47 protein-coding genes and 1 pseudogene (1 of these 48 running past the window's edge) are annotated in these 57040 nt (G+C 73.6%); 26 read left to right on the plus strand and 22 right to left on the minus strand.

Annotated elements, in window-relative coordinates; translation table 11 throughout:
- The 6 genes from ACIGFK_RS00295 to ACIGFK_RS00320 all read left to right on the plus strand — a co-directional run.
- A protein-coding gene (locus tag ACIGFK_RS00295; protein ID WP_400050037.1) for a DUF4132 domain-containing protein crosses the window boundary here: on the plus strand, positions 1-1673 show its 3' end. 1924 nt of this gene lie to the left of the window's left edge; the window shows 1673 of its 3597 coding nt (coding positions 1925-3597); its start codon lies off the left edge, out of view; its stop codon occupies positions 1671-1673.
- The gene (locus tag ACIGFK_RS00300; RefSeq protein WP_386466608.1) at positions 1670-2776 is read left to right on the plus strand and encodes an AAA family ATPase; all 1107 of its coding nucleotides are present in this window, start codon (positions 1670-1672) and stop codon (positions 2774-2776) included. Before ACIGFK_RS00295 ends, ACIGFK_RS00300 begins: the two co-directional genes overlap by 4 nt.
- A 7-nt stretch (positions 2777-2783) precedes the next feature.
- Positions 2784-5249 (plus strand): DUF5682 family protein, encoded by a 2466-nt coding sequence (locus ACIGFK_RS00305; protein ID WP_400050038.1) that lies wholly within the window; start codon positions 2784-2786, stop codon positions 5247-5249.
- Positions 5246-6382: a VWA domain-containing protein gene (locus ACIGFK_RS00310; RefSeq protein WP_400050039.1), complete on the plus strand. Its 1137-nt coding sequence runs from the start codon at positions 5246-5248 to the stop codon at positions 6380-6382. Before ACIGFK_RS00305 ends, ACIGFK_RS00310 begins: the two co-directional genes overlap by 4 nt.
- Positions 6379-8535 carry a hypothetical protein gene (locus tag ACIGFK_RS00315; protein ID WP_400050040.1) on the plus strand — a complete coding sequence of 719 codons (2157 nt, stop codon included), beginning with the start codon at positions 6379-6381 and terminating at the stop codon, positions 8533-8535. Before ACIGFK_RS00310 ends, ACIGFK_RS00315 begins: the two co-directional genes overlap by 4 nt.
- Before the next feature lie 91 nt (positions 8536-8626).
- A complete protein-coding gene (locus ACIGFK_RS00320) occupies positions 8627-9379 on the plus strand; it encodes an SDR family NAD(P)-dependent oxidoreductase (RefSeq protein WP_376655136.1) in 753 nt (250 codons plus the stop codon).
- Between the two features lie 22 nt (positions 9380-9401).
- Here ACIGFK_RS00320 and ACIGFK_RS00325 read toward each other — a convergent pair whose 3' ends face one another.
- The 5 genes from ACIGFK_RS00325 to ACIGFK_RS00345 form a co-directional block, all read right to left on the minus strand.
- The gene (locus ACIGFK_RS00325) at positions 9402-10829 is read right to left on the minus strand and encodes a dihydrolipoyl dehydrogenase family protein (RefSeq protein ID WP_386466615.1); all 1428 of its coding nucleotides are present in this window, start codon (positions 10827-10829) and stop codon (positions 9402-9404) included.
- A gap of 41 nt (positions 10830-10870) precedes the next feature.
- Complete coding sequence (locus ACIGFK_RS00330) at positions 10871-11287, minus strand: thioredoxin family protein (protein ID WP_376655134.1); 417 nt, start codon at positions 11285-11287, stop codon at positions 10871-10873.
- A 30-nt stretch (positions 11288-11317) separates the two neighbouring features.
- Complete coding sequence (locus tag ACIGFK_RS00335; RefSeq protein WP_376655133.1) at positions 11318-12757, minus strand: aldehyde dehydrogenase family protein; 1440 nt, start codon at positions 12755-12757, stop codon at positions 11318-11320.
- A gap of 163 nt (positions 12758-12920) precedes the next feature.
- A complete protein-coding gene (locus ACIGFK_RS00340) occupies positions 12921-14120 on the minus strand; it encodes a thiolase family protein (RefSeq protein ID WP_400050041.1) in 1200 nt (399 codons plus the stop codon).
- A gap of 277 nt (positions 14121-14397) precedes the next feature.
- On the minus strand, positions 14398-15447 hold the full coding sequence (locus ACIGFK_RS00345) for a LacI family DNA-binding transcriptional regulator (protein WP_376655131.1): 1050 nt from the start codon (positions 15445-15447) through the stop codon (positions 14398-14400).
- A 271-nt stretch (positions 15448-15718) separates the two neighbouring features.
- Between ACIGFK_RS00345 and ACIGFK_RS00350 the strand changes: the two genes are divergently transcribed.
- The 6 genes from ACIGFK_RS00350 (at position 15719) to ACIGFK_RS00375 (ending at position 20878) form a co-directional block, all read left to right on the plus strand.
- Positions 15719-16990, plus strand: a complete 1272-nt coding sequence (locus ACIGFK_RS00350; RefSeq protein WP_376655130.1) for an MFS transporter — start codon at positions 15719-15721, stop codon at positions 16988-16990.
- Between the two features lie 77 nt (positions 16991-17067).
- Positions 17068-17763 carry an alpha/beta fold hydrolase gene (locus ACIGFK_RS00355; protein WP_400050042.1) on the plus strand — a complete coding sequence of 232 codons (696 nt, stop codon included), beginning with the start codon at positions 17068-17070 and terminating at the stop codon, positions 17761-17763.
- Between the two features lie 100 nt (positions 17764-17863).
- On the plus strand, positions 17864-19087 hold the full coding sequence (locus ACIGFK_RS00360) for a serine hydrolase domain-containing protein (protein WP_376655128.1): 1224 nt from the start codon (positions 17864-17866) through the stop codon (positions 19085-19087).
- A gap of 91 nt (positions 19088-19178) precedes the next feature.
- A complete protein-coding gene (locus ACIGFK_RS00365) occupies positions 19179-19847 on the plus strand; it encodes an O-methyltransferase (protein ID WP_376655127.1) in 669 nt (222 codons plus the stop codon).
- 39 nt (positions 19848-19886) lie between these two features.
- Positions 19887-20285 carry a DUF4440 domain-containing protein gene (locus ACIGFK_RS00370; protein WP_376655126.1) on the plus strand — a complete coding sequence of 133 codons (399 nt, stop codon included), beginning with the start codon at positions 19887-19889 and terminating at the stop codon, positions 20283-20285.
- A gap of 128 nt (positions 20286-20413) precedes the next feature.
- Positions 20414-20878, plus strand: a complete 465-nt coding sequence (locus ACIGFK_RS00375; protein ID WP_376655125.1) for a type II toxin-antitoxin system PemK/MazF family toxin — start codon at positions 20414-20416, stop codon at positions 20876-20878.
- A gap of 56 nt (positions 20879-20934) precedes the next feature.
- Here the strand turns inward: ACIGFK_RS00375 and ACIGFK_RS00380 are convergent, their stop codons facing one another.
- On the minus strand, positions 20935-21825 hold the full coding sequence (locus ACIGFK_RS00380; RefSeq protein ID WP_376655124.1) for a TIGR02452 family protein: 891 nt from the start codon (positions 21823-21825) through the stop codon (positions 20935-20937).
- 122 nt (positions 21826-21947) lie between these two features.
- On the opposite strand from ACIGFK_RS00380, the gene egtA reads away from it, so the two are divergent.
- From egtA to egtD, 4 genes are read left to right on the plus strand one after another with little or no spacing between them, the layout of a single operon-like run.
- A complete protein-coding gene (gene egtA, locus ACIGFK_RS00385; protein ID WP_376655179.1) occupies positions 21948-23240 on the plus strand; it encodes an ergothioneine biosynthesis glutamate--cysteine ligase EgtA in 1293 nt (430 codons plus the stop codon).
- Positions 23237-24589 carry an ergothioneine biosynthesis protein EgtB gene (gene egtB, locus ACIGFK_RS00390; RefSeq protein ID WP_386466625.1) on the plus strand — a complete coding sequence of 451 codons (1353 nt, stop codon included), beginning with the start codon at positions 23237-23239 and terminating at the stop codon, positions 24587-24589. The genes egtA and egtB overlap by 4 nt, the downstream gene beginning before the upstream one ends.
- Positions 24589-25347 carry an ergothioneine biosynthesis protein EgtC gene (egtC, locus tag ACIGFK_RS00395; RefSeq protein ID WP_400050043.1) on the plus strand — a complete coding sequence of 253 codons (759 nt, stop codon included), beginning with the start codon at positions 24589-24591 and terminating at the stop codon, positions 25345-25347. The genes egtB and egtC overlap by 1 nt, the downstream gene beginning before the upstream one ends.
- Entirely contained in the window at positions 25344-26336 is a 993-nt protein-coding gene (gene egtD, locus ACIGFK_RS00400) for an L-histidine N(alpha)-methyltransferase (protein ID WP_376655121.1), read from the plus strand. Before egtC ends, egtD begins: the two co-directional genes overlap by 4 nt.
- A gap of 290 nt (positions 26337-26626) precedes the next feature.
- Here the strand turns inward: egtD and ACIGFK_RS00405 are convergent.
- The 3 genes and pseudogenes from ACIGFK_RS00405 to ACIGFK_RS00415 all read right to left on the minus strand — a co-directional run.
- Positions 26627-27157 (minus strand): annotated as a pseudogene (locus tag ACIGFK_RS00405) (lysophospholipid acyltransferase family protein); the annotation flags it as partial.
- On the minus strand, positions 27154-27957 hold the full coding sequence (locus ACIGFK_RS00410; protein WP_400050044.1) for a GNAT family N-acetyltransferase: 804 nt from the start codon (positions 27955-27957) through the stop codon (positions 27154-27156). The pseudogene ACIGFK_RS00405 and the gene ACIGFK_RS00410, both read right to left, overlap by 4 nt.
- 178 nt (positions 27958-28135) lie before the next feature.
- Positions 28136-29398, minus strand: coding sequence for an extracellular solute-binding protein (locus tag ACIGFK_RS00415; protein WP_400050045.1), 1263 nt, complete (start codon positions 29396-29398; stop codon positions 28136-28138).
- 179 nt (positions 29399-29577) lie between these two features.
- On the opposite strand from ACIGFK_RS00415, the gene ACIGFK_RS00420 reads away from it, so the two are divergent.
- Positions 29578-29793: a dodecin gene (locus tag ACIGFK_RS00420; RefSeq protein WP_365176828.1), complete on the plus strand. Its 216-nt coding sequence runs from the start codon at positions 29578-29580 to the stop codon at positions 29791-29793.
- A 37-nt stretch (positions 29794-29830) separates the two neighbouring features.
- Here the strand turns inward: ACIGFK_RS00420 and ACIGFK_RS00425 are convergent, their stop codons facing one another.
- Positions 29831-30322 (minus strand): hypothetical protein, encoded by a 492-nt coding sequence (locus ACIGFK_RS00425; protein ID WP_376655118.1) that lies wholly within the window; start codon positions 30320-30322, stop codon positions 29831-29833.
- 52 nt (positions 30323-30374) lie between these two features.
- Between ACIGFK_RS00425 and ACIGFK_RS00430 the strand changes: the two genes are divergently transcribed.
- Together ACIGFK_RS00430 and ACIGFK_RS00435 are read left to right on the plus strand one after the other, a co-directional pair.
- Positions 30375-31364, plus strand: a complete 990-nt coding sequence (locus ACIGFK_RS00430) for an MsnO8 family LLM class oxidoreductase (protein ID WP_400050046.1) — start codon at positions 30375-30377, stop codon at positions 31362-31364.
- 32 nt (positions 31365-31396) lie between these two features.
- Positions 31397-33838, plus strand: a complete 2442-nt coding sequence (locus tag ACIGFK_RS00435) for an ABC transporter (RefSeq protein WP_400050047.1) — start codon at positions 31397-31399, stop codon at positions 33836-33838.
- A 117-nt stretch (positions 33839-33955) separates the two neighbouring features.
- Here ACIGFK_RS00435 and ACIGFK_RS00440 read toward each other — a convergent pair whose 3' ends face one another.
- The 4 genes from ACIGFK_RS00440 to ACIGFK_RS00455 form a co-directional block, all read right to left on the minus strand.
- Positions 33956-34621, minus strand: a complete 666-nt coding sequence (locus ACIGFK_RS00440) for a hypothetical protein (RefSeq protein WP_400050048.1) — start codon at positions 34619-34621, stop codon at positions 33956-33958.
- Between the two features lie 142 nt (positions 34622-34763).
- Positions 34764-35504: a succinate dehydrogenase/fumarate reductase iron-sulfur subunit gene (locus ACIGFK_RS00445; protein WP_376655114.1), complete on the minus strand. Its 741-nt coding sequence runs from the start codon at positions 35502-35504 to the stop codon at positions 34764-34766.
- Complete coding sequence (locus tag ACIGFK_RS00450; RefSeq protein WP_400050049.1) at positions 35501-37468, minus strand: fumarate reductase/succinate dehydrogenase flavoprotein subunit; 1968 nt, start codon at positions 37466-37468, stop codon at positions 35501-35503. The genes ACIGFK_RS00445 and ACIGFK_RS00450 overlap by 4 nt, the downstream gene beginning before the upstream one ends.
- A gap of 2 nt (positions 37469-37470) precedes the next feature.
- The gene (locus ACIGFK_RS00455) at positions 37471-38175 is read right to left on the minus strand and encodes a succinate dehydrogenase (protein ID WP_376655112.1); all 705 of its coding nucleotides are present in this window, start codon (positions 38173-38175) and stop codon (positions 37471-37473) included.
- 72 nt (positions 38176-38247) lie between these two features.
- On the opposite strand from ACIGFK_RS00455, the gene ACIGFK_RS00460 reads away from it, so the two are divergent.
- The gene (locus ACIGFK_RS00460; protein ID WP_376655111.1) at positions 38248-39126 is read left to right on the plus strand and encodes a LysR family transcriptional regulator; all 879 of its coding nucleotides are present in this window, start codon (positions 38248-38250) and stop codon (positions 39124-39126) included.
- Between the two features lie 404 nt (positions 39127-39530).
- Here the strand turns inward: ACIGFK_RS00460 and ACIGFK_RS00465 are convergent, their stop codons facing one another.
- Complete coding sequence (locus ACIGFK_RS00465; RefSeq protein ID WP_400050050.1) at positions 39531-41069, minus strand: AMP-binding protein; 1539 nt, start codon at positions 41067-41069, stop codon at positions 39531-39533.
- 50 nt (positions 41070-41119) lie between these two features.
- Complete coding sequence (locus tag ACIGFK_RS00470) at positions 41120-41779, minus strand: TetR/AcrR family transcriptional regulator (protein ID WP_376655109.1); 660 nt, start codon at positions 41777-41779, stop codon at positions 41120-41122.
- Between the two features lie 132 nt (positions 41780-41911).
- Here ACIGFK_RS00470 and ACIGFK_RS00475 point away from each other — a divergent pair, with 132 nt between their 5' ends.
- Positions 41912-42982, plus strand: a complete 1071-nt coding sequence (locus ACIGFK_RS00475; RefSeq protein ID WP_400050051.1) for an FAD-dependent monooxygenase — start codon at positions 41912-41914, stop codon at positions 42980-42982.
- A 15-nt stretch (positions 42983-42997) separates the two neighbouring features.
- Here the strand turns inward: ACIGFK_RS00475 and ACIGFK_RS00480 are convergent, their stop codons facing one another.
- Together ACIGFK_RS00480 and ACIGFK_RS00485 are read right to left on the minus strand one after the other, a co-directional pair.
- Positions 42998-45226: a putative bifunctional diguanylate cyclase/phosphodiesterase gene (locus ACIGFK_RS00480; RefSeq protein WP_376655107.1), complete on the minus strand. Its 2229-nt coding sequence runs from the start codon at positions 45224-45226 to the stop codon at positions 42998-43000.
- Positions 45227-45300: 74 nt separating this feature from the next.
- Complete coding sequence (locus tag ACIGFK_RS00485) at positions 45301-46131, minus strand: SAM-dependent methyltransferase (RefSeq protein ID WP_376655106.1); 831 nt, start codon at positions 46129-46131, stop codon at positions 45301-45303.
- A 315-nt stretch (positions 46132-46446) separates the two neighbouring features.
- Between ACIGFK_RS00485 and ACIGFK_RS00490 the strand changes: the two genes are divergently transcribed.
- From ACIGFK_RS00490 to ACIGFK_RS00500, 3 genes are all read left to right on the plus strand, one after another.
- Positions 46447-47133, plus strand: coding sequence for a hypothetical protein (locus tag ACIGFK_RS00490; protein WP_400050052.1), 687 nt, complete (start codon positions 46447-46449; stop codon positions 47131-47133).
- Positions 47134-47163: 30 nt separating this feature from the next.
- Positions 47164-47934, plus strand: a complete 771-nt coding sequence (locus ACIGFK_RS00495; RefSeq protein WP_376655104.1) for a hypothetical protein — start codon at positions 47164-47166, stop codon at positions 47932-47934.
- 203 nt (positions 47935-48137) lie between these two features.
- A complete protein-coding gene (locus ACIGFK_RS00500; RefSeq protein ID WP_376655103.1) occupies positions 48138-48701 on the plus strand; it encodes a hypothetical protein in 564 nt (187 codons plus the stop codon).
- Positions 48702-48833: 132 nt separating this feature from the next.
- Here the strand turns inward: ACIGFK_RS00500 and ACIGFK_RS00505 are convergent, their stop codons facing one another.
- Positions 48834-49337: a hypothetical protein gene (locus ACIGFK_RS00505; RefSeq protein ID WP_376662035.1), complete on the minus strand. Its 504-nt coding sequence runs from the start codon at positions 49335-49337 to the stop codon at positions 48834-48836.
- Between the two features lie 363 nt (positions 49338-49700).
- Between ACIGFK_RS00505 and ACIGFK_RS00510 the strand changes: the two genes are divergently transcribed.
- On the plus strand, positions 49701-50363 hold the full coding sequence (locus ACIGFK_RS00510) for a class F sortase (protein ID WP_376662036.1): 663 nt from the start codon (positions 49701-49703) through the stop codon (positions 50361-50363).
- 159 nt (positions 50364-50522) lie between these two features.
- Here the strand turns inward: ACIGFK_RS00510 and ACIGFK_RS00515 are convergent, their stop codons facing one another.
- Together ACIGFK_RS00515 and lysX are read right to left on the minus strand one after the other, a co-directional pair.
- Positions 50523-51422 (minus strand): polysaccharide deacetylase family protein, encoded by a 900-nt coding sequence (locus ACIGFK_RS00515; protein ID WP_400050053.1) that lies wholly within the window; start codon positions 51420-51422, stop codon positions 50523-50525.
- Between the two features lie 70 nt (positions 51423-51492).
- The gene (lysX, locus tag ACIGFK_RS00520; protein ID WP_386466651.1) at positions 51493-54798 is read right to left on the minus strand and encodes a bifunctional lysylphosphatidylglycerol synthetase/lysine--tRNA ligase LysX; all 3306 of its coding nucleotides are present in this window, start codon (positions 54796-54798) and stop codon (positions 51493-51495) included.
- A 60-nt stretch (positions 54799-54858) separates the two neighbouring features.
- On the opposite strand from lysX, the gene ACIGFK_RS00525 reads away from it, so the two are divergent.
- Positions 54859-55320, plus strand: coding sequence for a universal stress protein (locus ACIGFK_RS00525; protein ID WP_376662039.1), 462 nt, complete (start codon positions 54859-54861; stop codon positions 55318-55320).
- A 280-nt stretch (positions 55321-55600) separates the two neighbouring features.
- On the opposite strand, the gene ACIGFK_RS00530 is transcribed toward ACIGFK_RS00525, so the two are convergent.
- On the minus strand, positions 55601-56779 hold the full coding sequence (locus ACIGFK_RS00530) for a CapA family protein (RefSeq protein ID WP_400050054.1): 1179 nt from the start codon (positions 56777-56779) through the stop codon (positions 55601-55603).
- Positions 56780-57040: the final 261 nt, after the last annotated feature.

Consider the following 57040-nt stretch of genomic DNA (forward strand, 5'->3'; position numbering starts at 1 on the left):
CGGCGCGTACCTGGTTCCTCCGGCACGGCGGCGACGCGGCCCGGCTGCTCGTCCCCGACGCGCTGGGTGCGCCGGGTGCGGAGCGGACCGCGGCCGAGCGGGCGCTGTTGGTGATCGTGACGGCGCACGGCGCCGATCCCGTGCGGGAGGTGGTGGCGGAGTTCGGCCCCGAGGCCACCGAGGCCCTGGAGCCCCTGCTGGGTTCCGATCCGCTGGCGACTGCGCTGCCCGCCCGGATGCCCAAGCCCGTCGACTGGGCCGATCCGCAGGCCCTGCCGCAGATCCGGCTGAAGTCGGGCGGAGCACTGCCCGCGTCAGCGGCCGGGCACGTCCTGACCATGCTGGCGGTGTCCTCACCGCGTGCGAAGTTCCCCGGGCTGGAGCAAGTACGCGAGCTGTGCACGCCGGAGTCCCTGGCCGCCTTCGTGTGGGCGCTGTTCGGGCAGTGGCGGCTCGCCGGGATGCCGCCCAAGGAAGCGTGGGCTCTGCACGCCCTGGGCTGGTTCGGTGACGACGGGACGGTGCGTGCGCTCACCCCGGTGATCCGGGCATGGCCCGGGGAGGGCGCGCACCACCGGGCCGTCGACGGTCTCGAGGTCCTCGCGTCGATCGGCACCGATGTCGCACTGCTGCACCTGCACGGGATCGGGCAGCGGGTCAAGTTCAAGGCGCTGAAGGTCCGGGCGCAGGAGAAGATCTCCGAGGTGGCGGCCGAGCTGGGGCTGACCGGCGAGCAGCTGTCCGACCGTCTGGTGCCGGACCTCGGTCTCGAGCCGGACGGCAGCACGCGCGTCGACTACGGCACGCGCCGGTTCACGGTCGGTTTCGACGAACAGCTGAAGCCCTACGTGCTGGACGAGGAGGGCCGGCGCCTGAAGGACCTGCCGAGGCCCGGCGCCCGGGACGAGGCGGAGCTCGCCACCGCCGAGCGCAAGCGGTTCATGGCGCTGAAGAAGGACGTGCGGACGATCGCCTCGGACCAGATCCGGCGGCTGGAGGCCGCGATGGTGGACGGGCGTTCGTGGACGGGCGCCGAGTTCCGTCAGCTGTTCGTGGAGCACCCGCTGGTGTGGCACCTGGTGCGGCGGCTGGTCTGGCGGGCCGAGGCGGAGGGCGAGGTGACCGCGTTCCGGGTGGCCGAGGACCGCACGTACGCCGATGTCGAGGACGAGGCGGTGAAGTTCGCGGACGACGCGAGCATCACCCTGGCGCACCCGCTGCACCTGGACGGCGTGCTGGACGAGTGGTCCGAGCTGTTCGCGGACTACGAGATCGTGCAGCCGTTCCCGCAGCTCGGGCGGCCCGTGATGGCCGTGACCGAGGAGGAGGCCGGCGGTGCGCGGCTGACCCGCTTCGAGGGCGTCACCGTGCCGGTCGGCAAGCTGCTCGGGCTGCAGAAGCGCGGCTGGGAGCGCGGCGAGCCGCAGGACGCGGGGGTGGAGCGGTGGTTCTCCCGCCGGCTGGGCCCCGACTGCTACCTGGTGATCGGGCTGGACATGGGCATCGCGGTCGGGATGGTCGACGAGTTCCCGGACCAGAAGCTGGAGACCATCTGGCTGGACCGGCAGCCCGGCGACCACTGGCGGTCGCGTTCGTATCCGCTGAAGTTCGGCGACCTCTCGCCGGTCCTCGTCTCCGAGGTGCTCGCCGACCTGACGGAGCTGACGTCATGACGGCCACGACGACCACGGCTGCCGAGCAGTTGCAGCGGCCGCCCGCCGAGGTGCGCCACGCCGGGGAGCTGGCCGCCCTGCGGGCCTCCGACACCGATCACCGGCCGCCGGGCTGGCAGTTGAGCCTGCGGGCGGCCCGCCGTTTCATCGTCGGGGACGAGGAGGCGGGCATCGGCCGCAAGTTCGTCGGCGACACGGCGCTGGTCGAGCGGGCCCTGGTGGCGCTGGCGACCAACCGCGGCCTGATGCTGGTGGGTGAGCCGGGCACGGCCAAGTCGCTGCTGTCGGAGCTGATCGCGGCGGCCGTCAGCGGCGATTCCACGCTGATCGTGCAGGGAGGCGCGGCGACGACCGAGGACCAGATCAAGTACTCCTGGAACTACGCCCTGCTCGTCTCCGAGGGCCCCTCGCAGCGCTCGCTGGTGCCCGCGCCGATGCTCAGCGGGATGCGGGAGGGCCGGCTCGTGCGGTTCGAGGAGATCACCCGCTGCCCGCTGGAGGTGCAGGACTCGCTGCTCTCGCTCCTGTCGGAACGGGTCGTGGCCATCCCGGAGCTGGAGGGGCCGGACGGGATGGTCTTCGCCCGCCAGGGCTTCAACGTGATCGCGACGGCGAACACCCGGGACCGCGGGGTCAATGAGATGAGTGCCGCGCTCAAGCGGCGGTTCAACTACGAGACGGTGTTCCCCATCGCCGATCCGGACACCGAGATCGCCCTGGTCGAGGCCGAGGCGAAGGCCCTGCTGGCCCGTTCGGGCGTGGCCGTGGCACCGGACCCGGACATCCTGGAGGTGCTCGTCACCACCTTCCGCGAGCTGCGCTCGGGCATCGGCGGCGACGGCGCGGCCGCCGACCGGCTCTCGTCGGTCATGAGCACCGCGGAGGCCGTCTCGGTCGCCCACGCCGTGGGCGTGCGGGGCTGGTTCCTGCGCGGCGAGCCCGGCAACGCGGCGGACCTGGTCACCTGCCTGGCCGGTACGGCCGCGAAGGACAGCCCGGAGGACCTGGCCCGGCTGCGCCGCTACCTCGAACAGCGGGTGGCCCGGCGCGGCGGGGCGCAGTGGAAGGCCCTGCACGCCGCCCGCCACCTGCTGGCGGGCTGACGGTCCGATGAGCATCACCTTCCTCGGCGTGCGCCACCACTCCCCCGCGTGCGCCCGGCTGGTCTCCCGCACGATCGGAGAGCTGCGGCCCGCGCACGTGCTGATCGAGGGGCCGGCCGACCTCAACGGGCGGCTGGACGAACTGCTGTTGGGCCACGAGCTGCCGATCGCGGTGTTCAGCCACTACCGCGACGAGGAGCGCACCGCGACGTCGTGGACGCCGCTGTGCGACTACTCGCCCGAGTGGATCGCGCTCACGGAGGGCCGGGCCGCGGGGGCGGAGGTGCGCTTCATCGACCTGCCCGCCTGGCATCCGGCGTTCGCGGGGCGCACCAACCGGTACGCGGACGCGGAGGCGCGCTACGCCGAGGCGACGGCGCGGCTGTGCCGGCGGTTCCAGGTCGACTCGGTGGACGCCCTGTGGGACCGGATGTTCGAGTTCGAGCCCGACTCGGGCGCCGGTTCGCAGGAGGGCGGGCTCGCGGCCCGCCTGGAGGCGTACTTCGACCTCGTGCGCGGCGACGCGGTCGCGGACGAGGGGGACCGGGCGCGGGAGGAGTACATGGCGGCCTGGGTGCGGGCCGCCGTGGCCGCGAGCGGGGACGGCCCGGTCCTGGTCGTCACGGGCGGCTTCCACCGTCCTGCGCTGATGGCCCTGACGGGGGCGGCGGTGCGGGGCGGGCCGGGCGTAGCAGGGGGCTGTGGGCCCGGGGCCGACGGGCCTGGGGCTGACGGGCCCGGGGCCGACAAGCCCGGTTTCGAAGGGCCCGGTTTTGGTCGGCTCGGTTCTGACCGGCCGGAGGCGGAGAGGCCCGTCGGCGAGCCGTCCGGGGGTGGGTGGCCGGAGGTGCCCGGCCTGCCGGAGGGGGCTCTCGGCGGGAGCTTCCTCGTGCCGTACTCCTTCCGGCAGCTCGACGCCTTCGCCGGGTACCAGTCCGGGATGCCCTCGCCCGGGTACCACCAGCGGCTGTGGGAAGCGGGCCGACAGGCCGCGGGCGAGGACCTGGTGCGGGCCGTCGCCGGGCGGCTGCGCAAGCGCGGCCATCCGGTCTCGACGGCCGGGCTGATCGCCGCGCACGGCACCGCGCTGGGCCTGGCGGCGCTGCGCGGACACCGGGAGCCGACCCGGCTCGACCTCCTGGACGGCCTGGCCGGGGCGCTGATCACCGAGGCGCTCGACGAGCCGCTGCCGTGGACCCGGCGCGGTCCGCTGCGCCCCGGATCGCACCCGGTGGTCGTGGAGATGGTCGCCGCGTGTGCCGGAGACCGCGTCGGGCGGCTGCATCCCGGGACGCCGCTGCCTCCGCTCGTGCACGACGTCACGGCGCGGCTGGCCGCGCTCGGCCTGGCCCCGTGCGAGGGCCGCCCCGTCACCCTGCGCCTCACCGATCCCGCCGAGCTGACGCGCAGCCAGGTGCTGCACCGGCTGCGGGTGCTGGACGTGCCCGGCTTCGCCCGGGTCGCCGGCCCCGCGGACGGCACCGACCCGGTTTTCACCGAGCGCTGGGAGCCCCGTACTACGGCGGGCCGCGACGCCGCGCTGATCGAGGCGGGCGGCTTCGGCGCGACCCTCGAGGAGGCCGCGGCCGTGGCCCTCGAGGACCGGATGCGCGCGGCGGGCCCGGATCCCGCGGCGCTGGCCGGGGTCCTGTTCGACGCCGTGGTCTGCGGCGCAACACGGCTCTCCGCCCGCCTGGTGGCCGAGCTCGGCGCCGGGCTCGGCCGCGCGACGCAGCTCGGCCCCCTGGGCGAGGCGCTGCACACGGCCCTCGGGCTGTGGCGGCACGACCGGGTGTACGGCGTCGCCCGCGACCCGCTGCTCGCCTCCGCCGTCGACACCGCGGTCGGCCGCGCGCTGTGGCTGGCCGAGGGGGTCCAGGGCGCGGCCGGCAGCGCCGATCCGGGCCGGCTGCGCGCGCTGGGCGCCGTACGGGACGCCGTGCTGCACGCCGGGGAGCTGCTGTCGGTGTCGCAGGAGGCCGTGGCCGGGGTGTGCCTCAGGATCAGTGCCGATCCCGCGGCCCCCGCCGACCTGCGCGGCGCGGCCTTCGGGCTGCGCAGCGTGCTCGGGGACACCGGCGGCCGGGGCGCGGCCGACGCGGTCCGGGCGGCGGCGGCCGGCCCGGGGACCCTCGGGGACTGGCTGGCGGGCCTGTTCGCCCTCGCCCGCACGGAGCTGACCGCGGGCGGCGGTCCCGAGCCGCTGATCGGCGTGCTCGACGATCTGGTGCGCGCCATGTCCGAGGCGGATTTCCTGGCGGGGCTGCCCGCCCTGCGGCAGGCGTTCGCGTACTTCCCGCCCCGGGAGCGCGAGCGGATCGCCGCCCGGCTGATCGAACGGCGCGGGGTGCACGGCTCGGCGCGGGCGCTGCTGCGCGTCACCGCGGATCCGCTGGTGATCGCGCGCGCCCGGAAACTGGAGGATCAAGTGGAGCGCACTTTGGACCGCTACGGCCTGCGGGCGGCGCCGTGAGCGCCCCCGATCCCGGCCTGGAGCGGTGGCGGCTCATCCTGGGCGCCCCCGCCGAAGGGTGCACCGGCTCGCTCGGCGGCGAGGCCGCGGCCCGCGACGCCGCGCTGGACTGGCTCTACGGCCGCGACCCCGAGCAGGCCCGGCGCGGGGTCCGCGCCGGGGTGAACACGCGTGAAGGCGGCGACGGACCTTCGGCGGTGACCGCGGTCGACTGGCTCGACGACATCCACCGGCTCTTCCCGAAGGAGACGATCGAGCGGCTGGAGCGGGACGCCGTCGAGCTGTACGAGATCCACGAGATCGTCACCGACCCGGCCGTGCTGGAACGGGTGGAGCCCAACCCGACCCTGCTGCGCGCCGTGCTGCGGACGAAGCACCTGATGAACCCGGAGGTGCTGCGGCTGGCCCGGCGGATCGTGGAGACGGTGGTGCGCCGGCTCCTGGACCAGCTGAAGCCGGAGATCCGGCGCTCGTTCTCCGGGACGCGCTCGCGCCGCCCGAGTCTGCTCCCCTCGGCCCGCGACTTCGACTTCCGGGGCACCGTGCGCGCGAACCTGGCCCACTACCAGCCCGCCGAGCGGCGCATCCTGATCGAGCGGCCGCGTTTCCACTCGCGCACCCGCCCGCACCTGGAGCAGTGGCAGCTGATCCTGCTGGTGGACCAGTCCGGTTCGATGGTCGACTCGGTCATCCACTCGGCGGTCACGGCGGCGAGCCTGTGGGGGCTGCCGGGTCTGAGGACCCATCTGGTCGCCTTCGACACCAGCGTGGTGGACCTGACGGCCGATGTCACCGACCCGGTCGAGCTGCTCATGCGCGTGCAGCTCGGCGGGGGCACCGACATCGCCCGGGCCGTCGACTACGGGACGGGCCTGATCGACAACCCGAGGCGCGCCATCGTCGCGCTGATCACCGACTTCTACGAGGGCGGCGATCCGTACCGGCTGGTGCGGGGCGTCCGCGCGCTGGCCGAGCAGGGCACGACCGTCCTGGGCCTGGCCGCGCTCGACGAGGACGCGAACCCGGTGTTCCACCGCGAGCTCGCACAGCGGCTCGCCGACGCGGGCGCGCACGTCGGTGCGATGACGCCCGGGCAGCTCGCCGAGTTCGTCGCCGAAAGGCTGGGCCGATGACCCGTACGACACCCGTGGCGCGGCCGGACCTCCTCGCGCTGGACCTCGACACCCTCGCGGCGCTTTCCAACCGCGGGCTGGTCAAGCGTGCGGCGAAGGAACTCGGCTCGGGGGCCGGGGCGGTGCCCTCTGCCGGGGCCGACGGCACCCTGGCCGGGGTGTTCCCGGACGGCACGCGGGTGTCGCTGCCGCCGGGCGCGGGACTCGACCAGGGGGCCTGCACCTGCGGAGCACCCGGAGTCTGCCGGCACCTCCTCGGCCTGGTCCTCGCCTGGCAGCGCACGGAAGCCGAAGTCCCCGGCCCGGGCGGCGCCCGTCCTGGCGGCCCGGCCCCCGGCGTCTCCGATTCCGGCAGCCCGGCATCCGGCAGCTCCGGTCCCGGCGACCCGGACTCCGGCGTCTCCGGTCGTGACGGCCCGGCATCCGGCAGTGCCGGCCGGTGCGGCTCCGGGCGCGTGGGGGCCGTCTGGGAGCCGTGGTCGCCGGGCGACCTCGACGACGAGGCGCTGACCGCCGCCGTCGGGGCGCGCGCGGTGGCCACCGCGCGGCGCACCCTCGGCCGCGGCTACACGGCCCGGCTGCACCACCCCACCGCCGAGGAGCCCGCTGCCCGGGCCGAACTGCCCACCTGCACGGTGCGGTTCCCGGTGCCGGCCGCGGAGGGCATCGGGCACGCGGTCACGGACGCCGCGGCCACCCGCCGCGGGGAGGTGATCGCGCTCGCCGTATGGGCGTTCCGGGCGGCCACCGAGGCCGATCCGGCCGCTCCGCCCGACCGGGTCGACGTGGGCGGGGGCGGCGGCTGGGCGCGGCCCGGCGCGACGGAGCTGGGCTCGGCGGCCGCGCTCCTCGACGACCTGCTCCTGGACGGCGCGGCCCACGCGGGCCCGGTGCTGGCCACCGCGCTGCGCCGGGTGCGGGACGAGCTGTCCGCCCGGGCGCTGCACTGGCCCGCCGGCATCCTGACCGATCTGACCGGGCAGCTCGAGGACCACGCCGCCCGGGGTGCCCGCTACCGGGCCGAGGAGTACGCCGCTCTCATCGCGGAGTTCCACGCCCGGCTCCGCGCTGCCTCCCAGGAGGGCGTGCTCCCGGCGTCCCAGGTCCTCGGCTCCGGGGAGCGGGGCGACACGGCGCTGCGCCGGGTCCGCCTCACGGCCCTCGGCTGCCGGATCGGCGGGGGTCCCGGCGAGCGGACCGCGGAGGTGTTCCTCGGTCACGCCGGCGCCGGTACGGGGCTGGTGCTGCGCCGCAGGTGGGAGCTGGCTCCGGGGCAGGATCCGAGCGGACCCGAGCTGGCGGAGCGGCGGCTGGCCGGGTCCACCCTGGGAGCGGTGGCCCGCGCCAATCTGGTGAGCGAGAGCGCCTCCCGTACGCCCGGCCTGTCCGTCATCATCGGCGGCGGCCGGCTGGCTTCGACAAGCGTGACACCCGTCGGATCGGCCTGGTCCGAGCTGCCCGAGCCGCTGCTGCTGCGGGACTTCGCCGCCCACGCCCGGGCGCTGGACGGGCTGCCTCCGTACCTGGTCCGGCCGCGGACGGAGGCCGGCTCCGTGCACGTGGTCGAGGTCCACGGGGTCGGGAAGGTCGGCTACGACCCGGCCGAGCAGCGCCTGGAGGCGACGGTGCGCGATGTGCGGGGGGCCGTCGGGAGGGTGTCGGCGGTGCACAACCCGTACAGTCCCGGCGCGCTGGACGTGCTCGCCGAGTGCCTGCGCGGTATCCGGGGCGAGGTCAGCCATCTGAGCGCACTGGTCCGGGTGACGGGCGCCGGGCTGGTCTTCGACCCGGTCGCGGTGATGACGGCCGGGGGCGTGACCGTCCCCGACCTGGCCCCCGCCCCCGGCTCCCGCTTCGCCGCGAGCCCGGTGCCGCGCCCGCGGGACCCGCTCGCCGAGGCGATGGAGGGCGCCCTGTCCGCCCTGGCCTCGGCGGCGGTCCTGGGGCTGCGCGGCCTCGGTGAGCCGGCCCGCGCCGTCATCGGGGACTGCGCGGCCGCCCTGGCCCGGACGGGTCTGTCGGCCGCGGCCGGCCTCGTGCGGGCGTTCCTCGGCGTGCTGAGCGCGGAGGGCCCGGCCGCGGCGGCACGGCCGTGGGTGGACGCGCAGATCCACCTGCTGTGCGCCCTGGAACTTCATGCCCGGTCCGCATGAGGGCCCGCATGGCGCCCGTACGGCACCCGTATATTGGCGTCCGGTTCGCGATCTTGAAGGCGTATACGCCGTCGGACGGAAGGAGCGGCGCATGAGCCGAGGAGTACTGGTCACGGGAGCCTCGCGGGGCATCGGGCGCGCCGTCGCCGCCGCGTTCGCCCGGCAGGGCGACCGGGTGGCGGTGCACTGCTCCGCCCGGCAGTCCGATGCGGAGGAGACCCTGGCCGCTCTGGCGGGCGACGGACACGTGCTCGTCAGCGGTGACCTCGCCGATCCGGCGCGGGTCGAGGCCCTGGTCGGCGAGGCCGACGAGGCGCTGGGCGGGGTGGACGTCCTGGTGAACAACGCCGCGGTGATGGTCGCGCACCCGCTGCCCACCACCTCGTACGCGGACTGGCAGGAGGCCTGGGAGCGCACGGCGGCGGTGAACCTGTTCGGTGCGGCGAACCTCAGCTACTGCGCGGCGCGCCGCATGATCGACGCGGGCCGGCCGGGCCGCATCGTGAACGTCGGCTCCCGCGGCGCCTTCCGGGGCGAGCCCGACCACCCGGCGTACGGCGCCACGAAGGCGGCGCTGCACGCGCTCGGGCAGTCCTTGGCGGTGTCCCTCGCGCCCCACGGCATCGCGGTCGCCTCGGTGGCGCCGGGTTTCGTCGCCACGGAACGGGTCTCGGGCCGGCTCAGCGGCCCGGAGGGCGAAGGGATCCGCGCCCAGAGCCCCTTCGGGCGGGTGGCGGCCCCGGAGGAGATCGCCTCGGCCGTGCTCTACCTGGCCTCCCCCGAGGCCGTATGGAGCTCGGGCACGGTTCTCGACGTCAACGGGGCCTCGTACCTGCGCACATGAGACGGCCCCGCCGCACCGCCCGTCAGCCCCGGTACGCCTCCAGCAGGCGCAGCCAGATCTCGCTGATGGTCGGGAACGCCGGGACCGCGTGCCAGAGCCGGGCGATGGGGACCTCGCCCGCCACGGCGATCGTGGCGGCGTGGATCAGTTCCGCGGCGCCCGGGCCGACGAAGGTGACCCCGAGGAGCACCTCCCGGTCGAGGTCGACGACCATCCGGGCCCGGCCGCGGTAGCCGTCGCCGTACAGCCCGGCGCCGGAAACCTTGGACAGGTCGTAGTCGACGGCCCGCACCCGGTGCCCGGCCCGTTCGGCTTCCGCGAGGGTCAGGCCCACGGCTGCGGCCTCCGGGTCGGTGAACACCGCCTGCGGCAGGGCCCGGGTGTCGGCGGTGGCCGCGTGCGCGCCCCACGGGCCGGTGTCCAGCGGGGTGCCCGCCGCCCGGGCGGCGATCGCGGCGCCCGTGATCCGGGCCTGGTACTTGCCCTGGTGGGTGAGGAGTGCGCGGTGGTTGACGTCGCCGACGGCGTACAGCCAGTCGTGGCCGGGGACCCGGCAGCTGTCGTCGACCCCGATCCACTCCCCGGCGGGCAGGCCGATGGTGTCGAGCCCGATGTCATCGGTGCGCGGCGCCCGGCCGGTCGCCATGAGCAGCTCGTCGCCCCACAGGGTCTCGCCGCCCTCCAGCACCACGGTGACGGGGCCGGTGGAGCCGTCCCGTACGACCGCCTCGACGGTCACGCCGGTACGGACCTCCGCGCCGGCCTCGCGGAGCGCGTCGGCCACCATCTCGCCCGCGAAGGGCTCCATCCTCGGCAGCAGGCGCGGGCCCCTGACGAGCACGGTGACCTGCGATCCGAGTCCCTGCCAGGCGGTGGCCATCTCGGAGGCCACCACGGAGCCGCCCACGATGAGGAGGCGCCCGGGCACCCGCCGCGCGGAGGTCGCCTCGCGGCTGGTCCACGGGCCGGCCCCGGCGATGCCCGGCAGGTCGGGGATGACGGCGCGGGTGCCGGTGGCGACGACCACAGCGTGCCGGGCCGAGAGCACGTGGTGCACGCCCTCGGGGCTGGTGACGGCCACCTTGCGCACCCCGTAGAGCCTGCCGTGGCCCCGGTAGACGTGGGCCCCGATGGAGTCGAGCCAGTCGATCTGGCCCTCGTCCTTCCAGTTGCCCGTCCAGTAGTCGCGGTGCTCGAACACCGCCTCCGTGTCCAGCGGCCACGCGACGGAGCCCGCCAGCCCCGGCACCCGGCGTGCATCGGCCCGGGCCAGTACCGGGCGCAACAGTGCCTTGCTCGGCACGCAGGCCCAGTACGAGCACTCACCGCCGATGAGCTCGCTCTCCACCAGGGCCGTGCTCAGCCCGGCGGCCTGGGTCCGGTCGACGATGTTCTCGCCGGCCGGGCCCCCGCCGAGCACCACGACGTCGTACTCCACCGCTTCGGTCATACGGACCAGTGTCACCGGCGAGTGGCGGCCGCGGCGGGCAATCAGGCTTCCGGCGTGCCGTTCTGCTGCGAGGCGGCGATCTTGGCGCGCACCTCGTCCATGTCGAGCTGGCGGGCCTGCCCGATCAGGTCCGTCAGCGCCGCCTCCGGCAGCGCGCCCGGCTGCGCGAAGATGGCCACCTGGTCGCGGACGATCATCAGCGTCGGGATCGAGGTGATCTCGAAGGCGGCGGCCAGCTCCTGCTGCGCCTCGGTGTCCACCTTGGCGAAGACCAGGTCCGGGTTGGCTTCGGAGACCTTGTCGTAGACCGGGGCGAACTGCAGGCACGGCCGGCACCAGCCCGCCCAGAAGTCGATCAGCACGAACGGGTTCTCGCTGATCGTCTGGTCGAAGTTTTCTTTGGTGAGCTCGACTGTAGCCACGGTGTCCGGACCTTCCTGATCGATTGTTCTGCCCATGGAACCATCGACCGGCCCCGGGCATTCCGGCTAGAAGGGGTGGCCGGCCGGGGTGGTGCGGGCCGTGGTCCAGCGCAGTTCCGTGAAGGCGTCCAGATTCGCCTCGCCGCCGAAGCGCGCACCGGTTCCGGAAGCGCCCACCCCGCCGAAGGGCGCGACCGCCTCGTCGTTGACCGTCTGGTCGTTGACGTGGGCGATCCCGGTCGGGATCCGCTCGGCCAGGTCCAGCCCGCGCGCCGCGTCCCGGGTCACGATGCCGAGGGAGAGGCCGTAGGGGCCCGCGGAGGCCAGGGCCACCGCCTCCTCCTCCGTCGCGAAGGACCGTACGGGCGCGACCGGGCCGAAGACCTCCTCGGCGTAGGCGGGGGTGTCGTCGCCGACGCCCGCCAGCACGGTCGGCCGGTAGAAGAGGTCCGTGTGCGTACCGCCCGCGACGAGCTTGGCCCCGTATTCGGTGCTGGACTCCACGAGCGCGTGTACGCGCTCCACCTGCGTGCGGTCGATCAGCGGGCCCAGGTGCACCTGCTCGCGGTACGGGTCCCCGACGGCCAGCGCCTCGGCGCGCGCGGCGAGGCGCTCCACGTACTCGTCGTACAGGGAGGCGTGCACGAGGTGGCGCCCGGCCGTCATGCAGATCTGGCCCTGGTGGAAGAAGGAGCCCCAGGAGGCCTGGGCGACGGCGGCCTCGACATCGGCGTCACGGAGCACGACGAGGGCCGAGTTCCCGCCCAACTCCAGGTGCGCGCGCTTGAGGTGACGGCCCGCCAGCTCGCCGACAGTGCGGCCGGCGGCGGTGGATCCGGTGAAGGAGACCACCCTGACGCGCGGATCGGCTACGACCGCCGCGCCCGTCCCGGCGTCCCCGGGCAGCACGTGCAGCAGCCCGGCCGGGAGTCCGGCGGCGGCGAACACGGCGGCGAGGGCGAGGCCTCCGGACACCGCGGTACGCCGGTCCGGCTTGAGCAGCACCGCGTTGCCGAGCGCCAGCGCGGGTGCGACCGAGCGGATCGCCAGGATCAGCGGGGCGTTGAACGGGGCCACGACCCCGACCACCCCGGCCGGGACGCGGCGGGTGAAGGAGAGCCGCGGCGCCTCGCTGGGCAGCACCTGCCCGGTCGGGCGGGAGGCCAGCGCGGCGGCCTCGTAGCATTCCTGGGCGGCGACGTGCAGCTCGAAGGCGGCCTTGCCGGGTATCGACCCGGACTCCCGGACCAGCCAGGTGCCGAGCTCGTCGGCGTGGGCCGCGAACAGGTCGCCGGCCCGCCGGAGCACGGCCGCCCGCTCCAGGTGGGTGGCCCGCGCCCAGTCGCGCTGGGCGGCCTGCGCCCGTACGGCGGCCTCCGCGACGTCGGCGGGCGCGGCGAGGTCGAGGGTGGCGAGGGTGCGGCCGGTGGCTGGTTCGACGACCGGGGCGGCGCCGCCGGTGAGGGTGGGTCCGTCCTGCCAGAGCGTCGGGTCGAGGAGCGGCATGGCGCGGGGCCTCCGGTGGGGATGGTCGGGGGTGCGACGGGTACGCGGGGGGCGGCAGCACGCGCCATCGTGCCAGACCGGAGGCTCCACATCTGTTCAGTTATTGGGCAGTTGACATTCCGTGGTGACCGGAATTGATCGCCTGCCCGTTCTACTGCCGGGCTCAGCGCTCCAGGACGAGCGCGATGCCCTGCCCGACGCCGATGCACAGCGCCACCATGCCGGTCCCGGAGCCGGCCGCCGCCAGCTGGTGCGCGACCGAGCCGGCCAGCCGGGCCCCCGAGGCGCCGAGCGGATGACCGATGGCGATGGCGCCGCCCCGCGGGTTGACCACGGCCGGGTCGAGCTCGGGCCAGGCCGCCAGACAGCCCAACGCCTGTGCGGCGAAAGCCTCGTTGAGCTCGAACGCGGTGAGGTCGGCGAAGCCGCGCCCGGCCTTGCCGAGGGCGCGCTGGACGGCCTCCACCGGGCCCAGGCCGAAGAGCTGGGGTTCGATGCCGGTGACGGCGGAGGCGCTGATCCGGGCGAGCGGTTCGCGGCCCGTGGCGGCGAGTCCCGCCTCGTCGGTCAGCAGCAGCGCGGCGGCGCCGTCGTTGAGCGGGGAGGAGTTGGCGGCGGTGACCGTACCGGTGCCGTCAGTGCGGAAGGCGGGCTTCAGCCGGGCCAGCGCCTCGGGCGTGGAGCCCTCCCGGATGCACTCGTCGCGCAGCAGGTCCACGCCCGCGTACGGGACGACCTCGGCCTCGTACTGTCCGGCGGCCCACGCGGCCGCGGCCTTGCGGTGGCTCTCCAGGGCGAAGGCGTCCTGCGCCTCGCGGGTGATGCCGTGCTTCTCGGCGATGAGTTCGGCGCCCTCGCCGAGCGAGCCGGTCCACTCCTCGGGCATGCGCGGGTTGGTCATCCGCCAGCCGAGGGTGGTCGACCACATCTGCTGGTGCCCGGCGGGGAAGGCCCGCTCGGGCTTCTGCACCACCCAGGGCGCGCGGCTCATCGACTCCACGCCGCCCGCGATGGCGACGGAGGCGTCGCCGACGGCGATGGCGCGGGCGGCCTGGACCACGGCCTCCAGGCCCGATCCGCAGAGCCGGTTGACGGTGACCCCGGGGACGCTCACCGGGAGACCGGCGAGCAGCACCGCCATGCGGGCCACGTCCCGGTTGTCCTCGCCCGCGCCGTTCGCGTCGCCGAAGACGACGTCGTCGATCCGGGCCGGGTCGAGTTCGGGGGTACGGTCCACCAGCGCGCGGACCACGTGGGCCGCCAGGTCGTCCGGCCGGACTCCGGCGAGGGCCCCGCCGAACTTGCCGATCGGGGTGCGGACGGCGTCGACGACGTACACGTCGCGGACGGTGCGGATGCTCATGGGGTCTCTCCTGGGCGGATCCGTACGGCCGGCAGGGCCCCGGCGCCGGTGTGGGCACCGGAACACAACGCCGGCTGCACCCGGTGGGGCGCGCCCGAAGTCTCCGTCCGCACATCACCGCCTGTCAACGGCCGCCGGCCCGCACCCCGGCACGATTCCAGCCCCTCCGGTGTTCGAGGAGCGGGGTCCGGGGCAGAGCCCCGCGCATCAGGCCCGCACCGGACCGCCGGCCCGCACCACAGGGGCCGCCTCAGGCGCACCCGCACGGAACCGACCCTCAGGTCGACTCGCGCGGGACCGCCACCGCCGCCATCAGGTCCTCCCGCTCGGGCGGCCCCGGCAGCTCCGACGGCTCCCGCACCGCCCGGTCCACCAGGGATGCCAGATGCCCACCGGTCGGCATCTCGATCCGCACCGTGCTCAGCCGCGGCCGCAGCAGCCGCCCGAGGAGCAGGTCGTCGGCCCCGATGACGGCCACGTCCCCGGGGACGCTCAGCCCCTCGTCCTGGAAGGCCCGCATCAGCAGCATCGCGTACTCGTCGTTGTACGCGAACACCCCGTCGAGCCCGAGCTCCCGCCACCGCGCCGCGAGCGCGCCGGCCGACTCCTCGGAGTACGCCATCGGGAGCACCTCGACCTCCGCGCCCGCCACCGAACGGGCACCCGCCAGCCGGGGCCCGGAGAACAGCTCCAGCCCCTCCTCCTGCGGAACGATCACGCCGATCCGCCGCAGGCCGCGCTCGACGAGGTGGGCCGCGGCCCGGGCCCCGACGTCCTCCTGGTTCATGACGAGGGCGTGCGCCCCCGGCACCCGGTCCGGGCCCATCGTGATGACCGCACGCGCCCCGGCCCGCTTGAGGGTGGCGACCCCGCGGGCGGTGAGCGTCGTCTCGCCGAGCGAGATCACCGCGACCGGGCGCAGCTCCGCCCACGCACGGGCGGCCTCGTCGCCGCCGAGGCCGAGGCTCCCGTACTGGACCACGGTGTAGTCGAGGCGGCGCAGGGCCCGCTGGAGCTCGTTGAGGAACGCGCTGTACAGCGGCCCGATCGGAGCGTTCGGGGTGGGCAGCAGCACGATGCGGGTGCGTCCGGCCCGCAGGCTGCGGGCGGCGGCGTGCGGGACGTAGCCCAGTTCCTCGGCGGCCTCCCGGACCTTGCGGCGGGTCGGCTCGCTGATGCGCACGGCCTCGGCGTTGTTCAGGACGTACGAGACCGTCGCCCGCGACACTCCGGCGAGACGGGCCACGTCGGCGCTGGTCGGGACGGGAGGCGTCGGCGACGATTTCGGCGCACCCGGCGGCTTCGATGACTTCGATGACTCAGACATTGCCGTGGCATCTTTCCAGAGCTGTTGCGCCCAGGGGCTAGCGGATGGCCGGAAATGAATGGTACACAGTGGTTACACGAGTCACTGACACGTGTAACCACAGCGTGGCATCTCACCTGACAGTGGTGTCCCGCCGTGTCACCGCGCCGCCGTCCTGCCGCCTTCCTTCGCACCCCGCCACGGCGGCAGGGCGGCGCGCGCACCCCTCCCCGCACACCCCTCGCACCCCCCACCGCACCCTTCCGCACCCTCACCCGCCCAGGAGGGCACCGTGGCCCTTTCCTCCCCCGGCTCCGGCACCACCAGCGCCGCCGGCTCCGACGCGTCCTCCGACGCCTCCGCCCCCTCCGACCGCACCGGACGCGGCCTGCTCCCCCTGCTGCTCGTCGGCAACACCGCCATGTACGCCCTGTACATCGGCGTGGCCGGCGTACTGCTCGCGCTCCAGGTCGAGGACATCGACCCGGCGAACAAGGTCTCGAACTTCGGCCTGATCGCAGGGGTGTCGGCAATCTTCGCCACGGTCTTCAACCCGGTCGCCGGCGCCCTCTCCGACCGCAGCGGACGGCGCAACCCCTGGATCCTCGGCGGCGGGCTGGCCGCGGTACCGGCCATGCTCCTGCTCGGCCTCGCGAACACGATCCTGCTGATCACGATCGCCTGGTGCCTCGGCCAGGCGGTCATGAACGTCTACCAGGCCGCCATCACCTCCGTGGTCCCCGACCGCGTGCCCATGTCGGCCCGGGGCAAGGCCTCCGCCGCCGTCGGCCTCGGCCTGCCCTTCGGTTCCACCCTCGGCGCCCTGGTCGGCGCGGCCTTCTCCGAGGACTACCGCACCGGGTACCTCGTCTTCGGCGCGGTGGTCGCGGGCGCCGCCGTCCTCTTCACCGCCTGCACCCGCGAACAGCGGCTGCCGGCCCGCGCCCCCATGCCCGTCAAGGAACAACTGGCCGCCTTCGCGGGCGCGTTGAAGGACCACGACTTCCGGTGGGCCTTCATCGGGCGGGCGCTGCTCGTCCTCGGGTACTTCGCGGTCACCGGCTACCAGCTGTACGTCGTCCAGGACCACACCGTGCTGCCGGACGGGATGAAGCCCGAGGCCGCGGTGGCCCTGCTGATGCCGCTGTCCAGTGTGGCGATGGTCGTCTCCACGGTCCTCGGCGGCTACCTGTCGGACAGGTTCGACCGCCGCAAGCTCTTCGTCGGGGCCTCCGCCCTCCTGTCGGCCGTCGCCCTCGTCATCCCGGCGGTGTCGAGCAGCTGGACCGCCATGCTGGCCTTCGCCGCCCTCAACGGGCTCGCGTTCGGCAGCTACATGGCCGTGGACACCGCGCTCGTGACGATGGTGCTCCCCAAGGCCGAGGACGCGGCCCGCGACATGGGCGTCCTCAACATCGCCAACGCCGGCCCGCAGATCATCGCCCCGTTCGTCGCCTCGGTGGTCGTCTCGGTCAGCGGCGGCTACACCGCCCTGTTCATCGTCGCGGCCGTGCTGGCGGTGGCGGGCGCCGCCGCGGTGAAGCCGATCCGCAGCGTGCGCTGACCTGCGGGCGTCCGACCCCGTACGCACCCCTTCACAGAGCCCGGCCGACACCGCACACAGCAGAGAAAGGCACCACCGTGCAGCTGCACACGCACACCTGGGGCGAGGGCGACCGCATCGCCCTCCTGATCCACGGCATCATGGCCGACCACCGGACCTGGCGCCGGGTGGGACCCGCGCTGGCCGACCGGGGCTACCGCGTCATCGCCGTGGACCAGCGGGGCCACGGGGCGAGCGGCCGCGGCGACTACACCCCGGAGCACTACGCAGACGACCTGGTCGAGAGCCTGCCGACGGGCGCGGAGCTCGCCATCGGCCACTCCTTGGGCGGGCTGACCCTGTCGCTCGCCGTGGACCGGCTGAAGCCGCGCCGCGCCGTGTTCTCCGATCCCGCATGGCACTTCGCCAGTCCGGGCGAGGGCTTCGGCCCGGAGCTGTTCGCGCAGTTCAAGTCCGCCACCAAGGAGCAGATCCAGGGGATGAACCCGCGCTGGGAGGAGGCGGACGTGGATGCCGAGCTGGCGACGCTGGCGGTGTGGGACGAAGGCACCGCGATGAGCCTGGCGCCGCTGCTCGGGGCCGAGTTGATGCCGGCGGCGCCGGTGGTCCCCTCGCTCGTACAGCTCGCCGATCCGAGCTTCCTGATCTCGCCGGAGCGGGCGGCCCTGCTCAGGAGCCGCGGGTTCGAGGTGCGTTCGGTCGCCGGGGCCGGACACACCATCCACCGCGACGACTTCGACGGCTTCATGGCCTCGCTGGAGGGCTGGATCTGACCCGGCTGCCGGCCGGTCCCGCTGGGGAGCCCGGGGGAAGCCCGATGAGGACCGAGGGGTCCGGCGTGCGCCGCGCGCCGACCCCCTCCACACTGGCAGGGTGAAACGCACGCGTACGGTGCTGCTGTGCATCGCCGGCCTGCTGGGCGCAGCCCTTCCGGCCGCGACCGTCGCGGGCCCGGCATCGGGTCCGGCATCGGCCGCGGCGGCCCCGGAAGCCTGCATCACCTCGCCCGGCCCCGCACGGGGAGACGCGGCCGAGGTCCTTTCGATCGCGCAGAAGGCGAAGCAGGAGTTCGGGCTGAACTCGGTCGTCCTGCGGGTCTCCTCCGGCGGCGAGGACGTGCTCACCACGGCTCTCGGGGAATCGATGACCGGCGTCCCGGCCGCGCCGTCGATGCACTTCCGCACCGGCTCGGTGGGCATCGTCTACATGGGCATCGCCCTGCTCCGCCTCGTCGAGCAGGGCAAGGCCTCGCTCGACGATCCTGTGTCCCGCTGGCTGCCGGACCTGCCGCACGGGAACGAGATCACCCTGCGGATGCTCGGCAGCTCCACGTCCGGCCTGCACGACTACGTCACGGACCCGGCCTTCCTCGCCGAGCTCGAGTCCCACCCGTTCCGGCACTGGACGACGGAGCAGATCACCAGCTACGCGACGACCAAGCCGCTCCTGTACGAGCCGGGGACCAACTGGAGCTACTCGCACGCCAATTTCGCGCTCCTCGGCACTGCGCTGGAGAAGATCAGCGGCGTCGGGCTGCAGCAGCTGCTCACCGAGCAGATCATGAACCCGCTCGGGCTGAGCCAGACCAGCAACCAGTACACGCCGCGGATCCCGGAGCCCGCCCTGCACGCCTTCACCTCGGAGCGGGGCAAGTACGAGGAGTCCACGTTCTGGAACCCTTCGTGGACCACCGCCCCCGGTGCGGTCCTCGTCCAGAACATCTGTGATCTCGACCGGTCCGCGCGCGGCGTCGGCACCGGGGAGCTCCTGTCCGCGCAGTCCTTCAAGACACAGCTGAATCCGGGCACGATCGGCCTCGGCCACCCGACGGCCACGTGTCCGGCCACGGTCTGCCAGCTGACGAACACGGAGGCCCACCACTTCGGCCTCGGTGTGATCGTGCTCAACGGCTGGACCCTGACCAACCCTTCGTTCTCGGGCTATGCGGCGGTATCGGCCTACCTTCCGGCGGAGAAGCTCGCGATCTCGGTGACCGTGACGCAGGGCCCCAAGAGTCCCGCGGGCAATTCGGCCCAGCCGATCGCCGAGCGCATCTCGGACGCCCTCGCCCCCGGGCACTCGCTAAAGATGCGCTGAGCAGGAGCCGGGCCCCCGATTCAACAGACTGTCGAGAGCACCCTCGCCTGATGTAAGTTCCCTCTGAGAACTGGCATCGGGGAGGGGCACCATGTACGAGGCCGAGCAGACGTGGACGGCTGTGGACGCGTACTTCGACGGACTGCTGGTCGAGGAGGACGAGGCCCTGGCAGCCGCCAACACCGACGCCGACGCCGCCGGGCTGCCGGCGCACCAGGTGGCCCCGAACCAGGGGAAGCTGCTGCACCTGCTGGCCCGGATCAGGGGCGCTCGTACCATCCTGGAGATCGGCACGCTGGGCGGTTACAGCACCATCTGGCTCGCCCGGGCGCTGCCCGAGGGCGGACGGCTCGTGACGCTCGAAGTGGACGAACGGTGCGCGGACATCGCCGCCGCCAACGTCGCCCGCGCCGGACTGACCCACGTGGTCGACATCCGGCGGGGCCGGGCCGTCGACCTCCTCCCGCAGCTCACGGACGCGGAGCCGTTCGACCTGGTGTTCATCGACGCCGACAAGCCGTCCAATCCCGAGTACCTCGCGTGGGCCCTCAAGCTGACGCGCCCGGGCAGCGTCATCATCGGCGACAACGTCGTGCGCGACGGCGCCGTCGTCGACCCGGCCAGCCCCGACCCCCGGGTCCAGGGCGTCCGCCGGTTCACCGAGCTCATCGCCGAACACCCCCGGCTGACCGCCACCGCCCTGCAGACGGTGGGCTGCAAGGGCTACGACGGTTTCGTCATGGCCCTCGTCACGGAGTGACCGACCGTCCGGTGCCGCTCCGGTGCTACCTTCCCCTCCATGTCCAAGGCTGAAATAGACGCGCTGACCGCCGAGTTCTTCGGCGCCTTCGACAACCGCGGGGGCAAGGCCGCCGATGTGGCCCGGATCCGGCGGCTGGTCATCCCCGGCTGCGTGATCGTGAGCACCGGCCCGGGGTTCACCGCCTACACCGTCGACGAGTTCATCGAGCCCCGTGAGCGGCTGCTGACCGACGGCCGGCTGACCGAGTTCACCGAGTGGGAGACCTCCGAGCGGACCGACATCGCGGGTGACATCGCCTCTCGGTTCGGCGAGTACCGCAAGTCCGGGATCCTGGACGGCGAGCCGTTCGAGGGCGGCGGGACCAAGGCCATCCAGTTCGTCCGCACCCCGGACGGCTGGCGGATCTCGGCGTTCTCCTGGTACGACCCCGCGTAGAACGGGCCGCTGCCCGGGGCAAGACGGGACGGGGCGGCTCATGAAGCACCTGCAGAAGATCATGCGAGTGCCGCCGACACTCGGCTACCGCATGCTCCGCCACGCGTGAACACAGTAATCTCGCCCGAATGACGGCACTTTCGCATCACAACAACAGCTACGCCGAGCAGCCCGGCCGTGACGGGGCCGACGCCACCGTCGAGGCCGACCCGCGCGCCATCGGGCCGGTGCGGACCGAGTACGCGCCCGACCACGACGGGGACCCGGATCCGGGCGAGATCGTGTGGACCTGGGTTCCGTACGAGGAGAACGACGGGCGCGGCAAGGACCGGCCGGTGCTGGTCGTGGCCCGTGAGGCGGGCGGACGGACACTGCTGGCCGTGCAGCTGTCCAGCAAGCGGCACGACAGCGACCGCGAGTGGGTCCCGATCGGCACCGGGCCCTGGGACAGCGCGGGCCGGGAGTCCTGGGTGGACGTCGACCGGGTGCTGCGGGTGTCCGAGTCGGGGATGCGCCGCGAGGCCTGTGCGCTGGACCGGCGGCGCTTCCGGCTCGTCGTGGACCGGCTGCGCGAGCGCTACGGCTGGCAGTAGCCGGCCGGCGGGCGCGATCGGGGGACGGGGCGGCCCGGCCGCCGGGCCCGGCGGCCTCAGCCCCCGGTCGCCCCGGATCCTGCGGCCCCGCCGGCCCCCTCGTACCCCGCGCAGCCCTCGAACGCTCGCTCGAACGCCCTCCGCGGCGCCGGATCCCGGTCCAGCACCGCGAACACCACCCGGTCGAACGACCCCCTGAACCTCCCCGTCAGCAGCCCGGCGAAGGCCCGCGCCACCTCGTCCGGGTCGTTCCGGAAGACCCCGCAGCCCCAGGCCCCCAGCACCAGCCTCTGGTACCCCTCGTGCACCGCCACCTCCAGCACGAGCCGTGCCCTCCGGGCCAGCGCCTGCGGGATCTCCGCCGCCCGGTCGGGCTCCTGGCGGCGGATCGTGCCCGCATTGGGGGCCGGGGAGGTGAGGAAGCCGGCCAGGAAGGGGGTCTCCAGGAGTGCGCCGCGGTCGTCGCGGAAGACCGGCACTCCGGGCGAGTGAATCACCCGGTCGGTGTAGAACGTGCTGCGTTCCGCACGGTGCACCTCGTAGTACTCCGGAGCCTCCAGGAGGGTCTCGTACAGGGCCGAGGCGCGGCACAGCGCCTCCTCCTGGGCCTTGGCCCCGCGCACGTAGCCGCCCCCGGGATTCCGGGCCGAGGCGAAGTTCAGGACCGCCACCCGGGGCACCCCCGCGGGTGTCTCCAGACCGCCCGCCGCGAGCCTGCGGGCCGCGACCGTACTGCTCTCCCCCGTGACCTCGAAGGCCGTCGCCGCGCCTCCGCGGAGGATTTCCCCGTCTGGAATGACTCGCTTTGGTCCATATATTCTGGTTTTTGCCTTGGCTTTCCCCAGGGCGGCGGCCAGTTCCACGTGCCGCCCCGACCGCGTCCGGTAGCCGCCGGCCGCCAAGATCTCCGCGTTCTCCCGCGCGATCTCGCGCAATCTGCTGCTCACGCCGCCATCCTCCGCACCCTGCTGAACCGGCGGCAACGCATTTTCCCCGCAAGCATGGGTGCTCATGAGACGGGTAGGCACGGGTGATGTCACGGCCGACGACAGGAGACGAGGACCTCGTCATGCCCCAGGACTCGCCCGCTCACCCGGCGCATTCCCCCATCACCGAGACCCTGGCCGAGGAGCTGATGCACGGCATCTGCTTCAAGACCGGCCCGCCCCGGCTGGTCGGCGCCGAGCTCGAATGGCTGCTCCTGGACGCCGAACGGCCCGGGGAGCCCGTGGCCCCGGAGCGGCTGCGGGCCGCGCACGCCGCCGCCCGCGCCCTCCCCCTCAACTCCCGGATCACCGTGGAACCCGGCGGCCAGCTGGAGTTCAGCTCGGCCCCCGCCGATTCCCTGACGGGGTGCGTGGACGGCCTCCAGTCCGACCTCACCGCCGTCAGGTCCGCCCTGCTCGACCGGGGGCTGGTCCTGCGCGGTCTCGGCCGCGACACCCGCCACCCCTGCCACAGGCTGCTGTCGAGCCCGCGCTACGACGCCATGGAGGCCTACTTCGACCGCACCGGTCCGGCCGGGCGCTCCATGATGCGCGCCTCCGCCTCCGTGCAGGTCTGCGTGGACGCGGGCCACGAGGAGCCGGGCCCCCTCGGGTACGGCCGGCGCTGGCGGCTGTCCCATCTGCTGGGTGCGGTCCTGGTGGCCGCGTTCGCCAACTCCCCCGCGCGCGAAGGTCCGTACACCGGCTGGCGCTGCTCCCGCCAGGGCGTCTGGAACGACCTGGACAGCCGCCGGACGCTCGCCCCGCCGCTGGAGGCGGAGCCGCGGGCCGGGTGGATCGCGCAGGCGCTGGACACCGAGGTGATGTGCGTACGGTCCTACGAAGGCGAGCCGTGGACGGCCCCGCACGGGATGACCTTCCGCGACTGGCTGCGCGCGGACGGCCACCCGGGGCTGCGCAGGCCCACCGCCGAGGACCTCGACTACCACCTGACCACGCTGTTCCCGCCGGTCAGGCCGCGCGGCCACCTGGAGCTGCGGATGATCGACGCGCAGCCCGGCGACGACGGCTGGCTGGTGCCGGTGGCCGTCACGCACGCACTGTTCGACGATCCGGGGGCGGCCGAGACCGCCTACCGGGCGGCGAAGGCGCTGGCGGACGCGTACGGGTCCGGGCCCGCCCCCCGCAATCCCCTCTGGCGGTCCGCCGCCCGCCACGCCCTGGCCGATCCGGAGCTGCGGACGGCCGCCACGGCCTGCTTCCGGGCGGCCGCGGAGGCACTGCCCCGGCTCGGGGCGAGCACCCACGTCCAGGACACCGTCGGCGCCTTCGCCGAGCGGTACGTCCTGCGCGGCCGATGTCCGGCCGACGACCAGCCCCAGCTCCAGCCCACCGGGAAGAAGGCCCGACAGTGACGGCAGGATCCACACCATCGCCGCGGTCCGCGGAATCCGCGCAGTCCCCGCAGTCCGCGGAAGCCCTGCGGGAGCGGGCAGCAGCCGCCCTGACCGCCGCGCGGCTGCGCACGGCCGCGCTCACCGACCCGGTGAGCGACGCGGAGCTCACCGCCCAGCACTCCCCGCTCATGTCCCCGCTCGTCTGGGACCTGGCGCACATCGGGAACATGGAGGAGCTCTGGCTGCTGCGCAACGTCGCCGGGCGCGAGGCCATGCGTCCCGAGATCGACCCGCTCTACGACGCGTTCGAGCACCCGCGCTCGGAGCGGCCGAAGCTGCCGCTGCTGGGACCCGCGGAAGCCCGGACGTACGCCTCCGAGGTGCGCGGCAGGGTCTTCGACCTGCTGGAGAGCACCCCGATGGAGGGGACGGAGCTGCTGGACTCCGGCTACGTCTTCGGGATGATCGCCCAGCACGAGCAGCAGCACGACGAAACGATGCTGATCACCCATCAGCTCCGACGGGGCGCACCGGCCCTGGCCGCACCCGATCCCTCCCCGCCGCGCGGCCCGGCACCGAGCGCCCCCGAAGTCCTGGTGCCCGGCGGACCGTTCACCATGGGCACCTCGGTGGAGCCGTGGTCGCTCGACAACGAACGGCCCGCGCACGAAAGGGACCTGGCGCCCTTCTGGATCGACACGGTCCCCGTGACGTGCGCCGATTTCCAGGAGTTCATCGCCGACGGCGGCTACCACGAGCGCCGCTGGTGGGCCCCGGAGGGCTGGGAGCAGATACGCACGCACTCCATAGAGGCCCCGCTGTTCTGGCGCAAGGAGGCCGGCCAGTGGCTGCGCCGCCGTTTCGGGGTGGACGAGCCGGTGCCGGACGAGGAGCCGGTGCTGCACGTCAGCTGGTACGAGGCCGACGCGTACGCCCGCTGGGCGGACCGGCGGCTGCCGACGGAGGCGGAGTGGGAGAAGGCCGCCCGCTTCGATCCGGCGACGGGCCGTTCGGCCCGCTACCCCTGGGGCGACGCGGATCCGACGCCCGAGCACGCCAACCTGGGCCAGCGCCATCTGCGCCCCGCCCGTGCGGGCAGCTACCCGGCCGGGGCCTCCCCGCTGGGCGTGCGCCAGCTGATCGGCGACGTGTGGGAGTGGACGTCCTCGGACTTCCTGCCGTACCCCGGGTTCCGCGCGTTCCCCTACCGGGAGTACTCGGAGGTGTTCTTCGGCCCGGAGCACAAGGTGCTGCGGGGCGGCTCCTTCGCGGTGGACCCGGTCGCCTGCCGGGGGACCTTCCGCAACTGGGACCTGCCGGTGCGCCGGCAGATCTTCTCCGGCTTCCGGACCGCGAGGGACGCCTGATGTGCCGCCACCTCGCCTATCTCGGGCCGGACGTGCCGCTCGGGAGGGTGCTGAGCGAGCCGGAGCACTCGCTGGTCCGCCAGTCCTGGGAGCCGCGCCGCCAGCGGTACGGCACCGTCAACGCGGACGGCTTCGGCGTCGGCTGGTACGCGGAGGGCGACCCGGTCCCCGCCCGCTACCGGCGGGCCGGGCCGGTCTGGGCCGACCTGGGCTTCGCCGATCTGGCCCGCGTGGTGCGCAGCGGGGCCCTGATGGCCGCCGTACGGGACGCCACGCTGGCCGGGGCCGACGGGGAGGCCGCCGCGGCGCCGTTCGCGGAGGGGCCCTGGCTGTTCAGCCACAACGGTGCGCTGCGGGACTGGCCGGCCTCGGCGGCCCCGCTCGCGGCGGGCCTGCCGCCGCAGGAGCTGCTCCGGCTGGCGGCGCGCACGGACTCGGCACTGGTCTGGGCGCTGGTCCTGCACCGGCTGCGCGCCGGGGACGACCCGGGTGCGGCGCTCTCCGAGCCGGTCCGGGAGCTGGCCACGGCCGCGCCCGGCTCCCGGCTGAACCTGCTGCTCACGGACGGCGTGACGATCGCCGCGACGGCCTGGGGCGATTCGCTCTGGTACCTGGCCGACGCATCGCTCGGGAGCACCGTGGTGGCCTCCGAACCGTACGACGACGACACCCGGTGGCGCGAAGTGCCCGACCGGACCCTGCTGACCGCAACCCGTACGCGGGTCGAGTTGACCCCGCTCAAGGAGAACTCCCCGTGAACGATTTCCAGTTGACCAGGACGCTCGACGAGCACGCCGCCGAGACGGCGCTGCGCACGGATGTGCTCAGCGGTCTGACCGGCACGCCCAAGGTGCTGCCGCCCAAGTGGTTCTACGATGCGCGGGGCAGTGAACTCTTCGAGGAGATCACCCGGCTGCCGGAGTACTACCCGACGCGCGCGGAGCGGGAGATCCTGCTGGAGCGGGCCCGGGAGATCGCCGCGGAGACCGGCGCCCGCACCCTGGTGGAGCTGGGCTCCGGGTCCTCGGAGAAGACCCGGCACCTGATCGAGGCCCTGCCCGCGCTGGACACGTACGTGCCGGTGGACGTGAGCGAGAGCGCCCTGAGGGGGGCCGCGCAGGCGCTGCTCGCGGACCATCCCGGGCTGCGGGTGCACGCGCTGCTCGCGGACTTCACGAGGGCGCTGCAGCTGCCGCAGTCCCCCGGGCCCCGCCTCGTGGTGTTCCTCGGCGGCACGATCGGGAACCTGCTGCCGCCGGAGCGGGCGGTGTTCCTGGCGTCCGTACGGGCGATGCTGTCGCCCGGGGACGCGCTGCTGATGGGCACGGACCTGGTGAAGGACGAGGCCGTGCTGGTGGCGGCGTACGACGACTCGCGGGGCGTGACGGCCGAGTTCAACAAGAACGTGCTCGCCGTCATCGACCGGGAGCTGGGCGCGGACTTCCACACCGCCGACTTCGCGCACGTGGCGGTGTGGAACCGGGAGCAGGAGTGGATCGAGATGCGGCTGCGGGCCCGGTCGGAGGTGCTGGTGAAGATCCGGGCGCTGGATCTGGTGGTGCCGTTCGCGGCGGGCGAGGAGATCCTGACGGAGGTCTCCGCGAAGTTCCGTCAGGAAGGGGTGCGCAAGGAACTGGCCGCTGCCGGGCTTGAGTTGACCCATTGGTGGACGGACGCCGCGGGGCGCTTCGCGCTCTCCCTGTCGGTGGCCGACGGGGTCGTCGCCGACTCCCGGGCCGCCGCCTGAGCGGGAATGCCGGGCAGCACGGTGCGGCCTGAGGCGGCCGTGACGGCCCGCTGAGCCGCCGCTGCGAGGTCCCGCCGGTCCGTGTACCGGCCCGGCGGGATCCGCGGCAGCAGCCTGACCTCGGCCCGTACGCCGCGGGCCCGGGCGATCCGCCACAGCGAGGCGGTGAGCGGGTCGTCCCCGACGAAGGCGGGCGCCCCGGCGAGCGATCCGTCGTCGTACAGGTACGACAGGCGCACGGGCTGTACGGGTACCCGGGCGTCCAGGGCCGACTGGAAGGCGGCCCTGCGGAAGGTGCCCTGGGCGCGCCCGCACCACGTGGAGCCCTCGGGGAAGACGGTGACCCGGTCGCCGGCCAGCAGGGCGCGGGTGACGGCGCGGACGGTGCCGGGCAGGGCGCGGATCCGGTCGCGTTCGATGAACAGGGTCCCGGCCCGCCCGGTGAGGGGGCCGAGCACCGGCCAGCCGCGGATGTCGCTCTTGGCCAGCATCCGGCAGGGCACGGCGGCGGCCACGAGGGGGATGTCGAGCCAGGAGATGTGGTTGGGGGTGAGGAGCCGGCCGCCGTCCGGGCCGGGACTCCCGTGCACGGTGATCCGTATGCCGAAGGCCCTTACCAGCGCCCTCGCCCAGGCCCGCACCAGCGCGTGGCGGGGGCCGGCCGGCAGCAGCCGGACCGGCGCGGCGGCCAGGATCCCGGCGAGGAGCACACCGGCCGCCAGGGCGAGCCGGAGCACGGCGTGCGGGACGCTCGCAGCGGCGCCCTCGTGGCCGGCGCAGGCCTCGGGGGTGCAGGGCGAGGTGGGCAGCCAGACGCTCATGCGCCCGGGACGAGCGAGAGGAAGTGCTTGAGGTAGCGCGGATTGGTGCGGCGCAGGGAGAGCAGCACGTAGAGGTCCGTGCAGCCGAATTCGACGTCGAGCGCGGGCTCGCCGCAGACCCAGGCACCGAGGCGCAGGTAGCCGCGCAGCAGCGGGGGCAGTTCCATGCGGGCGGGGAATTCGATGCCCTCGGGGCTCCACGGGTTGTGGGGCGTGACCCGGTACTCCCCGGGGGCCAGCGCGCGGGCCAGGGCGGCTTCGCGGGTGGCGGCGGCCAGCACCCCGCCGTCGGCGAGCGGGATCGAACAGCAGCCGGCGAGCCAGTTGTGGCCGGAGCGGTCCATGTAGCGGGCGAGGCCGGCCCAGATGAGGGCGATGACGGCGCCGTTGCGGTGGTCGGGGTGGACGCAGGAGCGGCCGACCTCGACGAGGTCCGGGCGGATGGGGGCGAGGGCGGACAGGTCGAACTCGCCCTCGGAGTAGAGGCGGCCCGCGACGGCGGCGCGCTCCGGGGGCAGCAGCCGGTAGGTGCCGACGACCTGTTCGGTCACCTCCTCGACGACGAGGAGGTGGTCGCAGTAGGAGTCGAAGGCATCGATGTCGAGGCCCGGCTCGGGGCTGTTCAGGCGGGCTCCGAGCTCGCCTGCGAAGACCTGGTGGCGCAGTCGCTGGGCGGCGCGCACCTCGGCCTCGTCGCGGGCGAGGCGTACGGCGTAGCGGGGGCCGGGGGCGGCGGGGACGCCGGGGGCGGGGAGGGGGGCCGGGGGGAGGATGGGCGGAGACAGGGGTGCGATCGTCATGGCGGCTCCTGATCCGGGCGCGGAGGGCCGGGCCGGCAGGTGTGCGGCCTGGCTCCTTTACTTCTTCCGTGACCGGCTGGATTCGACATGACAGCGCAGCGGCAGTTGGATGTGCTCCCGCTGAACTCGGCGGGAGCGACCCGGCCCGACGCGCGCTCGGCGCCCGCTCGACGCCCCCTCAGCGGTCCGAGCTGAGGACCCTGCTGATCTCCTCGGAGGCCGTACGGGCCGCCTGCTTGGGGTCCCGGCCGGTGAGCACGGCCGTCATGAAGGGCTTGATCGGGTTCTTCCCCTCGACCTCGGCCCAGCGGGCCGACTTGGGGGTCGCCCGGCCCTGTGCGGCGCCGGGGGCCATGGTGGCGGCGCCCTCGTTGCCCTCGACCACATGGGCGAGGGTGGTCTTGTTCGGTACGTAGCCCATCGCCCGGGCGAGCTCGGTCTGCCACTTCTCGCTGACCAGCGCCGTGATCACGTCCACGGCGCCCCGGCGGTTCCCCGTGCGCTCCGGGATGATCAGGTCGGAACCGCCGGTGAACACGGAGCCGACCTTGTCGGAGGTCTTCCCCGGGATCGGGAAGAAGCCGATCTTCCCCTTGAGCGCCGGATTGGCGGCCTCGATCGCGGCGGCCTGGCTGGGCGGGGCGATGATCTGGGCGACCTGGCCGCGGGCGAAGACCTCCGACTGCGGGGGCGTCTCCTCGTCGGCGTCCTTCGGACCGTCGCCCAGGGCCTGCAGCTGCTTGTAGAACTCCATCCCGGCCAGGGCCTTCTCGTCGTCGAGGGTGCCGACCCACTGGCCGCTGGTCTCGACGGCGAGTTCGCCGCCCTCGTCCCAGACGAATCCGGCGAGGACGTACCAGTTCTGCCCGGCGAGGTAGATGCCCTGCTGGCCGCCCTTGTCGAGCTTCTGGGTGGCCTGGATCCACTCCTGCCGGTTCTTGGGCGGGACCTTGACGCCCGCGTTCGCGAAGAGGTCCTTGTTGTAGATGACCACGCGGTTGGCGGCGTACCAGGGGATGCCGTACTGGGCGCCGTTGACGCTGCCCGGGTCGGAGAGGCCCTTGAGCCAGTCCTTGCTCCCCCATTCGCGCAGTCCCTCGAGGGTGAGTTCCTCGATGCCGCCGTTCTCGATGTACTGGGCCACCTGGGTGTTGCCGACCTCGATGACGTCGGCGCTCTCCTCGGCCTTGCCGTCGAGCACGGCGTCGACCTTCTTGCCGATGCCCGTCCATTCCTGGATCTTCACCTCCAGGTCGGTGCCGGGGTGCTCCTTCTCGAACGAGTCGGTGAACCGGGCGATGAACTCGTCGGAGGCGCTGCCCTTCATCAGCCAGAGCGTCACTTTCCGAGGCCCTCCCGCCGATCCTGCCGACTGGCTGCAGCCCGCGACGGCGGCACAGACCAGGAGGGCGGTGGACACGGCGAGGAAGCGTCTCTTCACGAAGGTCACCTTCAGGGGCTCGGCGTCTCGGCTGGCGTCTCGGATGGCTCGAAATTGGCATAGACCAATGAGCCGGTCAAGGGGCTTGTGCCGGTGACTGTTCGCCCAAAGTTCGCGGAGCCGGACTTACTGGGGCACCGTAGAACCAGGCAAAAGCCACCACCTGTCGGGAGACGTCCATGTCCAACCACACGTACCGGGTGACCGAAATCGTCGGCACCTCTCACGAGGGCATCGATCAGGCCATCCGCAACGGAGTGGCCCGCGCGGGCCAGACCCTCAGAAATCTGGACTGGTTCGAGGTCGTCCAGGTACGCGGGCACATCGAGAACGGGGAGATCGCCCACTACCAGGTGGGGCTCAAGGTCGGCTTCCGCCTCGACGGCGAGGACTGAACGCAGGGCCCCTGCCGCCGGCCGGCACCCCCCGGGCTCAGGTCCGGCCCTCGTCCTCCTGGGCCGACTTGAGCTCGGGCGCGTCCGCCGCCCAGTCCGCCAGGACCACCCGGAAGCCCGCCGCACGGGCGGCCTGGCACACCAGCTCGTCGTCGTCCACGAGCATCCGCACCGCGCGGCCCCGGGCGAGCCGCCCCAGCACCTCCAGCTTGGTCGTCCGCGCCGGCCGCCGGTCCTGGTTCCCGCGCATCCACAGCCGCCCCTCGGGCAGCCCGTGCCGGGCGAGCCAGTCGACCGTGTCCGCCCGGCACCGCTCGGGGCGACCCGTCAGGTACACGACCTCGCAGTCGGCGGCGCTCTCCACGGCCAGGTCCACCCCTCGGCGCAGCGGCGGGTCGGCCGGGGCCGCGCCGAAGAAGCCGTTCCAGTCGCGGGGCCGCCGCTCCAGGAAGTGCTGGCGGTGGCCGGTGTCGGCGAGCGTGTTGTCGATGTCGAAAACGGCAAGTTGCCGAGAAGCGTTCTCACTCATCCCGCCACCCTAGGCCGGGGAATCCTCACGCCTCCCCCGCGTTGTGACCTGTGTGATCCGAAAAGTCTCCATACTCGACCGGTCCCGCACCCGCGAAGGCCACCCCGCCCCCGGCGCCCTGCGGGACACCGTGGAGCTGGCCCGTGCCGCCGAGCGGCTCGGCTACCACCGCTTCTGGGTCTCCGAGCACCACAGCGTGCCCGGGGTCGCCGGCTCGGCGCCGACCGTCCTGGCCGCCGCGGTCGCCGCGGCCACCGGGCGGATCCGCGTCGGCACGGGCGGGGTGATGCTGCCCAACCACCAGCCGCTGGTTGTCGCGGAGCAGTTCGGGGTACTGGAGTCCCTCTTCCCCGGCAGGATCGACATGGGCCTCGGCCGCTCCGTCGGCTTCACCACCGGCATCCGGCGGGCGCTGGGCCGCGACACGGGCGACGCGGACCGCTTCGAGGAGCAGCTGACCGAGCTGCTGGGCTGGCTGGACGGCACCCAGCGGACCCACCCCGAGGTGCACGCCCGCCCCGCGGAGGGCCTGCACGTCCCGGCCTACGTGCTGGCCACCGGCGAGGGGGCCGGGATCGCCGCCCGGGCGGGCCTTCCGCTGGTGGTGGGCGACCTGCGGACCCGCGGCAGGGTCGCGGAGATCATCGAGACGTACCGCAAGGAGTTCCGCCCCTCCGCCCGCCGCACGGAGCCGTACGTGGTGGTCTCCGGGACGGTGGCGGTCGCGGCCAGCGCGGAGGAGGCCCGGCGCATCCTGGTCCCGGAGGCCTGGTCCCTCGCGCACTCCCGCACCCGCGGCAGCTTCCCGCCGCTGCGGCCGGCCGAGGAGGTCGAGGCCATGGAGATGGGCCCGAAGGAGCGGGAGCTGTACGAGGGCGCCCTGACCGGCCACGTCCACGGCACGGAGGAACAGGTCGCGGCGCAGCTGAACGAGGTGGCGGAGCAGACCGGGGCGGACGAACTGCTGGTCACCACGTCCACGTACGACCGCACGGCGCTGCTCGACTCCTTCGAACGCCTGGCCCGTGTGGCCGGGCTCTGAAGCCCGCGGGGCCGGGCTCTAAACTGGGGCGAATGCACCAGTCGCACCAGTCCCCCGCGCCCCACGCCCACCGCGACCCCTTCGTACGGGTCCGCGGCGCCAGGGAGCACAACCTGCGCGGGGTCGACGTGGACCTCCCGCGCGACGCGCTGACCGTGTTCACCGGGGTCTCCGGGTCCGGTAAGAGCTCGCTCGCCTTCGGCACGCTCTACGCCGAGGCGCAGCGGCGGTACTTCGAGTCGGTGGCGCCGTACGCCCGGCGGCTGATCCACCAGATCGGCGCCCCGAAGGTGGACTCCGTCACCGGACTGCCCCCGGCCGTCTCGCTGGAGCAGCGGCGCTCCTCCCCCGGGTCGCGTTCCTCGGTCGGCACGGTGACCATGCTCTCCAACTCCCTGCGCATGCTGTACTCGCGCGCCGGGAGTTACCCGCCGGGTGCGGAGCGGCTCGACTCGGACGCCTTTTCGCCCAACACCGCCGCCGGGGCCTGCACTTCGTGCCACGGGCTCGGCCGGATCCACCGCACGAGCGAGGAACTGCTGGTTCCCGACCCTGCGCTGTCGATCCGTCAGGGGGCCATTGCCGCCTGGCCGGGGGCCTGGCAGGGCAAGAACCTGCGGGACGTCCTGGAAGCGCTCGGGCACGACGTGGACCGGCCGTGGCGGGAGCTGCCGGCGAAGGAGCGCGAGTGGATCCTGTTCACCGAGGAGCAGCCGGTGGTGACCGTGCACCCGGTGCGGGAGGCCGATCGGATCCAGCGGCCGTACCAGGGCACGTACATGAGCGCCCACCGCTATGTGATGCGGACCTTCGCGGACAGCAAGAGCGCCACCCTGCGGGCCCGGGCGGAGAAGTTCCTCGCCGACTCCCCGTGCCCGGCGTGCGGGGGACGGCGGCTGCGGCCGGAGGCCCTGGCGGTGACCTTCGCGGGGTACGGGATCGCCGCGCTCGCGGCCATGTCCCTTTCGGAACTGGACGGCGTACTCGCCGCCGCGCCTGCGGAGGGGGAGGCGGCACGGGTGCTCTCCGGGGACCTGCGCTCGCGGATCGGGCCCGTCGTCGAGCTGGGGCTCGGCTACCTGAGCCTGGACCGCGCCGCGCCCACCCTGTCCGCGGGCGAGCTGCAGCGGCTGCGGCTGGCGACGCAGCTTCGGTCGGGGCTGTTCGGGGTGGTGTACGTGCTGGACGAGCCGTCGGCGGGGCTGCACCCGGCCGACACCGAGGCGCTGCTCGGCGTACTGGACCGGCTGAAGGAGGCCGGGAACACGGTGTTCGTCGTGGAGCACCACCTCGACGTGGTGCGGCACGCGGACTGGCTGGTGGACGTGGGGCCGCTGGCCGGGGAGCACGGCGGGCAGGTGCTGTACAGCGGGCCGCCGCAGGCGCTGGCCGGGGTCGCGGGGTCGGCGACCGCCCGGCACCTGTTCGCGGAGCGCGCTGCCTCCCGCGAGCGGCCGGTGCGCGGCTCCACGGGCTCGGTGCGGCTCGAGGGCGTCGGGCTGCACAACCTGCATGACGTCACGGCCGAGTTCCCGCTGGGCGTGTTCACGGCGGTGACCGGGGTGTCGGGGTCGGGGAAGTCCACGCTGGTCGGGCAGGCCCTGGCCCGGGGGGTCGGGGAGCGGCTCGCGGAGCCCGAGTTCCCCGTACGGCGGCTGGTGGAGGTGGACCAGAAGCCCATCGGGCGGACCCCGCGGTCCAACCTGGCCACGTACACCGGCCTGTTCGACGTGGTGCGGCGGCTGTTCACGGCCGCGCCGGAGTCCAGGGCGCGGGGCTGGAAGGCCGGCCGGTTCTCCTTCAACGTGGCGGGCGGCCGGTGCGAGACCTGCCAGGGCGAAGGGTTCGTCTCGGTGGAGCTGCTGTTCCTGCCGAGCACCTACGCCCCGTGCCCCGAGTGCGGCGGCGCCCGGTACAACGCCGAGACCCTCCAGGTCCGTTACGCGGGGCTGAACATCGCGGAGGTGCTCGGCCTGACCGTGGAGGCGGCGGCCGGCTTCTTCGAGGGGGTTCCGGCGGCGGCGCGCAGCCTGCGGGCGCTGCAGGACATCGGGCTGGGGTACCTGCGGCTGGGGCAGCCGGCGACGGAGCTGTCGGGCGGCGAGGCGCAGCGGATCAAGCTGGCCACGGAGCTCCAGCGGCTGCGCCGGGACCACACGCTGTACCTGCTGGACGAGCCGACGACGGGGCTGCACCCGGCCGATGTACGGGTGCTGCTGCGGCAGTTGCACGGGCTGGTGGACGCGGGGCACTCGGTGGTGGTCGTGGAACACGACATGGAGGTGGTGGCGGGCGCGGACTGGGTGATCGACCTGGGCCCGGGCGGCGGCACGGACGGCGGCCGGATCCTCGCGGCGGGCACTCCGGCCCAGGTGGCCGCGTCAGGCCTGGGCCGCACGGCCCCCTACCTCGCCCGGGCTCTGCGGGACCAGGGCGCCGCCTTCGGGCCTTCCGGTCCCGGACCGTCTCGCTGAACCGGACGAAGGCGGCAGCGGAGCGGCCTGGACGGTCAGCCCTGCGCGGGACCGTCTCCTGTCCACGGCTCTGACTCTGCCGTCGCGTGCCACCCGAGAGTCAAGCCGGGGGCCCGTCTACGCGTCGCCCGCCAGGAGGTGCTGCGGCAGTTCGCGAAAGCTCCACCGGCCCCGGCTGCGGGTGAACATCCAGACGAGGTCGTAGCGGTCGGGCCAGGCCGCGGGGAGTCCGAGCACCCGGTCGGCGCCGAGGGCGCGGACCAGGCGGGGGACGCCGGTGTGCTCCCAGCAGACCAGCACGGGCATCGGGGCGGCCAGCACGGCGCGTGCGAGGGCCGGTTCGGCGCCGGGGGCGAACCCGGTGCGTACCGAGGTGTGCAGGGCGGTGGCCAGCGCGGCCACGGTCTGCTTGCAGCGGGCGGGCGTGCCCGCCTTGCCGCCGCCGGCCGCGAAGACGGCGCCGGGGCGGGGCAGGGCCCCGCCGCGGGCGGGTGCGAAGAGCCGGGGGAGCTCTTCGGCCCGCCGCCAGCCGCGGCCGGCCAGCGAGCCGGGGTCGTCCTCGCCCTCCTCGTCCGTGCCGGAGTCGCCGGCGTACGGCTTCTCCGCGTGCCGGATCACCATGACCAGGGCGTCCTTCGCCCCGGCCTGCGGGCCCGGCGCCGGGCCGGGCCCCGGGCCCCGGGCGGGATCCTCCGCGGAGCAGCCGGCCACCGCCAGCGGCGCGAGGGCGGCGGCCAGTACGGCTCGTCGGCGCGGTCCGGACCCGGCGGTGCGAGGTGGCATGGCGCCCACTGTCCCCGACCCGCGGCGGGCGCCGGGGGCGCGGCGCGGCGCACGGCCCGTACGAGCGCCCGGTCGGCGGATCGGGTCAGCCGGTCGGCCCAGGCCGGGGGCTCGTACGGGGGTGTGCGGGAGCGGGGAGCGGTCAGCCCTTGCGGACCGCGCGCAGCCACTCCTTGTTCATCGCGGCGATCGACGGGAGCGGTATGCCCTTGGGGCAGGCCGTGGCGCACTCGCCGGTCAGGGTGCAGCCGCCGAAGCCCTCCTCGTCCATCCGGGCGACCATGTCCAGGACCCGGGTCTCCCGCTCCGGCGAGCCCTGCGGCAGCACGTTGAGGTGGTTGACCTTGGCGGAGGTGAACAGCATCGCGGAGCCGTTGGGGCAGGCCGCCACGCATGCCCCGCAGCCGATGCACTCGGCGTGCTCGAAGGCGTAGTCCGCGTCGGCCTTGGGCACGGCGGTGGCGTGCGCCTCGGGGGCGGCGCCGGTGGGGGCGGTGATGTAGCCGCCGGCCTGGATGATGCGGTCGAAGGCGCCCCGGTCGACGACGAGGTCCTTGACCACCGGGAAGGCGGCGGCCCGCCAGGGCTCGACGTCGATGGTGTCGCCGTCGGCGAAGGACCGCATGTGCAGCTGGCAGGTGGTGGTGCGCTCCGGGCCGTGCGCGTCGCCGTTGATGACGAGGCTGCAGGCGCCGCAGATGCCCTCGCGGCAGTCGTGGTCGAAGGCGACCGGGTCCTCGCCGCGCAGGATGAGGTCCTCGTTGAGGGTGTCGAGCATCTCCAGGAAGGACATGTCCTCGGAGATCCCGTCGACCTCGTACGAGGCCATGTGGCCGGGGGCGTCGGCGCCGCGCTGGCGCCAGACGCGCAGGGTGAGCTTCATGCGTAGCTCCGCTGGGTGGGGTGGACGTACTCGAAGACGAGGTCTTCCTTGTGCAGGACGGGGGCGGCGCCGGTGGCCGTGAACTCCCAGGCCGCCGCGTACGAGAACTCCTCGTCGCGCCGCTCGGCCTCCCCGTCGGCGGTCTGGGACTCCTCGCGGAAGTGGCCGCCGCAGGACTCCTCGCGGTGCAGGGCGTCGAGGCACATCAGCTCGGCGAGCTCGAGGTAGTCGACGATCCGGTTGGCCTTCTCCAGCGACTGGTTGAACTCCTCGCCGCTGCCGGGGACCTTGATGCGCCGCCAGAACTCCTCGCGGATCTGCGGGATCCGGTCGAGTGCCTTGCGCAGGCCCTCGTCGGTTCGGGCCATCCCGCAGTACTCCCACATGAGTTCGCCGATCTCCCGGTGGAAGGAGTCGGGCGTGCGGTCCCCGTCGACGGCGAGCAGCCGGGCGAGCCGCTCGCGGGTCTCGCGTACGACAGCCACGGCCTCGGGGTGGGTGTCGTCCACGGTCTCCTGGTGCGGGTGCCTGGCCAGGTAGTCGTTGATCGTGGAGGGGAGCACGAAGTAGCCGTCGGCGAGGCCCTGCATCAGCGCGGAGGCGCCGAGGCGGTTGGCCCCGTGGTCGGAGAAGTTGGCCTCGCCGATCGCGAAGAGGCCGGGGACGGTGGTCTGGAGGTCGTAGTCGACCCACAGGCCGCCCATCGTGTAGTGCACGGCGGGGTAGATCCGCATGGGGACCTCGTACGGGTTGTCCGCGGTGATCCGCTCGTACATCTCGAAAAGGTTGCCGTACTTCTCGGCGACCTTGTCGCGGCCCATGCGGCGGATGGCGTCGGCGAAGTCGAGGTAGACGCCCTGGCCGCCGGGGCCGACGCCGCGGCCCTCGTCGCAGACGTTCTTGGCGGCGCGGGAGGCGATGTCGCGGGGCACGAGGTTGCCGAAGGAGGGGTAGATCCGCTCCAGGTAGTAGTCGCGTTCCGCTTCGGGGATCTCGGCGGCGGGGCGGGTGTCGCCCTTGGCCTTGGGGACCCAGATGCGGCCGTCGTTGCGCAGGGACTCGCTCATCAGGGTGAGCTTGGACTGGTGGTCGCCGGTGCGCGGGATGCAGGTGGGGTGGATCTGGGTGAAGCAGGGGTTGGCGAAGTAGGCGCCGCGCCGGTGCGCCCGCCAGACGGCGGTCGCGTTGGAGTTCATGGCGTTGGTGGAGAGGTAGAAGACGTTGCCGTAGCCGCCGCTCGCCAGGACCACCGCATCGGCGTAGTGCGTGGAGATCTCGCCGGTGATCAGGTCGCGGGCGACGATCCCGCGGGCGACTCCGCCGACGACGACCAGGTCGAGCATCTCGGTGCGGGCGTGCATCTCCACGTTGCCGGCGGCGATCTGCCGGGACAGCGCCTGATAGGCGCCGAGGAGGAGCTGCTGGCCCGTCTGGCCGCGGGCGTAGAAGGTCCGGGAGACCTGGACGCCGCCGAAGGAGCGGGTGTCGAGGAGGCCGCCGTACTCGCGGGCGAAGGGGACGCCCTGGGCCACGCACTGGTCGATGATCTCGACGGAGATCTGGGCGAGGCGGTGGACGTTGGACTCACGGGCGCGGAAGTCGCCGCCCTTGACGGTGTCGTAGAAGAGGCGGTGCACGGAGTCACCGTCGTTGCGGTAGTTCTTGGCGGCGTTGATGCCGCCCTGGGCGGCGATGGAATGGGCTCGGCGCGGGGAGTCGCTGAAGCAGAACTGGACGACGTTGTAGCCCTGCTCGGCGAGAGTCGCGCCGGCGGCACCGCCCGCCAGGCCGGTGCCGACGACGATCACGGTGTGCTTGCGGCGGTTGGCCGGGTTGACCAGCTTGGCCTCGAAGCGACGGCGGTCCCAGCGCTCCGCGACGGGGCCCGCGGGGGCCTTGGTGTCGCGGAGGGGTTCGCCGGTGGTGTGGTTGGCGTAGTGCGGGTGCTGCTCGTGGTCGCTCATGGTCAGTTCACCACTCCGGTCATGACGGCGACGGGGACGGACACGAACCCCGCGAAGAGGACGAGGGCGAGGGTGTTCGCGAGGATCTTCAGCGCCCGGTCGCGGCGGGCGTTGCCGGCGCCGAGGGTCTGGGCGGCGCTCCAGAAGCCGTGCCGGATGTGCAGTCCGAGGGCGGCCATCGCCACGATGTAGATCGTGTTGCCGTACCAGGTGGAGAAGGTGGCGAGGACGTTCTGGTAGGGGTGCCCGGCCCAGGCGCGCTCGTTGACGGTGAGCGTGGTGAGGTCGAGCAGGTGCCACACGATGAAGAGGGCGAGGATGACGCCGCCCCAGCGCATGGTGCGGGTGGCGTAGCTCGCGCGGCGGCGCTTGTGGGCGTACTTGACCGGGCGCGCCTTGATGTCGCGGCGGCTGAGCTGGTACGCGGACACGGCGTGGGCGACGACCGCGGCGAGCAGGACGACGCGGACGATCCACAGGGCCCACTCGTGGTGGAGGAAGGGCTCACCGAGGGTCCGGAGCCAGTGCGCGTAGCCGTTGAACTCGTCCGCCCCGAAGAAGATCTTGAGGTTGCCGAGCATGTGCACGACGAGGTATCCGAGCATGATCAGCCCGGAGACCGCCATGACGGTCTTCTTTCCGATGGTGGAGCCCCAGAAGGTCGGCGGCTTGGGGCCGCCGGTCCGGGTCCGCGTTGCCAGAGCCATGTGATTGAAGGTAGGGACGAAGGACCCGAAAGGTCCAAGACATGATGTCGGTCATCTTGATAGACATGGACTATGCAATTCCAGCAGCTCCTGTACTTCGTCGCCGTCGCCGAGACCCGCCACTTCACCCGGGCCGCGGAGCAGGTGCACGTGGCCCAGCCCTCGCTGTCCCAGCAGATCAAGGCGCTCGAGCGGGAGCTGGGGGCCGAGCTCTTCAGCCGGGCGCGGGGCAACATCTCGCTCACCGACGCGGGTGAGGCCCTGCTGCCGCTGGCCCGGCGGATCCTCGCGGACGCGGACACCGCGCGGCGGGAGGTGCAGGAGCTGGCGCAGCTGCGGCGCGGGCGGATCCGGCTGGGGGCCACGCCGAGCGTGTGCACGGGCCTGCTGCCGAACGTGCTGCGCGCCTTCCACACGGCCCATCCGGGGATCGAGCTGCTGATCGAGGAGAGCGGGTCGCTGGACCTCGTACGGGAACTCGCGCGCGGGGTCCTGGACCTGGCCCTGATCGCACTGCCGCTGCCGCCCTCCGCCCCGGCGCTGACCACGGTGGAGCTGCTGACGGAGGACCTGGTGGTGGTCTCGTCCGCGGACCTCCCGCCCCCGGCGGGCGGCGGCGAGCTGACCATCGCCGACCTGCGCGAGGAACCCATGGTGATGTTCCGCCACGGCTACGACCTGCGGGACCTGACGGTGGGGGCGTGCCGGGCGGCGGGCTTCGAGCCGGTGTTCACGGTGGAGGGCGGGGAGATGGACGCGGTCCTCGGCTTCGTCCGGGCCGGGCTGGGCATCGCAGTGGTCCCGAACATGGTCGTGGAACACGCCGGTCCGGGCCTGCGCGCCACCCGCCTCGCGGGCTCCCCGCTGCGCCGCACCATCGCCCTGGCACACCGCACGGACGTGGCACCCCCGCGGGCGGCGCGCGAACTGAAGCGCATCCTGGTCGACTGAGGCCCCCTCACGGCACGGCACGGCGCGCCCCACGCCGCTCACGGCCCTCCCGAGCACCACGCGAACCGGCGGCGCCGGGGCGGGGGTTGGGCATCCGGCCACGGGACCGGGGCGGGTCCGGATATCCGGCCACCCTCGGCCGGGTCCGGGGCCGGGACCAGAACCAGGACCGGGCCCACGGGCCGGGACCGGGGTGTCGGCACGGGCCCCATCCTGCACAGCCGGTGGTCGGCCGTCGCCGGGGTTCCGGCGAGCAGGGTCGCGCCGAAGCCACACCCGGCGGAGGCCGCCCCCTGGCCGAGGCCGGCCTCGCAGGGCCGCACCGGTGGGCGGGCCGCCGGTCCGGCCCACTCGCCGGTCCGGCCCGCTGGCCAACGCGGATCGGTCCGCCGACGCGCGTCGGGTCAGCGGCCGGGCCCGGGCGGGAGGACGGAGCCGGGCGGGAGGTCGGGGTCCGGGGCCGCGCTCGCCGCGCGCTCTCTCAGCCGCTTCTTGTCGGGTTTGCCACGGCCCGTCAGGGGGATCTCCCGTTCCCAGAACACGACGGTCGGCCGGTGCGCCGGGGCCAGTTCGCGCTCGACGAGCGCGCTGGCCTCGGCGGCGGCCGCGCCGCTCGGCGCGTACCCGGGGGTCGGGACGAGGAACGCGCAGACCTCCTCGCCGGTGAGCATGCTGGGGCGTCCGACGACCACCGCCTGCGCCACGGCGGGATGCCGCGCGAGTGACGCCTCGACCGGCAGGCAGTAGATGTTGGCGCCGTCGACGATCACGACGTCCTTCACCCGGTCGTCGAGGTAGAGGTAGCCGCCGTCGCCCACGTGCCCCACGTCCCCGGTGCGCAGCCACCCTTCCCGCAGCACCTCGGCCGACAGCCCGGGCTGGTTCCAGTAGCCGGCCATCACCGTCTCCGACCGGACCCATACTTCGCCGCGGTGCCCGGAGGGCAGTACGCCGCCCCGCCCGTCCCGCACCTGGAGCTCCACCCCCGCGACGGGCCGCCCCACGGACGCCAGGAGTTCGGGCCGGCCGGCCACCGCCGCGTCGTGGTCGGCGGGGGTGAGCCGGCAGATCACCGCCGCCTCGTTCGTCCCGTAGCCCTGCCGCCACCGCACGCCCCAGCGGGCCACCGCCTCGCGCAGGCGGGCCGGGAGGACGGGCGAGGCCCCGTACGAGACGGCCTCCAGCCCCGGGATCCCCCCGGCGGTCGCCGGATCGTCCAGCAGCCGGTAGATCATCGGGGGCGTCAGGTACGTCGACACCCGCCCCAGACGCCGGCAGGCAGCCGCGAACTCCCGCGGCCCGAACGGGTCGAGGATCTCCACCCGTCCCCCGGCCCGCAGCTGCTCCAGGCACCGCCCGCCTGACCGCTGGGCCAGGGTGGTGACCGAGAGGTACACCGACTCGGTCCACCCTGCCCCGCGGCGGCCGTCCCGCGCGGCCATCGCGCCGAAGGTCGAGGCCACGCCCTTGGGCCGCCCCGTGGTCCCCCCGGTGTACAGCACACGGCCGATGTCGCTCTCCCGCGCCCGCACCGGTACCTCGTCAGCCTCCCGACGGGCGGCCGCCGCGAGGAGCCCGTCCATGCCGAGCCGCGGCGCACCCGTGTCCGGCACCGGGACGTCGTGCACCACCAGCGCGGGACGGCAGTCCCGCAGGATGAACTCCACGCCGTGGATGGCCGGACCGCCCACGACCGGGGTCAACCGTGCGCCCAGCACGTGTGCGGCGAGTCTCACCAGCAGGGCCTCCGGCCGGTTGCCGCCGGTGACGCAGGCCAGCCCCGCACCCCGCCCGACACCGGAGTCGGCCAGCACCCCGGCCAGCCGGTACACGGCGTCGAGCGCCTCCGAGAAGCGCAGGACGTCTTTCCCGGCCCCGATCGCCGGCCGGTCCCCGTAGCGCTCCAAAGCGCCGATCAGTTCGGCGACATATCTGGCGACCATGCAACACCCGCTTCCGCGAACCGGCTTCGCGTCGACCCCGCCGACCGTCGTCAGGAGGGTATGAGCGGCCCGAGGGTCCGGTCGAGCCCGTCGGCCAGCATGGCGAAGGCCTGGTCGGCCTCGGCGACGGCAGCCGGATAGGCCTCGTCGGCGCTCTGTCCGGCGGAGAGCCGGCGCCAGTTCGCCCGGCCCAGCTCATGGCGGACGGCCACCAGGTGCAGGGCTGCCAGCCGGGCGCTGAACGGAGCGACCGACTCGGCTTCCAGGGCCTCCGCGAGAAGTTCCACCTCGCGCGCCGTGTAGTGGGCGATCCGGGTCTCCAGGCTGGCGGTGGAGTACAGCAGCCCCTGGAAGGCGAGGACGTCCGGATGGTCGCAGAGCCCGGTGATCGGATCGCGCTCGGCGAGGGCCGCCAGGAAGTGCTCGCGGACGGCCCGCACCGGCGTCCGGTCCGCCGGACGGTCGCGCACGATGCGCGCCACCTCGTCCTGATGGTCGGCGAACCGGTCCAGGACCAGGTCCTCCTTGCTCTGGAAGTACCGGAACAAGGTGGGCTTGGAGACTTCGGCCGCGGCGGCGACATCGGCCACCGACACGGCGTCGAAGCCGCGCTCGAGGAAGAGCTCGAGCGCAGTGGCCGCCAGCTGCTGCCGCGTGCGCTGCTTCTTGCTCTCGCGCAGACCAGTGCGCGGACCCGTCGTGTTCTCCATGACGCCAGCATAGCACGAAATCATGACCGGGTTAATTTCATTACCGGGTTGCATTTCTGTCTCGGTTGCGTTTTCCTTGACCCATCGAGGCATCGAGGCATCGACGGCCCGAGGAGACGAGAGGACACTGCGATGACCGACGTACTGATCGTGGGCTCCGGCCCCACCGGACTCGCCCTGGCGTGCGAACTGGCCTTGGGCGGCGCCGCCGTCCGCGTGCTCGAGGCGCGCTCCGGACCCCATCGCGAGTCCCGCGGCAAGGGCCTGACCCCGGACAGCCTGGGGGTGCTCGCCGGACTCGGTGCCGCCGAGCAGCTGGAGGCCGTCGGGACGCGGGGCGTGGTCCTGCGGAAGTACTTCGACGGCGAGCACGTCACCGACACCCCGACGGTGGGCGACGGCATCCTCATCGGCCAGTGGCAGGTGGAGGAAGAACTCCGGCGGCGGCTCGCCGGCCTGGGCGTCCGGGTCGAGTACGCATCCGCGGTCACGGAGATCGAACAGGACGGGATGGGGGTCACCGCCGCGCTCGCGGACGGCCGTTCGGTCCGCGCCGGGTACGCCGCCGGGTGCGACGGCGGCCACAGCTCGGTCCGCAGACTCCTCGGGATCCCCTTCGAGGGGCGCACGGACGAGGCGGAGACGATGGTGCTCGGGGACGTGCGGGCGCCCGGGCTGAGCCGCGCGTACTGGCACCAGTGGTTCACTTCGGAGGGCGGCGGGATACTCCTCTGCCCGATGCCGGGGACCGACACCTTCCAGCTCCAGGGCTCACCGGAGCTCACCGGGAGCGGCGAGCCCCTGCCGCCTTCGCTGGAGGGCTTCCAGAGGCTCTTCGACCGGCACGCCAGGGTCCCCGGGATCCGCCTCGCGGACCCCACCTGGCTCTCGGCCTGGCGGGTGAACGTCCGCATGGCCACCCGGATGCGCGAGGGCCGGGTCTTCCTCGCCGGGGACGCCGCGCACGTGCACCCCATAGCCGGCGGCCTGGGCATGAACACCGGGATACAGGATGCGGCCGCCCTCGGCCGGATCCTGCTCCGCGCCCTCTCCGGCCCGGCCGCGGACGGCGTGCTCGACGCGTACGAGGCCGAACGCCTTCCGGAGGCCGCCCGCGTGCTGGCCGACACCACCGAGCGGCACGAGCGGGTGCTGGCCGCCGTGCGCGAGCCGGGCCGCGGCACCGAGGCGGGCATGGACTGACCCGCCGGGCCGGCGTCAGGGGGAGGAGGGCGCGGCGTCCGAGAGGGAGAGGGTGTGGATGCGGTCGGGGGCGCCGGGGCGGGCGTAGTACCAGCCCTGGGCGGTGTCGCAGCCGAGGGCGCGCAGCTGGGCGGCCTGGGCTCCGGTCTCCACGCCCTCCACGGTCACGGCGAGTTCGAGGCTGTGGGCGAGGGCGACGATGCCCTCCACGATCTTGACGTCGACGGGGTTGGCGGGGCTCTGCTGCATCCCCTTGGTGAAGGAGCGGTCCAGCTTCAGGACGCTGACGGGGAGGCGGCGCAGATTGGCCAGGTTCGAGTAGCCGGTGCCGAAGTCGTCGAGCGCGATGTCCACCCCCAGCGCGGCGAGCCGGCGCAGCGGTTCGAGGAGTTCGTCGTCGGCTCCTATGAGGGCCGATTCGGTCACCTCGAGGCACAGTGCGCCGGGAGCCAGGCCGGACTTCTCCAGCACCGCCACGGTGTCGGCGACCAGCCCGGGGTGGTGCAGCTGCGTCGGCGAGAGGTTGACGTTGATCCGCAGGGAGGCGCCGCCGCGCTGGGACTGCCAGTTGCGGGCCTGGCGGACGGACTCCTCCAGGACCCAGCGGCCGAGCGGCACGATCAGGCCGGTCCGTTCGGCGAGCGGGATGAAGCGGTCCGGGCCCAGCACCCCGTACTGCGGGTGCGACCAGCGCACCAGCGCCTCGGCGCCGTGGACGGTGCCGTCGTGCATGTGCACCAGCGGCTGGTACTCGATGAAGAACTCGCCGCGCTCCAGCGCCGCGGGCAGTGCGTTGGTCAGTCCGTGCCGGGTGATTGCGCGGGCGTCCGCCTCCGCGTCGGCGAACTCGAAGCGGTTGCCGCCGGCGGCCTTGGCCCGGTACATCGTGATGTCGGCGCTGCGCAGCACCTCCGCCGCGGTGCGTTCCTTGACGCTGCCCTCGACGATGCCGATGCTGCCGCGCACGGTCAGCTCGCGGCCGTCGAGCCGGATCGGCGTGGACAGGGCGGACAGGATCCGGACCGCGAGGTCCGTCACCTTCTGCTCGGTGTCACAGCCCGTGGTCAGCGCGACGAACTCGTCGCCGCCGAGCCGGGCGACGACCTCGCCGGGGCCGGTGGCGCAGCTCTGCAGCCGGTCCGCGACCTCCACCAGCAGCCGGTCCCCCGCTGAATGGCCGAGGCTGTCGTTGACCGCCTTGAAGCCGTCCAGGTCCAGGTAGCACAGCCCGAAGCGGTCGCCGCCGGAGCCGTTCAGCGCCTTCTCCAGCCGTTCGAAGAACAGCGTCCGGTTGGGCAGCCCGGTCAGCGCGTCGTGGGTGGCCTCGTAGCGCAGGCGCAGGTTCAGCAGCCGGCGTTCGGTGGTGTCCTCCATCAGCGCCAGCTGGTACTGCGGCTCGCCCTCGGCGTCGCGCAGCAGCGACACCGTCAGGTTGGTCCACAGCACGGTCCCGTCGTGCCGGTAGTACGGCTTCTCGACGCGGAAGCTCTCGCGCTCGCCGCGCACCAGCTCCCCGTGCATCCGCCACACGTGCGGGGTGTCGTCGGGGTGGCCCCACTCGCTGACCTTCCGGTCCCTGACGTGCCCCTCCAGGCCGCCGAACATCTGCAGCAGCGCGTCGTTGACCTCCAGGATGTTCCCTTCCAGGTCGGCGATGCCGATGCCGACGGCCGCCCCCTCGAAGACCGCCCGGAAGCGCGCCTCGCTGGCGTGCAGGGCCTGCTGGGCATCGGTGCGTGCCGTCAGCGCGGAACGGGCGATGGACTCCTGCTCCCGGAGGGTGCGCTCGCGCAGGGCGCGGGCGTACCCCGCCGCGACCCCGTGCTGGAGACGGGCGCAGCGGGCCCGGTACTCCTCCGTCGAACCGCCGGCTCCGTCGGCTCCGCCGCAGTAGAGCACCAGGTAGGACTCGATGACGCCGAGGGTGCCGGCCAGGGCCTCCGGGTCGGTGCAGTGCACGGCCACGAGTTCGGCTCCCACCCGCTGGGCCGCCGAGGCGTCGAAGGAGCGGGCGTGCAGGGCCTCGGTGAGGATGCGGGTGAGCGGTACGAGATGCCGTTCGAACTCGGGGCGGGTCAGGGAGGTCGCGGTGACCGGGAAGATCGCCCGGCCCCAGATGGTCGCGAAGCGGCCGATCCGGTCCTCGAGGCCGCCCGTCGGGGACACCCCGGAGGCGGCCGGTCCCTGGCCGGCCGCTCCCGGCGTCACGGCCGCGGGAGGCTCCGCCGGTTCGCAGGCGGGCATGCCGGATGCGGACGCACCGGACTCGCGGGCCGATGCACCCGGCTGCCTCGGGGCCGGCATCTGTACGGGAAGTCTCACGCCTTGCGCCCCACACCGCCGAAGCCCGAGAAGGCGTACGGGTCCTCGGGCACCTCGCCCTCCGTGTCGCCCTCGACGCGGTCCGGGCGCCAGTCGGGCATGGAGACCAGGCCCGGCTCCACCATGTCGAACCCGTCGAAGAAGCCGCGGATCCCCTCACGGCTGCGCATGACGAGCGGGTTGCGGATGTCCCGGTACACGCCGACGGCCCCGCCGGCCACCTCCTCGGCGACCGGAATGCCCTCGAAGGAGGCGTGCGTCAGGATCAGCAGGCTGCCGGGGGCCAGCGCCTCCCGCAGTTCGGCCACGGCGGCATAGGGGTCGTCCGCGTCCTCCAGGAAGTGCAGCACGGCGACGAGGAGCAGCGCCACGGGCCGGTCGAAGTCGAGCAGCCGCGCGACCTCGGGGGCGGCCAGGATGTCCTTCGGCTTGCGCAGATCGGCGGCGACGACGCCCGTGTGCTCGTCGTCCCCGAGCACGGCCCGGCTGTGCGCCACGGCGACCGGGTCGTGGTCGACGTAGACCACGCGCGCCTCCGGGGTGGCGGCCCGGGCGATCTCGTGGACATTGCCGAAGGTGGGGATGCCGGAGCCGATGTCGAGGAACTGGGTGACGCCCCCGGCCACCGCGTGGCGGACGGCGCGGCGCATGAATGCCCGGTTCGCCTGCATGATCTTGGGCAGGCCCGGGATGAATTCCATGGCCCGGCGGGCGGCCTCGCGGTCGACCTCGAAATTGTGGGAGCCGCCCAGGTAGTAATCGTAGATACGGGACACACTGGGCACCGATATGTCGATGCCTGGCGGGGCCCAGGCGGGGCGCTCCATCGGGTCTCCAAGCCTTGTTCCGCGGCGGCCCCTCCGGGGACCGGACTCTGTCCGAGCCGAATGTACTGATCATTTGCCAACAGGGCGAGCAAAAGCGGAAATTGGCGATCCGTTCTTCGTCACACACCAAAGTCACGTGCCGGACGGAACGCCCCTGTTGATCGTTACCGACAAATCCCCTATGGGAATTGACCCGTCTGCGATCCGACCCGGTCGGTGATTGGCTCAAACCTCCTGGGTCGATGCTCCACCCGTTCAGGGGAACCGGGGCCACGGCCGGGCGTACGGGAGCCGCCCCGGGCCCATGATCCCCGGGTGAACAAAGCCTTAGCCAGGCGCATGCTCGCAGTCCCGGTGCTGCTGTGGGCCGCGCTGTCGTGCGCGTCCGTCACGCCGGCCGTGGCTGATAGCTGCGCCTACGCGACGACCGGGAACGGGTCCTCCGCGGGGGTCACCACGGCGGTCGCGGTGGCCGGCGGCAGCGGCCGCGGAGACGGCCCGCGTGGCGGACATCACGCCGACCAGCGCGGCGACCGGCACGACAACGGCCGCGGCAACGGCAACGGCCACGACAAGGGCCGCGGCAAGGGCCATCACGGCGGACACCACTGCCCGCCCCCGCCTCCCCCGCCCTGTCCGCCGAAGCCGACGCCGACCCCGACGCCGCCTCCCGAGCCGACGCCGAAGCCCCCGCCGCCGAAGCCCGCGCCGCCGCCCCCGAAGCCGGCCCCGCCGCCCGAACCCGCGCCACCGCCGCCACCGCCTCCGGCCCCGAAAGCCGTGCCGAAGCCCGTGCCCAAGCCGGCTCCCCCCGAGCCGCCCCCGCCCCCGGTGGTCCGGGCACCCGTACCCGTGGCGGCGAAACCGGCGAAACCGGTGGCCCGGCCGGCGTACCGCGCCCCGGCCCTCAAGCCGAAGGAGCACCACATCTCGCCGGTGACCTTCACGTTGATGACCGCGGCTCCCGCGGTGCTCGCGATCGTCGCGCTGCGCCCCCGGTAGCCCGTAGCCCATGACCCATCAGGAGTCATCTTGTCGGAATGGCTCGTCCTGTCCATCGCGATGGCAGCGGCCTGCGCCGTGGTGCTGTCCATCACCTTCTTCAACCACCGCAGGATCGGCGACGACGACGATCCGAACGAGACTCCGGACGTCATCGAGTACATGACGATGATGATCGGGGTGATCTACGCGATCGTCCTCGGCCTGGCGATCGCCGGCGTCTGGGAGGGCCGCGGGGCCGCCCAGGAGTACGTGCGCCAGGAAGCGCAGGCCCTGCACGAGGTCAGCGTCCGCTCCGAGGTCTACCCGCCCGAGGTGCGCAAGCAGATCCGCTCCGACGTGGACGCGTACGTGACCTACGTGGTCGACACGGAGTGGAAGGCCATGGCCGACCGCGGCGAGATCACCGACCGCGGCGGGGAGTTGCTGGAACGTATCCGCCGGGACGTCACCGACTACGAGCCGAAGACCGACCACGAGGGGCAGGCGTACCAGCCGCTGGTCGACCAGGTCGCGGTGGCGGACGACGCCCGCAGCGCCCGCGGGGAGAGCGCCGGGGCCACCATGCCGGGAGTGGTGTGGTTCGGGCTGATCTCCGGGGCGCTGGTGACGGTGGGGCTGATCTTCACCCTGCAGATCCGGCGGTCGTTCCGCGAACTGCTGCTGGCGGGCCTGTTCAGCGCGCTCATCGCCTTCCTGCTCTTCCTCATCTGGGATTTCGACGCGCCCTTCGGACGCGGCGTCGCGGCCACCGCCGAGCCCTTCCTGTCGCAGTTCGCCCACCTGGAGCTGGGCGGCTGAGGGCCCGGCCGGATCCCTCACCCCCACCCTCAAACCGGGGACGGTCCCTCCGTCCCCGGTTCGGCGTAGGGGCATGCCCCATTCGCCCGTTCCTGATCGCGGGTCACCGCACCCGGACCTAGCGTGGCGGACATCGAGGCGCACGACCCCCCACGTGCGGAAACCGTTCCGCGGCTGCTCCTCGGGGATCCGGAGAATCAACCATGGGTGCGATACGTACATCCGCCACAGCCCTGCTGAGCGCCGGCGCCACGGGCGCCGTACTCGCGCTCGGCGCCCTCGGCGCGCCCGCCGCGGCGGCGGCCGAGGGCCGGCAGGTCACTTCGTTCGGCTTCGCCATCACCCCGTCGACGGTTGCCCCGGGCGGTCAGACGGTGCTCTCGGTCACCGGCTGCAACGCCGCCTACGCCACCGCTTCGTCGGGGGTCTTCGACACCGTGAGCATCGCGCGCGGGCAGACCGTACGGGTCACGGTGGACCGGGACGCCCGGCCCGGGGCCCTGTACTCCGTCTCGTTCACCTGCAACGGGGAGACGGGCTCGGCCGATCTGACGATCTCCGGCGGCTCGACCAGGCCGACCACCAGTTCCACCCGGACCGCGACCAGTCCCGCGCGCAGTGTCGTCGGGGCCGTCCGCGGCGGCCTCGGCGGCAGCGTGGCCGGCATGGATCCCGTGGAGCTCGGCGCGGGGGCGGGCCTCCTGCTCGCCGCAGTGGCCGGTACGGCCTTCGCAGTGCGCCGCCGCCGGTCCGGCCGCGGTCATTGAAAAGTCGTTGAAGACCACGGTCACCTGAGGACCGCGGTCGTGTGAAGAAACCCCTCCCCACCGCCGGTCGCCCCGGGTCCGTGCCAGGACCCCGGGGCGACCGGCGGTGGGGACGACCGGGGAGGTGGCCGGTCAGGCCCGGCCGCGGAGCGAGGGACGGCGGCGGCGCAGCACGTGGGCGCCCGCGCCGAGTGCCGCGGCGCCGACGAGGCCCGCACCGATGGCGGTCTCGGCGGTGGACGGCCCGATGGAGCCGCCCAGGCCGCCCTGCGAGGGGCGTCCCTCCAGGATGTTGAAGCGGTGCGTGGCGACCAGGCTGTTGTCGTTGCACCGCACCGACAGGGTGTGGGGGCCCGGCGAAGCGTGGTTGAAGATCCGGACGGTGGCGAATCCGATCGAACCGGCGGACAGCCGGGCCTCGGGAAAGTTCCCGGGCGAGGTGACGACGCCGCCGTGGTTGCAACCCGAGGCGCTCACCTGCATCGTGGCCCCCTGGTGCACCGAGTAGGGGTTGACGGAGATGTTGCTGGGGCCCCCGCCCCCACCCATCGGAGAGTTGGCAAAGGCGAACGGGGTACTGAGGCCGATCGCGGCACAGGCTGCCGCCGTCACGGTGAGAGCGCGGAAAGCACGCATGGTGGAACCTCCAGCGGGAAGCGCCCCGGAGCGTCGGCCCCGGATGATCGACGAGAACGCCTCCCTGATCGAACCCTCGGGTCGTCCCGCAATCTCCGCATTTCAGCCTTTGGGCCGCCCGGTTGAGCGACACGCCGAAGCGAGAACGCCGTAGCTGACGGATCCGCAGGTCACGACCCGTCAGGCATTTATGTGACGATTACCTGGATGGGCGCACCCCTTACGGCCCCTTCCGGGCGGCGCCACCCGTTCGCCCCTCCCCTCTCGCCGTCCCGCCGACGCAGCCTTAGCGTGCGTGAAGCAGGGCGTACAGGGGTGGGACAGGAACGCGGGTCGGGACCCCCGCGTCGGGAAGGGAGAACGATGGGCGAGGACGAGACAGGGCAGTCGCGCAAACGCTCACCGTGGGGCGTACTCGCCCTCGTCATGCTCACCGGCCTCGCCATGGTGAGGAACGGTGTGGACATGGGCGACGGGCCGCCCCAGCCCACCGCGGCCTCGGCCGTCGCGGTGACGGCCGATCAGCTGCCGGCGAACCCGCCGACACCGCCGGCGGACATGGAGGTGCTGGAGCACTCGTCGGTGCAGCGCATCCGGATCCCCACGATCAACGTGGACGCGCCGGTGATGACGGTCGGGCTGGACGCGGAGGGCTGGATCGACGCCCCGCCGCCGCAGGACCGCAATCTGGCCGGCTGGTACCTCAACGGGATCTCGCCCGGGCAGCGCGGCTCTGCGGTGATCGTGGGCCACGTGGACAACGCGCAGGGCCCGGCCGTCTTCTACGGGCTGGGCTCGGTCAAGCCGGGCAACCACATCGAGGTGGAGCGCTACGACGGGCGCACCGCGGTGTTCGAGGTGTACGGCGTGGAGGTGTTCTCGAAGGACCAGTTCCCCGGAGCCCGGGTGTACGGGGACACCGGGCACCCGGAACTCCGGGTGATCACGTGCGGCGGCTCCTACTCCAAGGCGGGGGGCTACGACGGCAACGTGGTGGTCTTCGCCCGGATGGTGGAGGCCCGCTGAGCCGGAATCCACGGGGCCGGGCCGCGTCCGGAGCCGCGTCGGGCCGGACCTGGTCCTGCCGGTCCGGTCCGGGTCCGGGCCGGTCCGGGTCCGGGTCCGGGCCACGTCCGGGCCGCGTCCGGGCCGCGTCCGGGCTCCGTCCGGCCGGTCCGGACCGGATCAGCGGGGCGGCAGCACCGGCAGCGTCATCCGGTAGCCCCTGGCGAGGAGCTGGGGCAGATAGGCGTTGATGGCCTGGACGCTCTGCGACCGGTTGCCGCCCGCGTCGTGGGACAGCACGATCACGCCGGGCGCCGCGCCGCCCAGGACCCGGGAGACGATGGTCGTGGTCCCGGGCTCCTTCCAGTCCAGGGTGTCCACGGTCCAGGCGAGCGGCTCCATGCCCAGTTCCGCCCCGATCTCGAAGGCGGCCCGGTTCCAGGCCCCGTACGGCGCCCGGAACCACAGCGGGGCCTCGCCGACCGCCTTCTGCACGACCTCGCTCGTGCGGCCGATCTCCGAGGCGAGCGCGGGCCGGCTGAGCTTGGGGATGAGCGGGTGGGTCCAGGTGTGGTTGCCGATGACGTGGCCCTCGTCGGCCATCCGGCGCAGCAGGTCCCGGTTCTCGGTGGCCATCTCCCCGCAGACGAAGAACATCGCGCGGACGCCGTAGCGGGCCAGGGTGTCGAGGATGGCCGGGGTGTAGCGGGGATCGGGGCCGTCGTCGAAGGTGAGCACCATGCCGCTCGGCGTGGCGGCTCCCGCCGGGAGTTCCAGGATGGGCCGGGTGCGCACGGCGGGCTTGGCGGCGGGCGGCCGGAGGGGCGCCTCGGCGGTCATGGGGCGCAGCCGGTAGGACTTCTCGGCCAGTTCCTGGGCCCGCATTCCGGGCGGTCCCGCCGCGGGGCGCGGCCCCGGTCCGGCGAGCGGGGCGGAGCCGCCGGGTCCGGATCCGGTCCCGGCGCCCGGCGCACCGGTTTCGCCGTTCCCGGTGAGCAGTCCGGAGGCGGCGGCGACTCCGAGGAAGACGGCGGTGCGCAGGAGCGCACGACGCCCTACTGTCGGCTCGTCATTTTTCATTACTACTACGTATCAACGACATCGCCGCAGATGTCGAGAGGCACGGACGCGCCTCCTTCCCGCCACCCGATCAGCCGTGCCGCACCAGGGGGAACGGGAGCGTCTCGCGGATCGTCAGGCCCGTCAGGAACATGACGAGGCGGTCCACTCCGATGCCGAGGCCGCCGGTCGGCGGCATCGCGTACTCGAGCGCGTCCAGGAAGTCGTTGTCGAGCTCCATGGCCTCCGGGTCGCCGCCCGCCGCGAGCAGGGACTGGGCGGTGAGCCTGCGCCGCTGCTCGACGGGGTCGGTCAGCTCCGAGTAGGCGGTGCCCAGTTCGGTGCCGAAGGCCACGAGGTCCCAGCGTTCGGCGAGCCTCGGGTCCCCCCGGTGCTGCCGGGTGAGCGGCGAGACGTCGGTCGGGAAGTCCTTGTAGAAGGTGGGCAGCTTCGTCCGCTCCTCCACGAGCCGCTCGTACATCTCGAGCACCACGTCCCCGCGGGTGTCCTCCGGAGCGTGCGGCACGCCCGCCCGGTCGCACAGCCTGCGCAGGACGTGCTCCTCGGTGTCGGCGTCGACCTCCTCGCCGAGGGCGTCGCCGATGGCCCCGTACATGGTCTTGACCGGCCAGGGACCCGAGATGTCGTGGACGACGAGCTTGCCGTCGGGGCCCGCCTTGTGGGCGACGGGCGAGCCGAAGGCCGCGGTTGCGGCGCCTTGGATCAGTTCGCGGGTGAGGTCGAGCATCACGTCGTAGTCGGCGAAGGCCTGGTACGCCTCCAGCATCGTGAACTCGGGGTTGTGCTTGTAGGAGACGCCCTCGTTGCGGAAGGTGCGGCCCATCTCGAAGACCTTCTCCATGCCTCCCACGCAGAGCCGCTTGAGGTACAGCTCGGGGGCGATCCGCAGGTAGAGGTCGAGGTCGTAGGCGTTGATGTGGGTGCGGAAGGGCCGGGCGTTGGCCCCGCCGTGGATCTGCTGGAGCATCGGCGTCTCGACCTCCAGGTAGCCGCGGTCGAGCAGGCCCTGGCGCAACGCCTGGACGGCGGTGGAGCGGGCCCGTACGACGTCGCGCGCCGCGGGGCTGGCGACGAGGTCGAGGTAGCGGCGCCGGACGCGGGCCTCCGGGTCGGCGAGTCCCTTGCGCTTGTCGGGCAGGGGGCGCAGGCACTTGCCCGTGAGCTGCCAGGAGTCGACGAGGAGGGAGACCTCGCCGCTCTTGCTGGCACCCACCTGGCCGCTGACGACGACGTGGTCGCCGAAGTCGACCTGGGAGGTGAAGGAGTCCAGTACCCCGGCCCCCGTCTCGTCACGGGTGAACATCAGCTGGACGTCCCCGGACCAGTCGCGCAGGACGGCGAAGACCACCCCGCCGAGATCGCGTACGACCATCACGCGCCCGGCGAGCGTGGCCTGTTCGCCGGAGCGGGCTCCCGCAGGGTGGCCGGGGTGCGCGGCCTTCAGCTGGGCGACGGTGTGCGTACGGGGCCGGATGCCGACCGGGTAGGGGTCGGTCCCGGACTCCCGGATGCGTTCCATCTTGGCGTGCCGGACGCGGACCTGCTCGGGCAGCCGCTCGCCCGCCGCGGCGCGGTCGGCCTCCTCCCCCACGGTGTCCAGGCCGAGCGAGTCGATGGAGGGCAGGCCCTCGGTGGTGGCGGGGGCGGTGAGGCCCCGGGGATGGGCGTTGCCCCACAGGGTGCGCATGCTGGGTACGGAGACGAAGCCCTCGGCGATGCCGGAGGCGAGGCTGACGCGGGCGAGCGAGCCGGCGTCCTGGTAGCAGAGGAACCGCGGGTACCACTCGGGGCCGTACTTGACGTTCGAGCGGTACAGGGCCTCGAGCTGCCACCAGCGGGAGAAGAAGAGCAGCAGCCTGCGCCACATCTTCAGCACCGGGCCGGCGCCGATCCGGCCGCCCTCCTCGAAGGCGGAGCGGAAGACCGCGAAGTTGAGGGAGATCCTGCGCACGCCGAGGCCGGGGGCGGCGGCGCACAGCTGGGCGACCATGAACTCCATGACCCCGTTGGGGGCGGAGCGGTCGCGGCGCATCAGGTCGAGGGAGATGCCGTCCTTGCCCCAGGGCACGAAGGAGAGCAGGGCGATCAGCTCCCCCTTGTCGTCGAAGGCCTCCACGAGCAGGCAGTCCCCGTCGGCCGGGTCGCCGAGCCGGTCCAGGGCCATCGAGAAGCCGCGCTCGGTCTCGGTGTCCCGCCAGCGGTCCGCCCGGTCGACGATGGTGTGCATCTCGTCCTCGGAGAGGGCGGAGTGGCGGCGGATGACGGTGGTGGCCCCGGTGCGCTTGACGCGGTTGACGGCCTGGCGGGTGACGCGCATGTCGCGGCCGTCGAGGTCGAAGTGGGCGACGTGCAGGATGGCCTCGTCGCCGAGTTGGAGGGCGCTGAGGCCGGAGCGGGCGTAGGCGTTGGCGCCGTCCTCGGAGGCGCCCATGACGGCGGGCTGCCAGCCGTACCGGCGGGCGACGGCCAGCCATGCGTCGATGGCGGGGGTCCAGGCGGCGGGGTCGCCGACCGGGTCGCCGCTGGCCAGGGCGACACCGGCCTCGACGCGGTAGGTGACGCCGGCCCTGCCGTTGGGGGCGAAGACGACGGCCTTGTCGCGCCGGGTGGCGAAGTAGCCGAGGGAGTCGCCCCGCCCGTAGGCGCCCAGCAGCGCGCGGATGCGCGGCTCCTCGTCGCCGTGCAGGGCGGCGGTCAGGCGCTGGGACCGGAAGAGGGTGGCGGCCGCGTTCAGGAGGGCCAGGGCGCCGAAGAGGCCGAGCAGGAAGTACAGGGGGCGCGGCGGGCGGCCGTCGAACTGCCGCTCGGAGACGAGCCCGCCGAAGACCTGCCGGGCGGCCCAGTCCAGCCGCTCTCCGGGGGGCAGGGTGCCGGGGAAGAGTGCGACGAGCCCCCAGCCCACCAGTACGGCGGCGAGCAGACCCAGCCCGAGCACGAGCAGGGCCCGCCACAGGGCGCCGGGCCGGGAGGCGGCGTAGAACTCCTGGCGGGCGGCGATCAGGACGGCCATGGCGACCACGCCGACGGCCATCGACGGGACGCCGATCCAGTAGTCGCCCTCGGCCAGGATCAGCACGTCGTCGAGGACCAGCAGGGCCAAATAGGTGATGACGATCCACCAGGCGACCTTCTTGCGCATGCCGAGGGCGGCCGCGAGGAGGAAGAGGAAGACCGCGTAGGCGAGGTTCGCGCTGACCGGGACGACGATGAGGTCGAGGAAGCGCACGACGTGCCGCAGGAGCCGCCGCAGCGTCGGGGAGAGCGCGAGCAGCGCGCACAGCAGGCCGAGCGCTCCGAAGAACGCGCCGAAGGCATCGGGCACCCGGTTCAGGAAGCGGTTCCGGGTCCCGCGCGTCTCCTCCACGGTGGCACTCATGGTTCGCACTGTAGGGAGGGCGCCCGTCGTGCGCGCGCCGAGCGGGATAGCCTCGGGAGCGTGACGGAGCACGTGAACACGGGATTCGAACGCGGCACCGACGGTCCGAAGGTGATCCTGGCCGGGGTCGACGGCTCGGAGTCCTCGCTGCGGGCCGCGGCCTACGCGGCGGGGCTGGCCCGGCGGCAGAACGCGCTGCTGGCGCTGGTGTACGTACAGCCCGTGCTGGCGGCCGGGGCCGCACTGGGCGCGCCGGTGGCGGACACGACGGACGAGATCGCGCAGGGCCTGGTCGCCGAGATCCGGGAGTCGGCGGAGCGGCTCAAGGGCATCTACGAGGTGCGCTGGGAGTTCCACACCTTCCGCGGGGACCCTTACGCGGGGCTGGTGAGCGCGGCGGAGGAGCTCACGGCGGACGCGGTGGTGGTCGGTGCCTCCGAGCAGGCGGGCCACCGGATCGTCGGCTCGGTGGCGGTCCGCCTGGTCAAGGCGGGTCGCTGGCCGGTGACGGTGGTTCCGTAGCAGCGCGGCAGCAGGGGACGGCCACCGCACCGTGGCCCGGCGGACCCGGCGGACCCGGCGGACCCGGCGGACCCGGCGGACCCGGCGGACCCGGCGGACCCGGCGGACCCGGCGGACCGCAGCGTCGCGCCCCGGGGCTCCGGTCGGCCGCGGCGCGGTGACCTGGGGGCTCCGGCCGGCCGCGGAGCGGTGACCCGGCCGGCCGCGGCACCGTGGCCCGGGGCTCCGGCCGGCCGCGGCGCCGTTCCGCGGGGGCGTTCCGCCAAGCGCCGCGCGGGGGTCACTTCGCCATGGTGAGCCCGTCCTTCGCGGCGCCCCGGCCCAGGACCGCCTCGGTGACGGCCTCCTTGGCGGTCTCGTACTCCTCCCCTTCGGAGTGGAGGGCGAGGTTGACGACCCGGCCGGTGGACAGGTCCATCATCTGCGGGACGAACTCGGCCTTGGTGACCTGCCAGCGCTGCCCGGCGGCGGCCGGCGGCGCGAAGGTGAAGCGGCCGATCGATCCGTAGTTGCCGCGCATGTCCCGCGCGCCCGAGTAGTTGAACATCTCGCCCGCGACCTGGTCGCCCATGCCGTAGACGATCCAGGTGCCGTTGACCTTCTCGTAGGCCTGCGGGATGTGCGCGTGGGTGCCGAGGATCAGGTCGATGTCGGGGCGGCCACCGGTCTGCGAGGCGGTCAGGGCCTTGCCGAGGGAGAGCTGGGTCTCGTCCGGTTCGGTCTGCCACTCCGTGCCCCAGTGCACGCTCACCAGCACCACGTCCGCGCCGGCCTTCCGGGCCGCCCGGGCATCCGCGATGATCTTTTCCTGCTTCATCAGGTTGACCGCCCACGGCTGACCGTCCGGCATCGGGTAGCCGTTGGTGTCGTAGGTGTAGGCGAGGTGCGCGACCTTGGCGGAGCCCGCCCGGTAGGTGGTCACGCCGGCCGCCTCGGCGGCCGTGCGGGCCGAACCGGCGTGCTTCAGCCCGACCTTGTCGAAGCGGTCCAGGGTGCGGCGCAGCCCGTCGCCGCCGCCGTCGAGGGTGTGGTTGGAGGCCGTGGAGCAGCCGTCGTACCCGGTCGCCTTGAGTGCGTCGGCGACCTCGGGCGGGGACTTGAACGCCGGGTAGCCCGAGAACGGGCCGCCCTCCTCGCCGTAGATGGTCTCCATGTGGCAGAGGGCGAGGTCGGCGGCCGAGACGACGGGCTTGACGCCGGAGAACATCGGCTTGAAGTCGTAGCCGTCGCCGCCCGCGTCGTTCGCCGCGCGCTGGATGACCGAGGTGTGCGGCAGTACGTCGCCGCTCGCGACGAGGGTGAAGCCCCGGGCCGAGGGGGATCCGGCGGCGCTGGAGGGGGTGGGCCCGCCCGCGAGGCGGGCCGGCCCGGACTGCCCGGCGGCCGAGCAGCCGGCCGCGGCAGCCGACAGCAGGAGTACGGACAGGAGGGCGGCCGTTCGCCGGGTGGGCTTCGTCATCTGTCCCAGCTCTCGCTAGTACGACTATCTGACTTCCGATCACCTGCAATCCACATAACAGGACGCCCCAAGTCAAGGAACGTATCCGTCCGCCCGGAGTGCTCTCACCCCGATGGCCGATACGGGTCCACGCGCGACTCCCCCAGTGGCTCCCCCAGCCCCCCTGCGGCTCCCCCAGCCCCCTGCGCGTCCCCTTGCACCTCCCGCCCCGTCTCCGCCCAGCCGTTCGCCGTGCCGTTCGACCGTTCGCCGCCCGGCACT

It is taken from the genome of Streptomyces sp. NPDC085524 (assembly GCF_044541755.1).
GTDB lineage: Bacteria > Actinomycetota > Actinomycetes > Streptomycetales > Streptomycetaceae > Streptomyces.

Excerpts from the sequence above, each read along its gene's own strand:
- ACIGFK_RS00510 (WP_376662036.1), top strand. The coding sequence starts at position 49,701 with ATGGGCGAGGACGAGACAGGGCAGTCGCGCAAACGCTCACCGTGGGGC.
- ACIGFK_RS00480 (WP_376655107.1), bottom strand. The coding sequence starts at position 45,226 with ATGCCCGCCTGCGAACCGGCGGAGCCTCCCGCGGCCGTGACGCCGGGA.
- ACIGFK_RS00455 (WP_376655112.1), bottom strand. The coding sequence starts at position 38,175 with ATGGCTCTGGCAACGCGGACCCGGACCGGCGGCCCCAAGCCGCCGACC.
- ACIGFK_RS00435 (WP_400050047.1), top strand. The coding sequence starts at position 31,397 with ATGCACCAGTCGCACCAGTCCCCCGCGCCCCACGCCCACCGCGACCCC.
- lysX (WP_386466651.1), bottom strand. The coding sequence starts at position 54,798 with ATGAGTGCCACCGTGGAGGAGACGCGCGGGACCCGGAACCGCTTCCTG.
- ACIGFK_RS00500 (WP_376655103.1), top strand. The coding sequence starts at position 48,138 with ATGGGTGCGATACGTACATCCGCCACAGCCCTGCTGAGCGCCGGCGCC.
- ACIGFK_RS00300 (WP_386466608.1), top strand. The coding sequence starts at position 1,670 with ATGACGGCCACGACGACCACGGCTGCCGAGCAGTTGCAGCGGCCGCCC.
- ACIGFK_RS00345 (WP_376655131.1), bottom strand. The coding sequence starts at position 15,447 with ATGTCTGAGTCATCGAAGTCATCGAAGCCGCCGGGTGCGCCGAAATCG.
- ACIGFK_RS00320 (WP_376655136.1), top strand. The coding sequence starts at position 8,627 with ATGAGCCGAGGAGTACTGGTCACGGGAGCCTCGCGGGGCATCGGGCGC.
- ACIGFK_RS00315 (WP_400050040.1), top strand. The coding sequence starts at position 6,379 with ATGACCCGTACGACACCCGTGGCGCGGCCGGACCTCCTCGCGCTGGAC.
- ACIGFK_RS00485 (WP_376655106.1), bottom strand. The coding sequence starts at position 46,131 with ATGGAGCGCCCCGCCTGGGCCCCGCCAGGCATCGACATATCGGTGCCC.
- ACIGFK_RS00445 (WP_376655114.1), bottom strand. The coding sequence starts at position 35,504 with ATGAAGCTCACCCTGCGCGTCTGGCGCCAGCGCGGCGCCGACGCCCCC.
- ACIGFK_RS00305 (WP_400050038.1), top strand. The coding sequence starts at position 2,784 with ATGAGCATCACCTTCCTCGGCGTGCGCCACCACTCCCCCGCGTGCGCC.
- ACIGFK_RS00440 (WP_400050048.1), bottom strand. The coding sequence starts at position 34,621 with ATGCCACCTCGCACCGCCGGGTCCGGACCGCGCCGACGAGCCGTACTG.
- ACIGFK_RS00365 (WP_376655127.1), top strand. The coding sequence starts at position 19,179 with ATGTACGAGGCCGAGCAGACGTGGACGGCTGTGGACGCGTACTTCGAC.
- ACIGFK_RS00335 (WP_376655133.1), bottom strand. The coding sequence starts at position 12,757 with ATGCCGCTCCTCGACCCGACGCTCTGGCAGGACGGACCCACCCTCACC.
- egtA (WP_376655179.1), top strand. The coding sequence starts at position 21,948 with ATGCCCCAGGACTCGCCCGCTCACCCGGCGCATTCCCCCATCACCGAG.
- egtC (WP_400050043.1), top strand. The coding sequence starts at position 24,589 with ATGTGCCGCCACCTCGCCTATCTCGGGCCGGACGTGCCGCTCGGGAGG.
- ACIGFK_RS00370 (WP_376655126.1), top strand. The coding sequence starts at position 19,887 with ATGTCCAAGGCTGAAATAGACGCGCTGACCGCCGAGTTCTTCGGCGCC.
- ACIGFK_RS00340 (WP_400050041.1), bottom strand. The coding sequence starts at position 14,120 with ATGAGCATCCGCACCGTCCGCGACGTGTACGTCGTCGACGCCGTCCGC.
- ACIGFK_RS00475 (WP_400050051.1), top strand. The coding sequence starts at position 41,912 with ATGACCGACGTACTGATCGTGGGCTCCGGCCCCACCGGACTCGCCCTG.
- ACIGFK_RS00450 (WP_400050049.1), bottom strand. The coding sequence starts at position 37,468 with ATGAGCGACCACGAGCAGCACCCGCACTACGCCAACCACACCACCGGC.
- ACIGFK_RS00515 (WP_400050053.1), bottom strand. The coding sequence starts at position 51,422 with ATGAAAAATGACGAGCCGACAGTAGGGCGTCGTGCGCTCCTGCGCACC.
- ACIGFK_RS00410 (WP_400050044.1), bottom strand. The coding sequence starts at position 27,957 with ATGACGATCGCACCCCTGTCTCCGCCCATCCTCCCCCCGGCCCCCCTC.
- ACIGFK_RS00470 (WP_376655109.1), bottom strand. The coding sequence starts at position 41,779 with ATGGAGAACACGACGGGTCCGCGCACTGGTCTGCGCGAGAGCAAGAAG.
- ACIGFK_RS00530 (WP_400050054.1), bottom strand. The coding sequence starts at position 56,779 with ATGACGAAGCCCACCCGGCGAACGGCCGCCCTCCTGTCCGTACTCCTG.
- ACIGFK_RS00330 (WP_376655134.1), bottom strand. The coding sequence starts at position 11,287 with ATGGGCAGAACAATCGATCAGGAAGGTCCGGACACCGTGGCTACAGTC.
- ACIGFK_RS00505 (WP_376662035.1), bottom strand. The coding sequence starts at position 49,337 with ATGCGTGCTTTCCGCGCTCTCACCGTGACGGCGGCAGCCTGTGCCGCG.
- ACIGFK_RS00425 (WP_376655118.1), bottom strand. The coding sequence starts at position 30,322 with ATGAGTGAGAACGCTTCTCGGCAACTTGCCGTTTTCGACATCGACAAC.
- ACIGFK_RS00460 (WP_376655111.1), top strand. The coding sequence starts at position 38,248 with ATGCAATTCCAGCAGCTCCTGTACTTCGTCGCCGTCGCCGAGACCCGC.
- ACIGFK_RS00375 (WP_376655125.1), top strand. The coding sequence starts at position 20,414 with ATGACGGCACTTTCGCATCACAACAACAGCTACGCCGAGCAGCCCGGC.
- ACIGFK_RS00325 (WP_386466615.1), bottom strand. The coding sequence starts at position 10,829 with ATGACCGAAGCGGTGGAGTACGACGTCGTGGTGCTCGGCGGGGGCCCG.
- ACIGFK_RS00420 (WP_365176828.1), top strand. The coding sequence starts at position 29,578 with ATGTCCAACCACACGTACCGGGTGACCGAAATCGTCGGCACCTCTCAC.
- ACIGFK_RS00465 (WP_400050050.1), bottom strand. The coding sequence starts at position 41,069 with ATGGTCGCCAGATATGTCGCCGAACTGATCGGCGCTTTGGAGCGCTAC.